The 56,307-nt window shown below is 72.3% G+C and carries 47 protein-coding genes and 3 pseudogenes (2 of these 50 only partly in view); 30 read left to right on the forward strand and 20 right to left on the reverse strand.

Annotated elements, in window-relative coordinates; all coding sequences use genetic code 11:
• Positions 1-766: the 3' portion of a helix-turn-helix transcriptional regulator gene (locus ACZ4WH_RS14255; protein WP_468180092.1), read on the forward strand. Its footprint begins 35 nt before the window's first position; only the last 766 of its 801 coding nucleotides appear in the window; its start codon lies beyond the left edge, outside the window; the stop codon is at positions 764-766.
• Positions 767-878: 112 nt separating this feature from the next.
• Here the strand turns inward: ACZ4WH_RS14255 and ACZ4WH_RS14260 are convergent, their stop codons facing one another.
• On the reverse strand, positions 879-1,301 hold the full coding sequence (locus tag ACZ4WH_RS14260; protein ID WP_468180094.1) for a secondary thiamine-phosphate synthase enzyme YjbQ: 423 nt from the start codon (positions 1,299-1,301) through the stop codon (positions 879-881).
• Positions 1,302-1,490: 189 nt separating this feature from the next.
• Here ACZ4WH_RS14260 and ACZ4WH_RS14265 point away from each other — a divergent pair, with 189 nt between their 5' ends.
• Positions 1,491-2,567, forward strand: a complete 1,077-nt coding sequence (locus ACZ4WH_RS14265) for an FAD-dependent oxidoreductase (RefSeq protein ID WP_468180096.1) — start codon at positions 1,491-1,493, stop codon at positions 2,565-2,567.
• Positions 2,568-2,579: 12 nt separating this feature from the next.
• Here ACZ4WH_RS14265 and mltG read toward each other — a convergent pair whose 3' ends face one another.
• Together mltG and ACZ4WH_RS14275 are read right to left on the reverse strand one after the other, a co-directional pair.
• Positions 2,580-3,497 carry an endolytic transglycosylase MltG gene (gene mltG / locus ACZ4WH_RS14270; RefSeq protein WP_468180098.1) on the reverse strand — a complete coding sequence of 306 codons (918 nt, stop codon included), beginning with the start codon at positions 3,495-3,497 and terminating at the stop codon, positions 2,580-2,582.
• A gap of 69 nt (positions 3,498-3,566) precedes the next feature.
• On the reverse strand, positions 3,567-5,369 hold the full coding sequence (locus ACZ4WH_RS14275) for an ABC transporter ATP-binding protein (RefSeq protein WP_468180100.1): 1,803 nt from the start codon (positions 5,367-5,369) through the stop codon (positions 3,567-3,569).
• A gap of 115 nt (positions 5,370-5,484) precedes the next feature.
• Between ACZ4WH_RS14275 and ACZ4WH_RS14280 the strand changes: the two genes are divergently transcribed.
• Positions 5,485-5,934 carry a MarR family winged helix-turn-helix transcriptional regulator gene (locus tag ACZ4WH_RS14280; RefSeq protein ID WP_468180102.1) on the forward strand — a complete coding sequence of 150 codons (450 nt, stop codon included), beginning with the start codon at positions 5,485-5,487 and terminating at the stop codon, positions 5,932-5,934.
• 126 nt (positions 5,935-6,060) lie between these two features.
• On the opposite strand, the gene ACZ4WH_RS14285 is transcribed toward ACZ4WH_RS14280, so the two are convergent.
• Positions 6,061-7,671 (reverse strand): peptide-N4-asparagine amidase, encoded by a 1,611-nt coding sequence (locus tag ACZ4WH_RS14285; protein ID WP_468180104.1) that lies wholly within the window; start codon positions 7,669-7,671, stop codon positions 6,061-6,063.
• A 148-nt stretch (positions 7,672-7,819) separates the two neighbouring features.
• Between ACZ4WH_RS14285 and ACZ4WH_RS14290 the strand changes: the two genes are divergently transcribed.
• Together ACZ4WH_RS14290 and ACZ4WH_RS14295 are read left to right on the forward strand one after the other, a co-directional pair.
• A complete protein-coding gene (locus ACZ4WH_RS14290; protein ID WP_468180106.1) occupies positions 7,820-9,397 on the forward strand; it encodes a M1 family metallopeptidase in 1,578 nt (525 codons plus the stop codon).
• A 260-nt stretch (positions 9,398-9,657) separates the two neighbouring features.
• Complete coding sequence (locus ACZ4WH_RS14295; RefSeq protein WP_468180108.1) at positions 9,658-11,604, forward strand: N-acetylmuramoyl-L-alanine amidase; 1,947 nt, start codon at positions 9,658-9,660, stop codon at positions 11,602-11,604.
• A gap of 54 nt (positions 11,605-11,658) precedes the next feature.
• Here the strand turns inward: ACZ4WH_RS14295 and ACZ4WH_RS14300 are convergent, their stop codons facing one another.
• Positions 11,659-12,387 carry a L,D-transpeptidase family protein gene (locus ACZ4WH_RS14300; protein ID WP_468180220.1) on the reverse strand — a complete coding sequence of 243 codons (729 nt, stop codon included), beginning with the start codon at positions 12,385-12,387 and terminating at the stop codon, positions 11,659-11,661.
• Between the two features lie 311 nt (positions 12,388-12,698).
• Here ACZ4WH_RS14300 and ACZ4WH_RS14305 point away from each other — a divergent pair, with 311 nt between their 5' ends.
• The 4 genes from ACZ4WH_RS14305 to ACZ4WH_RS14320 all read left to right on the forward strand — a co-directional run bounded on the left by ACZ4WH_RS14305 (position 12,699) and on the right by ACZ4WH_RS14320 (position 17,685).
• Positions 12,699-14,504 (forward strand): ABC transporter transmembrane domain-containing protein, encoded by a 1,806-nt coding sequence (locus tag ACZ4WH_RS14305; protein ID WP_468180110.1) that lies wholly within the window; start codon positions 12,699-12,701, stop codon positions 14,502-14,504.
• A complete protein-coding gene (locus ACZ4WH_RS14310) occupies positions 14,501-16,282 on the forward strand; it encodes an ABC transporter ATP-binding protein (RefSeq protein WP_468180112.1) in 1,782 nt (593 codons plus the stop codon). The genes ACZ4WH_RS14305 and ACZ4WH_RS14310 overlap by 4 nt, the downstream gene beginning before the upstream one ends.
• Positions 16,283-16,902: 620 nt before the next feature.
• Positions 16,903-17,370: a DUF5709 domain-containing protein gene (locus ACZ4WH_RS14315; RefSeq protein WP_468180114.1), complete on the forward strand. Its 468-nt coding sequence runs from the start codon at positions 16,903-16,905 to the stop codon at positions 17,368-17,370.
• Between the two features lie 51 nt (positions 17,371-17,421).
• On the forward strand, positions 17,422-17,685 hold the full coding sequence (locus ACZ4WH_RS14320) for a type B 50S ribosomal protein L31 (RefSeq protein WP_468180116.1): 264 nt from the start codon (positions 17,422-17,424) through the stop codon (positions 17,683-17,685).
• A 14-nt stretch (positions 17,686-17,699) separates the two neighbouring features.
• Here ACZ4WH_RS14320 and ACZ4WH_RS14325 read toward each other — a convergent pair whose 3' ends face one another.
• Positions 17,700-18,494 carry a metal-dependent hydrolase gene (locus ACZ4WH_RS14325; protein ID WP_468180118.1) on the reverse strand — a complete coding sequence of 265 codons (795 nt, stop codon included), beginning with the start codon at positions 18,492-18,494 and terminating at the stop codon, positions 17,700-17,702.
• A gap of 145 nt (positions 18,495-18,639) precedes the next feature.
• On the opposite strand from ACZ4WH_RS14325, the gene ACZ4WH_RS14330 reads away from it, so the two are divergent.
• Both ACZ4WH_RS14330 and ACZ4WH_RS14335 read left to right on the forward strand, forming a co-directional pair.
• Positions 18,640-21,153, forward strand: a complete 2,514-nt coding sequence (locus ACZ4WH_RS14330) for a DEAD/DEAH box helicase (RefSeq protein ID WP_468180119.1) — start codon at positions 18,640-18,642, stop codon at positions 21,151-21,153.
• A gap of 40 nt (positions 21,154-21,193) precedes the next feature.
• Positions 21,194-22,058, forward strand: a pseudogene (locus ACZ4WH_RS14335) (acyl-CoA thioesterase).
• 555 nt (positions 22,059-22,613) lie between these two features.
• Here the strand turns inward: ACZ4WH_RS14335 and ACZ4WH_RS14340 are convergent.
• Together ACZ4WH_RS14340 and ACZ4WH_RS14345 are read right to left on the reverse strand one after the other, a co-directional pair.
• A pseudogene (locus ACZ4WH_RS14340) lies at positions 22,614-23,450 on the reverse strand (DUF6397 family protein); the annotation flags it as partial.
• Positions 23,451-23,576: 126 nt separating this feature from the next.
• Positions 23,577-23,990, reverse strand: coding sequence for a roadblock/LC7 domain-containing protein (locus ACZ4WH_RS14345; RefSeq protein WP_468180120.1), 414 nt, complete (start codon positions 23,988-23,990; stop codon positions 23,577-23,579).
• 91 nt (positions 23,991-24,081) lie between these two features.
• On the opposite strand from ACZ4WH_RS14345, the gene ACZ4WH_RS14350 reads away from it, so the two are divergent.
• Entirely contained in the window at positions 24,082-24,510 is a 429-nt protein-coding gene (locus ACZ4WH_RS14350; protein WP_468180122.1) for a PPOX class F420-dependent oxidoreductase, read from the forward strand.
• A gap of 9 nt (positions 24,511-24,519) precedes the next feature.
• Here ACZ4WH_RS14350 and ACZ4WH_RS14355 read toward each other — a convergent pair whose 3' ends face one another.
• From ACZ4WH_RS14355 to ACZ4WH_RS14375, 5 genes are all read right to left on the reverse strand, one after another.
• The gene (locus tag ACZ4WH_RS14355; protein ID WP_468180124.1) at positions 24,520-25,122 is read right to left on the reverse strand and encodes a GTP-binding protein; all 603 of its coding nucleotides are present in this window, start codon (positions 25,120-25,122) and stop codon (positions 24,520-24,522) included.
• Positions 25,123-25,351: 229 nt separating this feature from the next.
• Positions 25,352-25,765, reverse strand: coding sequence for a DUF742 domain-containing protein (locus tag ACZ4WH_RS14360; protein WP_468180126.1), 414 nt, complete (start codon positions 25,763-25,765; stop codon positions 25,352-25,354).
• 18 nt (positions 25,766-25,783) lie between these two features.
• Positions 25,784-26,221 carry a roadblock/LC7 domain-containing protein gene (locus tag ACZ4WH_RS14365; RefSeq protein WP_468180128.1) on the reverse strand — a complete coding sequence of 146 codons (438 nt, stop codon included), beginning with the start codon at positions 26,219-26,221 and terminating at the stop codon, positions 25,784-25,786.
• Positions 26,218-28,839 (reverse strand): sensor histidine kinase, encoded by a 2,622-nt coding sequence (locus ACZ4WH_RS14370; protein ID WP_468180130.1) that lies wholly within the window; start codon positions 28,837-28,839, stop codon positions 26,218-26,220. Before ACZ4WH_RS14370 ends, ACZ4WH_RS14365 begins: the two co-directional genes overlap by 4 nt.
• A gap of 46 nt (positions 28,840-28,885) precedes the next feature.
• Entirely contained in the window at positions 28,886-29,659 is a 774-nt protein-coding gene (locus ACZ4WH_RS14375; RefSeq protein WP_468180132.1) for an MHYT domain-containing protein, read from the reverse strand.
• 152 nt (positions 29,660-29,811) lie between these two features.
• On the opposite strand from ACZ4WH_RS14375, the gene ACZ4WH_RS14380 reads away from it, so the two are divergent.
• On the forward strand, positions 29,812-30,411 hold the full coding sequence (locus tag ACZ4WH_RS14380) for a class I SAM-dependent methyltransferase (protein WP_468180134.1): 600 nt from the start codon (positions 29,812-29,814) through the stop codon (positions 30,409-30,411).
• A 13-nt stretch (positions 30,412-30,424) separates the two neighbouring features.
• On the opposite strand, the gene ACZ4WH_RS14385 is transcribed toward ACZ4WH_RS14380, so the two are convergent.
• Positions 30,425-31,180, reverse strand: coding sequence for an alpha/beta fold hydrolase (locus ACZ4WH_RS14385; RefSeq protein ID WP_468180135.1), 756 nt, complete (start codon positions 31,178-31,180; stop codon positions 30,425-30,427).
• 130 nt (positions 31,181-31,310) lie between these two features.
• Between ACZ4WH_RS14385 and ACZ4WH_RS14390 the strand changes: the two genes are divergently transcribed.
• Positions 31,311-31,844: a PadR family transcriptional regulator gene (locus tag ACZ4WH_RS14390; protein ID WP_468180137.1), complete on the forward strand. Its 534-nt coding sequence runs from the start codon at positions 31,311-31,313 to the stop codon at positions 31,842-31,844.
• Here the strand turns inward: ACZ4WH_RS14390 and ACZ4WH_RS14395 are convergent.
• The gene (locus ACZ4WH_RS14395) at positions 31,821-32,726 is read right to left on the reverse strand and encodes an oxygenase MpaB family protein (RefSeq protein WP_468180139.1); all 906 of its coding nucleotides are present in this window, start codon (positions 32,724-32,726) and stop codon (positions 31,821-31,823) included. The two genes, ACZ4WH_RS14390 and ACZ4WH_RS14395, sit on opposite strands and share 24 nt — an antisense overlap.
• Positions 32,727-32,823: 97 nt before the next feature.
• Here ACZ4WH_RS14395 and ACZ4WH_RS14400 point away from each other — a divergent pair, with 97 nt between their 5' ends.
• The gene (locus ACZ4WH_RS14400) at positions 32,824-33,117 is read left to right on the forward strand and encodes a hypothetical protein (RefSeq protein WP_468180141.1); all 294 of its coding nucleotides are present in this window, start codon (positions 32,824-32,826) and stop codon (positions 33,115-33,117) included.
• A gap of 142 nt (positions 33,118-33,259) precedes the next feature.
• Complete coding sequence (locus tag ACZ4WH_RS14405; protein WP_468180143.1) at positions 33,260-34,102, forward strand: hypothetical protein; 843 nt, start codon at positions 33,260-33,262, stop codon at positions 34,100-34,102.
• Between the two features lie 130 nt (positions 34,103-34,232).
• On the opposite strand, the gene ACZ4WH_RS14410 is transcribed toward ACZ4WH_RS14405, so the two are convergent.
• Together ACZ4WH_RS14410 and ACZ4WH_RS14415 are read right to left on the reverse strand one after the other, a co-directional pair.
• On the reverse strand, positions 34,233-34,415 hold the full coding sequence (locus ACZ4WH_RS14410; protein WP_467414587.1) for a hypothetical protein: 183 nt from the start codon (positions 34,413-34,415) through the stop codon (positions 34,233-34,235).
• Positions 34,416-34,574: 159 nt separating this feature from the next.
• Complete coding sequence (locus tag ACZ4WH_RS14415; protein WP_468180145.1) at positions 34,575-35,324, reverse strand: hypothetical protein; 750 nt, start codon at positions 35,322-35,324, stop codon at positions 34,575-34,577.
• Positions 35,325-36,292: 968 nt separating this feature from the next.
• On the opposite strand from ACZ4WH_RS14415, the gene ACZ4WH_RS14420 reads away from it, so the two are divergent.
• From ACZ4WH_RS14420 to ACZ4WH_RS14430, 3 genes are all read left to right on the forward strand, one after another.
• Complete coding sequence (locus tag ACZ4WH_RS14420; protein WP_468180222.1) at positions 36,293-38,497, forward strand: DEAD/DEAH box helicase; 2,205 nt, start codon at positions 36,293-36,295, stop codon at positions 38,495-38,497.
• Positions 38,494-39,777, forward strand: a complete 1,284-nt coding sequence (locus tag ACZ4WH_RS14425) for an SWIM zinc finger family protein (RefSeq protein WP_468180147.1) — start codon at positions 38,494-38,496, stop codon at positions 39,775-39,777. Before ACZ4WH_RS14420 ends, ACZ4WH_RS14425 begins: the two co-directional genes overlap by 4 nt.
• 154 nt (positions 39,778-39,931) lie before the next feature.
• Positions 39,932-41,272, forward strand: a complete 1,341-nt coding sequence (locus tag ACZ4WH_RS14430) for an esterase-like activity of phytase family protein (protein WP_468180149.1) — start codon at positions 39,932-39,934, stop codon at positions 41,270-41,272.
• 63 nt (positions 41,273-41,335) lie between these two features.
• Here ACZ4WH_RS14430 and xylA read toward each other — a convergent pair whose 3' ends face one another.
• The gene (gene xylA, locus ACZ4WH_RS14435) at positions 41,336-42,502 is read right to left on the reverse strand and encodes a xylose isomerase (protein WP_468180151.1); all 1,167 of its coding nucleotides are present in this window, start codon (positions 42,500-42,502) and stop codon (positions 41,336-41,338) included.
• Between the two features lie 159 nt (positions 42,503-42,661).
• Between xylA and xylB the strand changes: the two genes are divergently transcribed.
• The 10 genes from xylB to ACZ4WH_RS14485 all read left to right on the forward strand — a co-directional run bounded on the left by xylB (position 42,662) and on the right by ACZ4WH_RS14485 (position 54,477).
• The gene (xylB, locus tag ACZ4WH_RS14440; RefSeq protein ID WP_468180153.1) at positions 42,662-44,107 is read left to right on the forward strand and encodes a xylulokinase; all 1,446 of its coding nucleotides are present in this window, start codon (positions 42,662-42,664) and stop codon (positions 44,105-44,107) included.
• Between the two features lie 51 nt (positions 44,108-44,158).
• On the forward strand, positions 44,159-45,367 hold the full coding sequence (locus ACZ4WH_RS14445; protein WP_468180155.1) for an ROK family protein: 1,209 nt from the start codon (positions 44,159-44,161) through the stop codon (positions 45,365-45,367).
• Positions 45,368-45,410: 43 nt separating this feature from the next.
• Complete coding sequence (locus ACZ4WH_RS14450; RefSeq protein ID WP_468180157.1) at positions 45,411-45,902, forward strand: NUDIX hydrolase; 492 nt, start codon at positions 45,411-45,413, stop codon at positions 45,900-45,902.
• A 428-nt stretch (positions 45,903-46,330) separates the two neighbouring features.
• Positions 46,331-47,815, forward strand: a complete 1,485-nt coding sequence (locus ACZ4WH_RS14455; RefSeq protein ID WP_468180159.1) for an APC family permease — start codon at positions 46,331-46,333, stop codon at positions 47,813-47,815.
• An 82-nt stretch (positions 47,816-47,897) separates the two neighbouring features.
• Complete coding sequence (locus ACZ4WH_RS14460; RefSeq protein ID WP_468180161.1) at positions 47,898-48,911, forward strand: acetamidase/formamidase family protein; 1,014 nt, start codon at positions 47,898-47,900, stop codon at positions 48,909-48,911.
• Between the two features lie 79 nt (positions 48,912-48,990).
• Positions 48,991-49,590: an N-acetylmuramoyl-L-alanine amidase gene (locus tag ACZ4WH_RS14465; RefSeq protein ID WP_468180224.1), complete on the forward strand. Its 600-nt coding sequence runs from the start codon at positions 48,991-48,993 to the stop codon at positions 49,588-49,590.
• Between the two features lie 188 nt (positions 49,591-49,778).
• Positions 49,779-51,086 carry a GAF domain-containing protein gene (locus ACZ4WH_RS14470; protein ID WP_468180163.1) on the forward strand — a complete coding sequence of 436 codons (1,308 nt, stop codon included), beginning with the start codon at positions 49,779-49,781 and terminating at the stop codon, positions 51,084-51,086.
• A gap of 55 nt (positions 51,087-51,141) precedes the next feature.
• Positions 51,142-52,665: an acetaldehyde dehydrogenase ExaC gene (exaC, locus tag ACZ4WH_RS14475; RefSeq protein ID WP_468180165.1), complete on the forward strand. Its 1,524-nt coding sequence runs from the start codon at positions 51,142-51,144 to the stop codon at positions 52,663-52,665.
• Between the two features lie 202 nt (positions 52,666-52,867).
• Complete coding sequence (locus ACZ4WH_RS14480; RefSeq protein WP_468180167.1) at positions 52,868-53,824, forward strand: MerR family transcriptional regulator; 957 nt, start codon at positions 52,868-52,870, stop codon at positions 53,822-53,824.
• Positions 53,825-53,826: 2 nt separating this feature from the next.
• Positions 53,827-54,477 carry an FMN-binding negative transcriptional regulator gene (locus ACZ4WH_RS14485; RefSeq protein WP_468180169.1) on the forward strand — a complete coding sequence of 217 codons (651 nt, stop codon included), beginning with the start codon at positions 53,827-53,829 and terminating at the stop codon, positions 54,475-54,477.
• Positions 54,478-54,738: 261 nt separating this feature from the next.
• On the opposite strand, the pseudogene ACZ4WH_RS14490 reads toward ACZ4WH_RS14485, so the two are convergent.
• Positions 54,739-54,958: pseudogene (locus tag ACZ4WH_RS14490) on the reverse strand (helix-turn-helix domain-containing protein); the annotation flags it as partial.
• Positions 54,959-55,197: 239 nt separating this feature from the next.
• Between ACZ4WH_RS14490 and ACZ4WH_RS14495 the strand changes: the two are divergent.
• Complete coding sequence (locus ACZ4WH_RS14495; RefSeq protein ID WP_468180171.1) at positions 55,198-55,992, forward strand: SDR family NAD(P)-dependent oxidoreductase; 795 nt, start codon at positions 55,198-55,200, stop codon at positions 55,990-55,992.
• Between the two features lie 142 nt (positions 55,993-56,134).
• On the opposite strand, the gene ACZ4WH_RS14500 is transcribed toward ACZ4WH_RS14495, so the two are convergent.
• On the reverse strand, positions 56,135-56,307 hold the 3' portion of the coding sequence (locus ACZ4WH_RS14500; RefSeq protein WP_468180173.1) for a DUF1579 family protein. Its footprint extends 421 nt past the window's final position; 173 of the gene's 594 nt are visible here — the last part of the coding sequence; its start codon lies off the right edge, out of view — the gene reads right to left on this strand; it ends in the stop codon at positions 56,135-56,137.

Consider the following 56,307-nt stretch of genomic DNA (forward strand, 5'->3'; position numbering starts at 1 on the left):
CGTCGCCGTGGCGGCACTGCACGAACGGGAACCCGAGCGGCTGTGGCCGATGGTGGCCGGAACGCTCGCGGACGTGTGCGGCGGTGAGGCGGTCATCCACAAACGGGACGAGTGGAGCGAGAGCGAGGGCACGATCGGCACACTGCCGGACGCCGCCGCCGCCGAACTGGCCCGGCTCGGGGACGCCGACCTGCGCCTGCTGCGGGCGGGCTATCCCTTCGCCGGTCACTACGCGGCCGGAACCGACCGGACGCCGGTCAGCGCGCACCGGGCGGCGGGCCGTACCTGGCCCTCCAGCCCGACGGCCCGCCTGCTCAGCGAGGTCCTGGACGTCGACCATGTGCTGGGCGTGCCGCTGCCGGGGAGCGCCGCCCCGATCACCGGATGCCTGGTGTACCGCGCCGGTACGGACTTCAGCGACGACCACCTGCTCGTCGCCGAGCGCGCGCAGCCGCTGCTGGCGGCGGTCGAACGGCAGCGGCAGCTGCTGGAGGAGTGGCGGCGGGCGCTCGGCCCGGCCGGCGCACCGGACCAGCGGGCGGCGGACTGCGCGCTGACCCCGCGCGAGACCGCCGTCCTGCTGCTGCTCACGGACGCGCTCACCGCCGACTCGATCGGCCGCCGCCTCGGCATCTCGGTCCGCACGGTGCACAAGCACGTCGAGAACATCTACCGCAAGCTGGGCACCCGCGACCGCGTCGGCACGGTGCTGCGGGCCCAGCGGCTCGGCCTGGTGCCGATGCCCGGTCCGGCCGAGGCCTCCTGAGCCCGCCCTTCATGACGCGGCACCACTCCATCCGGTGAGCCGGCCTCCATCCGCTGAGCCGGCGAGGCCCAGCCCGGTGAGCCTGCGGCCGTCGACGGCGGGGCCACGCAGCTCAGCCGAGGAAGCTCAGCCGGACCCGGCGGTCCGGGTTGTCCTTGTTGGTGTCCACCAGGCACACCGACTGCCAGGTGCCCAGCTCCAGGCGTCCGCCGATCACCGGGAGAGTCGCGTGCGGCGGCACGATGGCGGGCAGGACGTGGTCGCGGCCGTGGCCGGGGCTGCCGTGCCGGTGCTGCCAGCGGTCGTCGGCGGGGAGCAGGGTGTGCAGGGCGGCGAGGAGGTCGTCGTCGCTGCCTGCACCCGTCTCGATCACGGCGATTCCGGCAGTGGCGTGCGGGATGAAGATGTTGAGCAGACCGTCGCGGCCGGCCGCCGCCTCCCGCAGGAATTCCTCGCAGTCGGCGGTGAGGTCGACGACGCGTTCCCGGCTACCGGTGGAGACGTTCAGCACGCGCGTGGTGAAGGCATCGGACATGCCACCATCCTGACCCATGCGCCGGTTTCCACACCTCGACGCGTTCACCGAGTCGAAGCTGATCCCGGGGAAGATCGACTTCGCCGGCTTCGCGGACCCCCGGTAAACGGCGAGCTGCCGCCGTCGACGACCCCGGCCAAGGGCTGAGCAGCCGGGAAGATCCGTGCGCGGCTCGCTGTTGCTTGAGGCGTGAACGAAGTGCGCGAGGTCGAGGTCGTCGTCATCGGTGCCGGTCAGGCGGGTCTGGCCGCCGCCTATCACCTGCGGCGCACCGGTTTCGAGCCGGGCCGCGACGTCGTCGTCCTCGACCACTCCCCCGGTCCGGGCGGCGCCTGGCAGTTCCGGTGGCCTTCGCTGACCTTCGGCAAGGTGCACGGGATGCACGCGCTGCCCGGCATGGAGCTGACCGACGCCGACCCGGCGCGGCCCTCGGCGGAGGTCGTCCGGGAGTACTTCGACCGGTACGAGCGCACCTTCGACCTGCGGGTGCGGCGGCCCGTGGACGTGCGCGCGGTGCGTGAGGGCACCGGCGGGCGGCTGCTCGTGGAGACGTCGGACGGTACCTGGTCGACGCGGGCGCTCATCAACGCGACCGGCACCTGGGACCGGCCGTTCTGGCCGCGTTACCCCGGGCAGGAGACCTTCCGCGGCCGACAGTTGCACACCGCCCAGTACGCCGGTCCGGAGCAGTTCGCCGGGCAGCGGGTGGTGGTCGTGGGCGGGGGCGCCTCGGGCACCCAGCATCTGCTGGAGCTGGCCCCGTACGCCGCCGCGACCACCTGGGTCACCCGGCGGCCCCCGGTCTTCCGCGAGGGCCCGTTCGACGAGGAGGCGGGCCGTGCGGCCGTCGCACTGGTGGAGGAGCGGGTCCGTCAGGGGCTGCCACCGCGCAGTGTCGTCTCGGTCACCGGGCTGCCGCTGAACGACGCCGTCCGGCAGGGTCTCGCGGACGGGGTCCTGGTCCGGCAGCCGATGTTCGACCGGATCACTCCGGACGGCGTGGAGTGGCGTGACGGCCGGCGGGTGTCCGCCGATGTGATTCTGTGGGCGACCGGGTTCCGGGCCGCGCTCGACCATCTCGCTCCGCTGCGGCTGCGCGAGCCGGGCGGCGGCATCCAAGTGCAGGGCACTCGCGCGGTCGCCGATCCGCGGATCCACCTCGTCGGCTACGGCCCGTCGGCCAGCACCATCGGGGCCAACCGGGCCGGGCGCGCGGCCGTCCGGGACATCAGGCGGCTGCTCGCCGAGGAACAGCTCGCCGCGTGACGTCCCGCCGGCTCAGCGAGTCGCGGGCTGCGGGGTCGAGGGCGCGGAAGGAGGCGCCGGCGGGCCGTCACCGGTCGGCTGGGACGTCCCCGCGTTCTGGTGGAGGGCGTTGAACTCGGCCACGTTGCGCAGGTGCGTGTTGTAGTCCGCCGTGAAGCGGGTGTCACCGGGCGCGACCGTGACGAAGTACAGCCAGTCGCCCGGCGTCGGGTTGAGCGCGGCGCGCATCGCGTCCTCGCCGGGGTTGTCGATCGGCGTGGGCGGCAGGCCCATGCGCTGGTGGGAGTTGTACGGGTTCTCGGTCTGGGTGTCGGTCTGGGTGTCGTTCTTGCCGGTGCCGGCGGTGTCGCGGTTCAGCGCGTAGTGGAGGGTCGAGTCCATTTGCAGTGGCATTCCGCTGTTCAGCCGATTGAAGATGACCCGGGCGACCTTGCCCATGTCCGCCTTCGTGGAGGCCTCGGCCTGGACGATGCTGGCGATGGTGACCGCCTGGTAGACGTTCACCGCGTTGCGCTGGGCCCCGGCCGCGACGGGTGCGCCGTTGAACTTCTGGTCCGCGGTGTCGATCATGAGCTGGAGCAGGGACTGGGGCGTCGCCCCCTTCCGGACGGGATACGTCGCCGGGAAGAGATAGCCCTCCGGGTTGCCCCCGGCCTCGTTCGGCAGTTTCAGGGCGGCCTTGCCGAGGGAGGCGCGGGTGCTGCCCGAGGGCAGCTGGAGGGCCTTGTCGATCGCGTCGTAGACCTGGTTCGCGCGCCAGCCCTCCGGGATGACCAGCGTGGCGGGTTTCGCCTGCTCGCGGTCGGTTGCCAGTGTCAGCAGCGGCACCGCCACGGCGGTGCCGGCCACGACGGCGCCGGCCACGACGACGGCGAGTCTGCCCCGGCGTGTCAGTCGGGTCCTGCTCCGTGACGGAGTGTTCGTCTGCATGCGGGCACGGTAATACGCATATCCTCACAAACCCGGCATATGTTCAGTTTGTCGGTCGCGGTCGCGTGTTCAGTTCGTGGGTTGCAGTTGCGCGTCCCGGCGCACCAGGGCCGCGTAGCGGCCGTCCCGCTCCAGGAGTTCCTCGTGCGTGCCGCGTTCGGCGACCCGGCCGGAGTCCAGCACCACGATCTGGTCGGCGCCGCGGATCGTGGACAGGCGGTGGGCGATGGTGATGGTCGTGCGGTCGGCCGACAGCGCGTCGATGGCCTCCTGGACGGCGGCCTCCGTACGGTTGTCGAGGGCGCTCGTCGCCTCGTCCAGGATGAGGACCGGAGGGTCGCGCAGGATGGTGCGGGCTATCGCGAGGCGCTGCTTCTCGCCGCCGGAGAAGCGGTGGCCGCGTTCGCCGACGACCGTGTCGTAGCCGTCGGGCAGCGCCGCTATGTGGTCGTGGATCTGTGCCGCCCGCGCCGCCGCGTGCAGCTCCTCGTCGGTGGCGTCGGGCTTGGCGAAGCGCAGGTTGTCGGCGACGGAGGCGTGGAAGAGGTACGTCTCCTGCGAGACGACGCCGACCGCGCGGGCGAGGGTGTCGAAATCGAGGTCGCGGACGTCGACGCCGTCCAGGGTGACGCGGCCGCCGGTGACGTCGTACAGGCGGGGCACCAGATAGCCCAGCGTGGACTTGCCGGCGCCGGTCGGGCCGACGACGGCGAGGCTGCCGCCGGCCGGCACGGTGACGTCGACGCCGTCGAGGACCGGGCCGCCCTTGTCGTCGTAGCGGAACTCGACGTCCTCGAAGCGGACTTCGCCCTTGATCTGGTCGAGGTGGACCGGCCGCTCGCGCTCGGTGATGTCGACCGGCAGGTCCAGATACTCGAAGATGCGCTGGAAGAGCGCCAGCGAGGTCTGGATCTGGACGCCCGTCGCGAGCAGGCTCACGGCCGGGCGGAACAGGCCCTGCTGGAGCGAGACGAAGGCGACGATGGTGCCGAGGGACACCTCGGGGCCGCCGAACTGGAGGGCGAGGCCGGCGGTCCAGTAGATGACGGCGGGCATCGCGGCCATCACGATCGTGATCACGGCCATGCGCCAGCGCCCGGCCATGTTCGACCGCACTTCCAGGTCGACCAGGCGCTCGGACTCGTCCGCGAAGGACTCGGTCAGTGAGTCGGAGCGGCCCATCGTGCGGCCGAGCAGGATGCCGCTGACCGAGAGCGACTCGGTCACCGTGGCCGCCATCGCGGCCATCTGTTTCTGCCGCTGGGTGGTGATCTTCTTGCGTTCGTTGCCGACACGGCGGCTGATCCACACGAACGCCGGCAGCAGGAGCAGCGAGACGATCGTCAGCCGCCAGTCCAGGGCGACCATCGCGACGATCGTGGCGACCACACTGGTGGCGTTGGACACCAGGGAGGTGGCGGTGGAGGTGACGGTGGCCTGCATGCCGCCGATGTCGTTGGCGATGCGGGACTGCACCTCGCCGGTGCGGGTGCGGGTGAAGAAGGCCAGCGACATGCGCTGGAGGCGGCCGTAGACCGCGGTGCGCAGGTCGTGCATGACCCGCTGGCCGACGGTGGTCGAGATCAGGGTCTGAAGCACGCCGAAGACGCCGGCCAGGACGGCGCTGACGATCATGCCGAGTGCGAGCAGGCTCAGCAGGCCGGTGCGGCCCTGCGGGATCGCGACGTCGAGCGTCTCCTTCAGCAGGAACGGTGTGGCCACCGAGACCAGCGACGACGCGCCGACGAGCAGGCCGACGATCGCGAGCCGCCCGCGATAGGGACGGAAGAGCCGCAGGATGCGGCGCACCTGCCGGGGCTGTTCGCCGGCGTCGGCAGGTGGGGTCCAGGAAGGTTCACGGTCGGGGTGCATGGGCTCCTACGGGGGTGAGCGGGCGCCGGTCAGGGGTCGGCCGACGGGCACGGAACGGATCGTAGCTCATTGTTACCTATACTCACAATGAACGGCATCCTGATATTGTTCCCGCATGACCACCCCCGATCCCGACGGCCTGCTCGCCGAGCAGTTGCTGCGGCTCACCCGCCGGGTGCACCGCATCCAGAAGCGCCATCTGGAACAGCGCGACCTGGGCGTCACCCCGGCCCAGTCCCGGCTGCTGCGCACCCTCGCGCACTACGGCTCACCTCCGCGCATGGCCGACCTCGCCGAGCGCCTGGAGGTCGTGCCCCGTGCGGTGACGACGCTGGTCGACGGGCTGGAGGCGAGCGGCAAGGTACGGCGGGTGCCGGATCCGGCGAACCGGCGCGTGACCCGGATCGAGCTGACGGACGAGGGGCGCGCGACCCTGTGCGAGCTGCGCGGCGCCCGCCGCTCGGCGGCCGAGGAGATACTGGCTCCGCTGACGGAGAAGGAGCGCCAGGTGCTCGGCGTCCTGCTGGACAGCCTGATCGACGGGGACGCCGCCCAGCGCTGCTGACGGACGACGACCCCCTGCCCCGCCCCCGGCGTGACGGCGATCCCCGCCCCGTCCAGCCCAGCTCCGCGGGCCGCCGCGCGGGTGGCGCACGGATGGCGCGCAGGAGGCGCGCGCCCGCCAGGCGTCTCAGCAGCGGCTGCGGTCCTCCGTCAGCACCCCCTGAACCGTGCGCAGCGAACGGTCGTAGCAGCCGTCCGAGCCGAGAAGGCGGTAGCGCTCGGCCGACGTGCCGACCGCGTGCCGCTGGTCGCGCGGGACGTTGACCGTGTACGTGGCGTCACCGCTGTAGGTGTCGTCCAGCCGCGACCACGCGGTACGCCGGCCGCCCTCGCGGGTCACCACCGACGCCCGGTCGCCGAGCGTCAGCACGGTGCGCAGCCGGTCGTCCGCGCCCAGCGTCGTGGCGCCGTTCATGGTGTACGTCCGGTGCGTGCGGGTCGTCCGCGCGGGGCCGTGGCCGGTGACGCCGACCACCTCGTCGTCGGTCCAGTTCGCGTCGAGTCCATCCAACGCCTCGCCGTCGGTCCAGCGGTGGACGGAGGTGTGGGCGAGCGTCCGGGTGACGGTGGTGGTCACGCGGCCGTGCGAGGTGTCCAGGTATCCGGAGACGGTGAGCCGGTGCCCGGCCTCGGTGCGTACGCGGTTCTCCGCACCAGGGGTGAAGGCGGAGGAGTCGGCGAGGTCGGTCGCCTCGTCCTCGGTGAGCGCGCCGGACACGTGGGCGCGGTGCGCGTCCCGCCAGACGAGCACGTTCACCGGGGCGCTCCAGCCCGACTGTCCCGCGGGCACGCCGACGACGGACACCTCGACACGGTGCGGGCGGCCGTCGTTGAGGAGGCCGGCGAAGGGCGTGAGGTCGTACTCGATCGGCCGGACGTCGAAGGCGCGCGGGGCCGGGACGACGTACCAGAGGAAGGGGTTGGACCAGCCGCCCGTCCACACGTTCGGGAACGGCGCCGCGATGCCGGCGAGCCGGCCGTCGACGCTGACCTGCACCTCGCGGTACGGGCCGCGGTCGGCCTTGCACGAGTACGGCGCCGGGTCGGCGACGGTCAGGTACCAGAACTCCTCGCAACCGCCGCCCGAGCCGGTCGCGTACACCTCGGCGACGATGCGTTCGCTGTTGCGCGGGGTGGTGAGCGTGGCGCCGGCGGGCGTGTCGGCGAGAGTGAGGACGCGGTCGGGAGCGGGTGCCGTGGGGCGTCCCGCGTAGAAGGTCAGCGTGACGTGGACGTCGATGACCCCGGTGTACGTGTCGTCCACGACGTTGCCGATCAGCATCTCGACGTCCTGGGCGCTCCGGAAGGTGTCGCTGTAGCGGGTGACGTCCTTCTCGACGTGCCACGCGATGCCGTCGGGCGACGGCTCCGGCGTGGAGGTGCGCAGAATCTCGACGCCACCGACACGTAGATAGCCGAGCCGGTCGTACTGACGGCCCTTCACCTTGCCGTCGAGGCGCAGGACGACCTTGCTCCAGCGGTCGCCGCAGCCCTCGGGGGATGTGTACGCGCCCCGGTAGGGCGTGAAGTCGCGGAACCGGGCGTCGGCGAGGGTGACCTGGCAGGACGTGGTGTGCGGCCGGTCGACGGGCGGTGCCGCGGTCACCGGGTCGTGCCAGTCGGTGCCGAACTCGGCGGGTACGTCGGCGGCTTGAGCGGTCGGGGTTCCCGTGCCGAGGAGCGCGCTCACCAGGAGGGTCGCCCCGGCGAGCATGGACATGACGATCCGTCTTCTCATGGCCGGTGTTCTACGGGCAGACCGGCCGCCCCGCAATGACGCCTCGGACAGATCGGCGCGATGAGGATAGTTACCTCACAGTCATGGGCGAACACCAAGAAAGGGCACTTGTGGTGATATAAGAGGATCTTACTGGCATAGTGCCGTCATGGAGATCACCAAGGGGTCATGCGAGGGATCGGGACACCAGGAATCCCGGCAGGAGCGCCCCCGTCATGTCCTCCGCACCCGTCGCGCGACCGTGGCCCTCACCCTCGCCGGAGCGGGCGCGCTGACCGGTGCCGCCGTCTTCGCGGGCGTGTTCCCGCACGGAGCCGACGGCTCACCGGCCCCCGGTCCGGCCGCCTCGTCGGGCCCTCCCCCGACCCCGGGCGCACCAGGCATCGGCGACCCGCTCATGCCGCTCGCCGGCAACGGCGGCTACACCGTACGCCGTTACACCCTCGACTTCGACTGGCGGGCGCCCCGCACGCCCTTCGAGGCCGCCGCCACCATCAGCGCCACCGCCACACAGGCCCTGTCCCGGTTCGACCTGGACTTCGCGGGCAACGCGCTGCGCCACGTCACCGTCGACGGCAGGCCGGCCACCGCGAAACGCGACGGCGACGAACTCGTCGTCACGCCCGCGCGGCCGATCCCGCACGGCGGCACGTTCACCGTCCGCGTCGCCTACACCGCCGACCCGACGCAGGGACGGCACCGCGACGACGCGATCCAGGACTACGGCTGGGTACCCACGCCCGACGGCACCATGGTCTGCGCCCAGCCCGACGGGGCGCGCATGATCTTCCCGGCTAACGACCACCCGAGCCTGCGGGCGCCGGTCACGTTCCACATCACCACCCCGCCGGGGCTCAGCGCGGTGGCCAACGGCCGGCTCGTCGGCACCGCCCGGCGGCCCGACGGCCGCACCCGGTGGACGTACGACTCGGAGCAGCCCATCGCGGCGCAACTGGTCCAGCTGGCGATCGGGAAATTCACGTTCGTCGACAGCAGCGGCCCGCGCGGGCTGCCCGTCCGTGACGTGGTCCCGGACGACCTGGTCACGGACACCGAGGAGTACCGCTCGCTCACCCCGGAGCATCTTGCCTGGCTGGAACGGCGGCTCGGCCCGTACCCGTTCCGCCGCTACGGCGTGCTGGTCGGGGACACCGACCTGCCGGTGGCACTGGAGACCCAGTCGCTCTCCGTCGTACCCCGGGACGACCTGCTGGGCGACCGGGTCGACGCCGAACGCAATCTCGTCCACGAGCTGACCCACCATTGGACGGGTGACAGCGTCGCCATCCGGCGCTGGTCCGACCTGTGGCTGAGCGAGGGTCACGCCCGTTTCTACGAACGCCTGTACTCCGACGAGCACGGTGGCGTGAGCCTGGAGTCGGTGATGCGGGCGGCGTACGAGCAGCACGACCAGTGGCGGCACGACGAAGGGGCGCCGGCCGAGCCCACCGAGGCGACGCTCTTCAAGGTGATGCGGTACGACGGCTCGGCGCTGGTGCTGTTCGCGCTGCGGGAGAAGGTCGGCGCGGAGACCTTCGAGAGGATCGAGCGCGCCTGGGTGACCGAGTACCGGGGCCGTACGGCCGGCACCCGGGACTTCGTCGCGCTCGCGTCCCGGATCGCCGGCGAGGACCTGACACCGTTTCTGCGTCCGTGGCTGTACGGCGCGCACACCCCGCCCATGCCGGGCCACCCCGACTGGCAGGTGGACCCGGTCGAGGACTGAGCCGGCGGCGGTCGCGCGTGGTTGCCCCAGGCAGCCGAGTCGCTGCCGCCGACCGGGTGGCCTGCGCCCGACCGCTGGTCCACCCCGGTGACGTTCGCCACGACACGGCGCCCGGGGCACGGAAACGTACAAGGGGTGGCGCTACGGGCAACTCCTTTGTCCTGGTGCGATCGAGCGTGGTTGGGAGAGCCTCTGCGATGAGAAGAAATGTTTCTGCACATGTCCCCGGTGCCATTCGGAGGTGCCGCCGTAAGGCTTGTGTGATCGCGGGGGCGGCTCTGCTGCCGCCGCTGCTGATCCTCCCGATGTCCGGCGCCGACGACACGGCGGACCAGCGTCTGGAGGACGCCTTCACGAACGCCGCGCGTGAGTTCCACGTGCCGCGCAGTGTGCTCATGAGCGTGTCCTACATGCAGTCGCGCTGGGACTCACACCCGGGCACACCCAGCGTCGCCGGTGGCTTCGGGCCGATGCACCTGGTGGACACCGACCGCGTCCAGGCCTCGGCAGCGCCGTCCGAAAAGCAGGCACCGCTCGACGACCAGGCCCGGCCCCGCACGGGCGCGGCGGGAACGCCCGCCACGGGCGCCTCGGCGGGCCACGCCGTGCAGCCCGCGGACCTGCGGAACGCGGCACGCCTGATCCAGGTCCCGGCCGGCCGTCTGCGCACGGACGCCGTCGCCAACGTCCGCGGCGGAGCGGCACTCCTGGCCGCCACGCAACGACAGCTCGGCAAGCCCCTGAGCACCGACCCGGCGGACTGGTGGGAGACGGTGGCGCGCTTCCCGGGCACACGTGACGTCGCGTCAGCCGCGGCCTACGCCGATGACGTCTTCGCCTTGATCCGGCGGGGAGCACACCGCACCACCGCCGAAGGACAGGACGTCACGCTCCCCGCCACCCCCAGCTTGCAGCCGCACCCCCACACCCCCCGGGCACAGGGCCCACAGCGGCCGAAGCAGGTCGAGTGCCCCGCCGAACTGGCCTGTGACTGGCTCGGCGCGCCGTACGAGGAGATCGACGACGGCGACTACGGCAACCACGACCTGGCCGACCGGCCCAGGGACCAGCCGATCGAGTACATCGTCATCCACGACACCGAGGCGGAGCTGCCGAGCATGCTCCAGACGGTGCAGGACCCCACGGAGTCGTCGTGGCACTACTCGATCCGCTCCAGCGACGGCCATGTCACCCAGCACGTCAGGACCAAGGACGAGGCCTGGCACTCCGGCAGCCAGTTCGTGAACGCCCGCTCGATCGGCATCGAGCACGAGGGGTTCCTCACGCAGCCCGGAACCTGGTACACGGAGCGGATGTACCAGGCCTCGGCGCGCCTGGTGCGGTACCTGGCGCAGAAGTACAGCATCCCGCTCGACCGGCAGCACATCTTCGGCCACGACAACGTCCCCGCTCCGACCGCCGACACCATCCCCGACATGCACGACGACCCCGGTCCCTTCTGGGACTGGCGGCACTACTTCGACCTCCTCGGCGCGCCGCTGAAGGCCACGGCGGGTCCGGACAGCGACATGGTGACGATCCTGCCGGACTTCGCCCGGCACAAGCCCGAATACACGGGGTGCGGCGGCAGCGGTAAACCCTGCCCGCCGCACGGCTCCAGCGCCGTCCGCCTGTACACGGAACCGAACGAGAAGGCCCCGCTGATCCAGGACCCGGGCCGCAAGCCCGACGGCGAGGACTCCACGAAGGACGTCAACGACCTGGGCTCACGCGTCTCCACCGGCCAGACATTCGCCGTCGCCGACCGCAACGGCGACTGGACGGCGATCTGGTTCCAGGGGCGGAAGGCGTGGTTCAAGAACCCCAGGAACCACCCGACCGCCGTCGGTGCGAGCGGGCGCATGGTCACGCCGAAGGAAGGCCTGGACGAGATCCCGGTGTACGGCCGTGCCCTGCCGGAGGAGGAGGCCTACCCCGAGGACATGGACGAGCCGACCGAGTCGCCGCTCCCGTACCCCCTCCTGGCGGGCCAGCGCTACGTGACCCAGGCCGGTGTCGGCAGTTCCTACACCGCCAAGTCCTTCAGCGACACGCCCAACCCGGTGGTGTGGGGCCGCGAGAGGTACTACGAGATCCAGCTCGGCCACCGGCTCGCGTACGTCCGGGCCAGCGACGTGGACGTGGTGAACTCGTCCGGCGCGGCAGGACCGCAGGGGCAGAAGGCCGCCCGCCCGGACGGGAGCTGACGTCACGGAGGCCGGGACCCGGCTCCCGCGCGAAGGGGCTGCGGCACGGCGCCTTCACCGGGCCGTCAGGTGCGCTCTGTCTCCCATCACCACGACCGGGTGACGAGCCGGGTCCAGCGTGCGCAGCAGGAACCGCATGGCCTCCTTGGAGACGCTGACACAGGCCGAGGTGCCGCTGCCGTGGTCCATGTGCAACCAGATGCCGCCGCCCTTGCCCTGCCCCCAGGGGCGGGTGGGGTCGCGCGGCGGGGTGCCCTTGCGGCGGTTGTAGTCGATGGCGATGACGTAGTCGAAGTCGTGCTGGTGGGCCTCGTCCCACCCGTCCGGGGGCGCGTACGCGCCCTCGTCCTGGTCGTAGGACAGCCGGGTGCCCGGGTCGGCGAGCACACCGCCCGCGTCCGTGAGGGTGAACACACCGACCGGGCTGCGCTGATCGCCCTCATGGTGGTCCGTGGTCCAGCCCTTGCGCCCGTTGTGGGCGGGCCAACTGCCCGCCCGGCGCCAGTACGCGCCCTGCCGGGTGTACAGCACGACTCTGGAGTCGGCCGAGTCCTCCTTCGTGCCGTACACCGCCACGACCTGACCGGAGTCGGCGGGAATCCGTCGGTACAGGCGGTCGCCGACGCCCGGGACGCGGGTCGGGTCGGGCATGGACTCGGGGGACCCAGCGGGTGTCCGTCCGGCCGGGCCATGGGCACCGCGCGCGTCGTGGGCGGGGGCGGTGGTGCCGCAGGCGGAGAGCGCCGCGAGGAGGGTGCCGGCGGCCGCCACCGCGACCGTCATACGCCGCACACTGTCGATCTGCACCCGCCCATGCTGTCATCACGAACCCGCCGAATGTGCGAAGTTCCGGACAATCACCGTGCCGGGTGGCAGGGCCGCGCGAGGTGATACGCCTGCACGGCGCTTGACAGGCGGGGCCGCGGGGCCCGGCCGGAACGGCAGGTGCTGGCCGGAACGCGGCGAATTGCGTGGGCCCCGGAGAAAACCGTTTGAAATTCACCACTCTGCGACGCGAACCTTTCACGGCTTGTCGCCGCTCACCGCGGCGTTCCGCTCCTTCCCCTGCCCTTGACACGAGCCACTGGGACGTCATGCAGATTCAAGACCTTCCGTATCCCGATCCGGGCGTGCCCGACGCGCGTTCGGGTCCCCGATTCCTGTGGTGGCTCTGGCGCAACCAGCTGGGCGGGCAGCTGAAGTCGCTCGCCTGGGGCCTGCTGCACTTCGTCTCCGTCTCCGCCCTCCCCTTCTGCGTCGGTCTCGCCGTACAGGCGGCCGTCGACCGCTCCGGCACCCGGCTCGCCCTGACGGGTGGTCTGATGCTGCTGTGCGGAACGGGCATCGCCGTCGGCGACACGTTCCTGCACCGGGCCGCCGTCACCAACTGGATCACCGCCGCCGCCCGCGTCCAGCAGCTGCTGGCGCGCAAGGCCGCCCAGCTGGGCTCCGCCCTGACCCGGCGCGTGGCCGCCGGTGAGGTGGTGGCCGTCTCCACCGGTGACGTCGAGAAGATCGGCTGGTTCGTCGAGGCCGTCTCCCGGTTCACCGCCGCCGCGCTGACGGTCGTGGTCGTCTGCGTCAGCCTGCTCGTGTACCAGCCCGCGCTGGGCGTGGTCGTCGCCGTGGGCCTGCCGGTCGTGGCCCTCGCGGTACTGCCCCTCCTGCCCCGGGCGACGCGCCGCGCCGACGTGCAGCGCGAGAAGGCGGGGCGGGCCACCGAGCTGGCCTCGGACACCGTCGCGGGCCTGCGGGTGCTGCGCGGCATCGGCGGCGAGGAGCTGTTCCTCGACCGCTACCGCCGGGCCTCGCAGGAAGTCCGGCACGCCGCCGTCCGCAGCGCCCGGATGTGGTCGCTGATCTCCGCCGTCCAGGTGCTGCTGCCCGGCCTGCTGCTGATCGCCGTCGTCTGGCACGGCATCGGCCTGGCCCGCCAGGGCCGGATCACGGTCGGCGAACTCGTCACGGTCTACAGCGCGGTCATGATCCTTAACTACCCGCTGCGGCACTTCGAGGAGATCGCCATGGCGTACTCCTTCTCCCGCCCCTCCGCCAGACGCGCCGCTCGTGTGCTGTCGCTGGAGCGGTCCACGGCCACCGACGGCACCCGCGCGGCCGAGGTACCGGGCGGCGACCTGTACGACCCCGCGACCGGTCTGCTCGCTCCCGCCGGCCGGTTCACCGCCGTCGTGTGCGGTGACCCGGACGCGGCGGGCAGGCTCGCCGAACGGCTGGGCGGCCACCCCACGGAGCCGGGCCGCTCGGTGCTGCTCGGCGGCGTCTCCCTGGACGAACTTCCCCTCGACAGCGCCCGGACCGCCGTCCTCGTCCAGGACAAGGACCCGGTTCTCCTCTCCGGCACGCTGCGCGAACTGCTCGACGTGCCCGCCTCCGGTGCCGTACGGGCCGAGGACGCGCTGGCGGCGGCCCAGTGCGAGGACGTGCTGGACGCGCTCGTGCAGGGTTCGCTGGACGCGGCCGACCCGATGGACGCCCGGATCACCGAGCGCGGACGGTCCCTTTCCGGCGGCCAGCGCCAGCGGCTGGCCCTGGCCAGGTCGCTGATCACCGATCCGGAGGTGCTGGTGCTGGACGAGCCGACCTCCGCGGTCGACTCGCACACCGAGGCCCGGATCGCGGACGGGCTGCGCCGACTGCGGTCGGGACGGACGACGGTGGTGTTCACCTCCTCCCCGCTGCTGCTCGACCGCGCGGACCGGGTCGTCCTGGTGCACGACGGCGAGGTCGTGGCGGTCGGCGTGCACCGCGAACTGATCGAGGGCGACCCGCGGTACCGGGCCGTGGTGACCCGTGAGACCGACGAGGAACTGGCCGCGACCGACGAAGGCGTGCTGCTGGACGCGCTCCAGGAGCTGGAAGAGATCGAGGAGAGCGCATGATCGGCGTTGCGCCACCGGCGTACGACCCGGCGGCCCCGACGACCGCCACCACCCTGCCCGTCGGCGCCGCCGCGACGGTACGCGCCTACGTCACCGAGCTGTTCCGCCGGCACCGCCGGGCCTTCCTGCTGCTCATCGCCGTCAACACCGTGGCCGTGATCGCCTCCATGGTGGGCCCGTACCTGCTCGGCGGTCTGGTCGAGCGGGTGACGGACGAGGACAGGGATCTTCATCTCGGCCTGACCGCCGGCCTGTTCGTGCTCGCGCTGGCCGTGCAGGCCGGGTTCGTCCGGCAGGTGCGACTGCGGGGCGCGATGCTCGGCGAGCGGATGCTGGCCGACCTGCGCGAGGACTTCCTCGTGCGGTCCGTCGGACTGCCGCCGGGCGTGCTGGAGCGGGCGGGCACCGGCGACCTGCTCTCCCGCATCACGACCGACATCGACCGGCTGGCCAACGCCATGCGCGAGGCCGTGCCGCAGCTGGCCATCGGTGTCGTGTGGGCCCTGCTGCTGCTCGGCGGGCTGGTCGTGACGGCCCCGCCGCTGGCCGCCGCCGTGCTGCTCGCCGTCCCGGTCCTGGTGATCGGCTGCCGCTGGTACTTCAAGCGGGCGCCGTCCGGCTACCGCTCGGAAGCCGCCGGGTACGCCGCCGTCGCCGCCGCGCTCGCCGAGACCGTGGACGCGGGCCCCACCATCGAGGCGCACCGCCTCGGCGCAGGCCGGGTGGCCCTGTCGGAGCGGCGGATTTCGCAGTGGGTCGCGTGGGAGCGCTACACCCTCTGGCTCCGCTCCGTACTCTTCCCGGTCATCAACACCGTCCACCTCCTCGTGCTCGGCTCGGTCCTGATGGTCGGCGGTGTCTTCGTCCTGCACGGCTGGATCGGGGTGGGCCAGCTGACCACCGGCGCGCTGATCGCGCAGATGCTCGTCGATCCGGTGAACCTGATCCTGCGCTGGTACGACGAGGTGCAGGTCGCCCAGGTGTCGCTGGCCCGGCTGGTCGGGGTGCGGGACATCGAGCCGGAACCCGGGGAGGCCGCGCTGGCCCCCGACGGACGGGTCGTGCACGCCGACCGGGTGCATTTCGGCTACCGCGAGGGCGTCGACGTGCTGCGCAAGGTCTCCCTGGAGGTCGCGCCGGGCACCCGGCTCGCCCTGGTCGGCCCGTCCGGCGCGGGCAAGTCCACGCTGGGCCGGCTGCTCGCCGGGATCTACGCACCCCGGGACGGCCGGGTCACCCTGGGCGGGGCTGAGCTGTCCCGGATGCCCGCGGAACGCGTCCGCTCGCATGTCGCCCTCGTCAACCAGGAGCACCACGTCTTCGTGGGTTCCCTGCGCGACAACCTCCTGCTGGCCCGCACCGACGCGTCGGACGCCGAGCTGTGGGCGGCCCTCGGCGCGGTCGACGCGGACGGGTGGGCACGGGCGCTGGACGACGGCCTGGACACCGAGGTGGGCTCCGGCGGCCTGGCGCTGACCCCGGCGCAGGCCCAGCAGATCGCGCTGGCCCGGCTGGTGCTGGCCGATCCGCACACGCTGGTCCTGGACGAGGCGACCTCGCTCCTCGACCCGCGCGCGGCCCGTCATCTCGAACGCTCCCTGGCGCGTGTCCTGGACGGCCGCACCGTGGTGGCCATCGCCCACCGTCTGCACACCGCCCATGACGCCGACGTGATCGCCGTCGTGGAGAACGGCCGCATCAGCGAGCTGGGCAGCCACGAGGAGCTGGTCGCGGCGGAGGGCGCGTACGCGGCGCTGTGGCGGTCTTGGCATGGGTGAGGTTGGGATGGCGGGGGCGAGGTGGCTGGACCGAGGGGGCTGGGGGTAGCTGGGGCGGCGAGGTCGGTGGAGGTGGCTGGGCCGACGGGGTCGCCGGGGGCGGCGGGCCCTGCGACGAAAGGGCGAGCTTGATTGCCTTCGTCGGCTCGGTCGGCTCGGCTGGCTCGGTCGGTTTGGTCCGCCTCAGCCAGCTTGGTCGGCTCGGCCAGCTTGGTCGGCTCGGCCTGCTCGGCCGACTCGCTTCGCTTGATCGGCTCGGCCGACTTGCTCGGCTGGAGCCGGTTGCTCCCGTCGGTCTGGTCGGCCGAGGGCGAAGCCTGACCTCGCGAGCATGTGAACGGCCCCCGCCGCCGTGTCCCCCGGAAACCGGGTCCCGCGGCCGGCGGGTTGCCGGGGCCGGGACGGAGTGGGTCCGGCCCCGCCCCGGTGCACGGGCGGGCGGCCCCGCCGGGACCCGTGCCGTTGCGCGGTGCCGAGCAGGGGTGGAAGGCTGGAAAGCGGCACCGGCTCGGGGTGCGTCCCGGAACCTTGCAGTTCGCGGCGTTTCCCCTGTCCAGCGTGCCGACGGCCCGCCGCCCACTGGGGCGGCACCGGGCCGTGCTCACCACCTGGAGGTAGTCGTGGACACGGACGGCTGGGGGGACGACGTCTACCAGCCCGATCCCTCGGAGATCCGGGAGGACTCGGGGGTGCTCGACGTCGAGGACACACTGGATTTCGACGGCGTCGCCGACCCTCTCGACCGCGGCTGGTCCCCTCCCGAGCGCCCGTGGGCGGTCGAGCACACCGGCGTGACGGCGGCCGAACGTCAGGCGGGCGAGACCCTCGACCAGCGGCTCGCCGAGGAGCAGCCGGACCTCGCCGCTTCCGACAGCGACGGCATCGGTGACTGCGACGGCACGGACGGCGAGCTTCTGGACAACGAGGTCGGCAACTTCCGCTCCGGCCGGCTGGTGGCCCCCGACGAGGGCACGCACGAGGACGAGGAGGCCGCGCTCGTCGCGACCGACGTCGGCATCGACGGTGCCGCCGCCTCCGCCGAGGAGGCCGCGGTGCACATCGTCGACGAGGACTCCCTCCCCGGCTGAGCCGGACCCTTCGGCCGCCCCCGCCCCGAGCGCCCCGCACAAGGAGCCGCCATGCAGCAGGACAAGCACCCCGACTACCACCCCGTGGTCTTCCGCGACCGCGCCGCCGGCTACGCCTTCCTCACCCGGTCCACCGCGCAGAGCGAGCAGACCATCGAGTGGGACGACGGCCAGACCTACCCGGTGATCGACGTGGAGATCTCCTCGGAGAGCCACCCCTTCTACACGGGCAAGGCCCGCACGGTCGACACCGAGGGCCGCATCGCCCGCTTCGAGCGCCGGTACGGCGGGGCGGACGCGGGCGAGGCGACCTGACCCGGAGGGCTCCCTCAGATCACGTTGAGGGCCGCGGCGCAGCCCACCCCCCCGAGCAGCATGAACGCCGGCATCAGCACCTTCAGCTCGACCCAGCTGCCCGCCCGGAACCGGATCGCCTTCGGCGGCCCCACCGGGTACCAGCGCTTGCGGCCGACCGGGATCGGCCACAGGATCGGGCAGCCGGACACGGTCAGCGCGTCCCCGATGTCGTGCACGAGCGCGCCCAGCACGATCGGCAGCCCCAGCCAGAGGTACTCCTGCCCGGGCGCGGTGAACAGCCAGTCCGAGCCGTTGCCCGGCTTGTCGAGGACTCCGGCCAGGATCCACGCGCTGGTCGCCGCCAGCAGCCAGACCAGGACATCGCTGCTGGAGCCCCGCGCCGCCCGCCACAGCAGACCTTCGATGGCGAGCACCATGTGCGCGAACAGGATCGCCAGCACCGCCCAGCGGCCCCCCATGATCGCCGCGGCCGAGCAGCCGGCGCCGATCAGGACCGCCCACAGCCAGGTGTGCGTCAGCGTACGGTGGCCGCCGGAGCGGCGCGGGTCGCCCTGCTTCCTGGTCGCCTTGTAGACGGCGTACGACAGCTTGTCCACGATCTCGCAGAGCCCGCGGGAGAGCGGCCCGAAGGCCCGGGAGATGGTGGCGGCCTTGTGATCGAGGTCCGGGGCGAGCGCGGCGCCCGCGCAGATCAGGGCGCCGCAGAGGAGGACCGGCCAGGGCATCGGGTGCCCGGCCGCCGCGGTGGCGGCACCGACGCCGAGCCAGGCCGCGGCCCCCGACAGTGAGTGTGCTGGTCCCATCATGGCCGCTTCCCGCCCCATTCCTCGTGTGCCGCTGACCAGTTGACCTGGTGCGCTGACGCTGCGTCGGCGACACAGCGTAGCGGTCGTGATCTTCGCATCCGCAGCCGATTCCCCGCTCGGGCGGAAGGCCAGGCAAGATGGGGGCGTGACCCTCATCGATCAGCTGCCGCCGACCGCCGACCCCGACGCCCTGTACGAAGCCTTCGAGTCGTGGGCGCAGGAGCGCGGCCTCACCCTCTACCCCCACCAGGAAGAGGCGCTGATCGAGGTGGTCTCCGGGGCGAACGTGATCGTCTCGACGCCCACCGGCTCCGGCAAGAGCATGATCGCCGCGGGCGCGCACTTCGCCGCGCTGGCCCGGGACGAGGTCACCTTCTACACGGCACCGATCAAGGCCCTGGTGTCGGAGAAGTTCTTCGAGCTGTGCAAGCTCTTCGGCACCGAGAACGTGGGCATGCTCACCGGCGACGCCTCCGTGAACGCCGACGCGCCGGTCATCTGCTGCACCGCCGAGGTGCTGGCATCGATCGCGCTGCGCGACGGCAAGAACGCGGACGTCGGCCAGGTCGTCATGGACGAGTTCCACTTCTACGCCGAGGGCGACCGTGGCTGGGCCTGGCAGATCCCGCTGCTGGAACTGCCGCAGGCGCAGTTCATCCTGATGTCGGCCACTCTGGGCGATGTGTCCTTCTTCGAGAAGGACCTCACCCGCCGCACCGGCCGCCCCACCTCGGTGGTCCGCTCGGCGACCCGCCCGGTGCCCCTCTCCTACGAGTACAAGCTGACCCCGCTCACCGAGACGCTCACCGACCTGCTGGAGACCAAGCAGGCCCCGGTGTACATCGTGCACTTCACGCAGGCGCAGGCCGTGGAGCGGGCGCAGGCGCTCATGAGCATCAACATGTGCTCGCGCGAGGAGAAGGACCGGATCGCCGAGTTGATCGGCAACTTCCGCTTCACCACCAAGTTCGGCCGCAACCTCTCCCGTTACGTCCGGCACGGCATCGGTGTGCACCACGCCGGCATGCTGCCCAAGTACCGGCGCCTGGTGGAGAAGCTCGCCCAGGCCGGTCTGCTGAAGGTCATCTGCGGCACGGACACGCTCGGCGTGGGCGTCAACGTGCCGATCCGCACCGTGCTGTTCACGGCGCTGACCAAGTACGACGGCAGCCGGGTGCGCACGCTGCGGGCCCGTGAGTTCCACCAGATCGCCGGCCGGGCCGGCCGGGCCGGCTTCGACACGGCGGGGCTCGTGGTCGCGCAGGCGCCGGAGCACGTCATCGAGAACGAGAAGGCGCTGGCGAAGGCGGGCGACGACCCGAAGAAGCGGCGCAAGGTGGTGCGCAAGAAGGCGCCGGAGGGCTTCGTCGGCTGGACGGAGAACACCTTCCAGAAGCTGATCGAGTCGGAACCGGAGCCGCTGACCTCGCGATTCCGGGTGACGCACACGATGCTGCTGTCGGTGATCGCCCGTCCGGGCAACGCGTTCGAGGCGATGCGCCATCTTCTGGAGGACAACCACGAGCCGCGTCGGCAGCAACTGCGGCACATCCGCCGGGCGATCGCGATCTACCGCTCGCTGTTGGACGGCGGGATCGTGGAGAAGCTGGACAAGCCGGACAGCGAGGGCCGCATCGTCCGGCTCACTGTCGACCTCCAGCAGGACTTCGCGCTGAACCAGCCGCTGTCCACGTTCGCCCTGGCCGCCTTCGAACTCCTCGACCCCGAGTCGCCGTCCTACGCGCTCGACATGGTCTCCGTCGTCGAGTCCACCCTGGACGACCCGCGGCAGATCCTCGTCGCCCAGCAGAACAAGGCGCGCGGCGAGGCCGTGGCCGCGATGAAGGCGGACGGCGTGGAGTACGAGGAGCGCATGGAGCGCCTCCAGGACATCACGTACCCCAAGCCGCTGGAAGAGCTGCTCTTCCACGCGTACAACACCTACCGCAAGAGCCACCCGTGGGTCGGCGACCACCCGCTGTCGCCGAAGTCGGTGGTCCGGGACATGTACGAGCGGGCGCTGTCCTTCACCGAGCTGGTGTCCTTCTACGAGCTGGCCCGCACCGAGGGCATCGTGCTGCGCTACCTCGCCAGCGCCTACAAGACCCTGGATCACACCATCCCGGACGACCTGAAGTCCGAGGATCTTCAGGATCTGATCGAGTGGCTGGGCGAGATGGTGCGCCAGGTGGACTCCAGCCTGCTGGACGAGTGGGAGCAACTCGCCAACCCGGAGGAGATGACCGCCGAGGAGGCCCAGGAAAAGGCGGACGAGGTCAAGCCGGTCACCACCAACGCCCGCGCCTTCCGCGTCCTGGTCCGCAACGCCATGTTCCGCCGCGTGGAGCTGGCCGCCCTGGACCAGGTCGAGGAACTCGGCGAGCTGGACGCCGAGTCCGGATGGGACGCCGAGGCGTGGGGCGAGGCGATGGACAAGTACTGGGACGAGTACGACGACCTCGGTACCGGACCCGACGCCCGCGGCCCCAAGCTGCTCGTCATCAACGAGGAGCCGGAGAACGGCCTCTGGCGCGTCCGTCAGATCTTCGACGACCCGAACGGCGACCACGACTGGGGCATCAGCGCGGAGATCGACCTGGCCGCCTCCGACGCCGAGGGCCGTGCGATCGTCCGCGTCACCGATGTCGGCCAGCTGTGAGCCGTCCCCGGCCAGTGGCAAGCCAAGGAGTATCCCACCGATGACGAATCCGGCCGAGAGACTGGTCGACCTCCTCGACCTGGAGCAGATCGAGGTCAACATCTTCCGTGGCCGCAGCCCGCAGGAGTCCCTCCAGCGGGTCTTCGGCGGCCAGGTGGCGGGCCAGGCGCTGGTCGCGGCCGGCCGCACCACGGACGGCGAGCGCCCGGTGCACTCGCTGCACGCGTACTTCCTGCGCCCGGGCCGCCCGGGCGTGCCGATCGTGTACCAGGTGGAGCGGGTCCGCGACGGGCGCTCCTTCACCACGCGCCGGGTCACGGCCGTGCAGCAGGGCCGCACGATCTTCAATCTGACCGCCTCCTTTCAAGCCTGAGGAAGGACCGTTCGAGCACCAGCTGCCGCCGACCCGCGAGGTGCCGGACCCCGAGTCCCTGCCGACGGTCTCCGAGGAGGTCCGCAAGCATCTGGGGGCCTTGCCGGAGCAGTTGGAGCGGATGGCGCGCCGCCAGCCGTTCGACATCCGGTACGTCGACCGGCTGCGCTGGAACGCCGAGGAGATCAACGGCGCCGAGCCGCGCAGCGCCGTGTGGATGCGCGCGGTCGGCCCGCTCGGTGACGACCCGCTGATCCACACCTGCGCGCTGACCTACGCCAGCGACATGACCCTCCTGGACGCGGTACGCCTGCCGGTGGAGCCCCTGTGGGGCCCGCGGAACTTCGACATGGCCTCACTGGACCACGCCATGTGGTTCCACCGGCCGTTCCGCGCGGACGAGTGGTTCCTGTACGACCAGGAGTCGCCGATCGCCACCGGCGGGCGCGGCCTGGCCCGCGGGCGCATCTATGACCTGCGGGGACGGCTGCTCGTCTCGGTCGTCCAAGAGGGCCTGTTCAGGGCCCTGTAGCTCCCGCTCCCCACGGCCACGGCCCGGACCGGGTGTTCAGACCCGCGCGGGCCGTGCCGGCCGTGTGCTTCTCCGCCGCAGCCAGGCCCGAAGACCGCGGGACGAGGGTGACGGAGCGGGCCGCGCCGGCTCGTGGTCGCGGGGGGCGGGGGGCACGGCCGGCCGCACGGCCGACTCTCGGGGAACGACGTACAACTTCCTGGGCCGCACCCCCGACTCGGCCCGCCGCAAGGCCGACTCCGTGGGCACTGTCGCCGCCTCCATGAGCTGGGTCGCCACCGGCTTCGGAAGCCGCGTCCGCATCTCCAGGACGCGGGGCCCCAACTCCGGGGTGCGCCCCGCCGACTCCGGAGGCCGGGTCAACGGCTCGGGAGACGGTGTCGCCGATTCCGGGAACGGTGTCGCCCCACGCACCGACTCCGGGGAGGACCGCGCTGCCGACTTGGGAGGCGGTGCCGCCCTCTCCATCGACCGCGTCGCCAACTCCAGGGTCCTCGTCGCCGACTCCAGGGACCTCGTCACCTCTTCCGCAGGCCGGGTGACCGTCCGTGCCATCGGTGGGATGGGGCGTGCGGCCGTTCGGATCGTCGGCGGGACCCGGCGGGCGGCCGGGCGCGGGGCGGGCGAGCCGTCGCGGGCCTCCTCGACCGAGCGCGCCAACTCGCTGCGCAGCCAGCCGATCTCGTCCGCGTCCTGCGCCGTCATGATCCGCTCGGCAAGGTGCGCGGAAGGAGACCCGGGAACACCGCGCCCCGGTGGTACGGGCCGGAACCGGTTCAGATGGGCACGCTCGTACGGGTCCCTGACGACGTCGGCGACCTCGACGGGCGCGAGGAACGCGGCCACGGCCCCGGCGCGGGCCCACGGTTCCTCGGCCTGCCGCAGCAGGAATCCGACATGGCGTGCGCGCCAGTTGCGTGCCCGCAGATCCACTCCCGCCGCCAGCTGGCCCCTCAGGGTTTCGGGGGTGCGCCCCTTGAGCAGGTGTGCGTTCTCCGGTGTCGTCGCGAACTGGCGCAGTTCTTCCGCCAGATAGAGCCAGACCACGGCGCGATAGCGGTTCAAGTAGAACTTCACGGGCACGAGCAGGCCCAGGCGGGCGAGCCGGGTGAACCGGCCGGCCGGGATCTCCATGAGGGCGGCGCCCTCCGCCGTACCCACCACCTGCACCCGCTCGCGAAGGGACTCCGGGAAGCCGTCGTGTGCTCGGAGACGCTCGATCTCCGCGTGCTCCACACGACGGCCTCCTCCCCCGCCCTCGTCAGGCACGGTCCGGATGCGGCCGAGTTGCACGGCGAGGTCGAACTCGACTCGCTTGAGCCCCAGTTCGCGAGCGGCACGGCTCGGCGTGCGGGTGCTGGGGCGGGTTGGGTCGAAAGTGCTTGCCGACATGGACGTACTCCCCCGTGGAGTTGGTGGCTCACGCCTGGTGCGTTGGCCGTGCACTCACCGTAACCGGTTCGGCGCATGCCGTGGCGAGCCTGTGGATAACTCCACGAGGGCAGGAAAAGCCGCAGGTCAAAGGTCTGCGCTGGGTGACCTCTCGGGTTTCCTGGGATCGACGCCGAGGTGTTCACCGACCCGGTTGACGAGCAGGGTCATCTCGTAGGCGATCTGGCCGATGTCGACCTGGGCCCCGCTGAGTACGCACAGACAGCTGCCGGTGCCGGCCGCGGTCACGAACAGCACGGCGTCGTCGTACTCGATCATCGTCTGGCGCACCCTGCCCGCACCGAAGTGGCGTCCCGAGCCCTTGGCCAGGCTGTGCAGCCCGGATGCCACGGCGGCAAGATGTTCGGCGTCCTCGCGGCGTAATCCCGTGCTCGCCGCGGTGACCAACCCGTCGTTCGACAGGACCAGCGCGTGGCGTACGTGGTCCACCCGCTCGGTCAGATCGTCCAGGAGCCAGCCGAGACCCTGGTTCTGCGCCATGTCCTTCTCCCCGTGTGATGTCTCCCCCTGGCTGGAGGAACTCCCCGCCAGCCTTCCCCACCACCGGCGTGCGGGCAAGGAGGATGGACTCATGGCAGAGAAGATGACCGATGAGGAATGGCGGGCGTTCGTCCTGGACGGCACTCGCACCGGCAAGCTGTCCACCGTCCGCGCCGACGGAAGCCCGCATGTGGCCCCGATCTGGTTTCTGCTGGACGGGGACGAGCTGGTGTTCAACACCGGCAAGAACACGGCGAAGGGACGCAATCTGGCCCGTGACGGCAGGGTGGCCCTGTGCGTGGACGACGACCGTCCGCCGTTCCACTTCGTGGTGCTGAACGGCCGGGCCCAACTGTCGGAGGATCTGGCCGAGGTACGTCTGTGGGCGACCCGGATCGCCGCCCGGTACATGGGCGAGGACCGCGCCGAGGAGTACGGCGCCCGCAACGGCGTGCCGGGGGAACTGCTCGTCCGCGTGAGCATCGACAACGTGCTGGCCATGCGGGACGTCGCGGCCTGAGCGGCGGGCTCAGCCGACCGAGTCCAGGAGCCGGGCGGTGTGCATCCGCCCGGCGTACTCGACGAGCCTGATCAGCACTTCCTTGCCGGAGTCACGGTCGCGCGCGTCGCACAGCACCACGGGTGTGCCGTGGTCGAGGTCGAGCGCCCGGGTGACGTCGTGGGCGCCGTAGGAGCGGGCTCCAGTGAAGCAGTTGACGGCCACCACGAACGGGATGCGCCGGTGCTCGAAGTAGTCGACGGCCGGGAAGCAGTCCTCCAGGCGTCGGGTGTCCGCGAGGACCACGGCGCCGAGGGCCCCCTGGGCCAGTTCGTCCCACAGGAACCAGAAGCGGTCCTGTCCCGGTGTGCCGAAGAGGTACAGCGAGAGGCCGGAACGGATCGTGATGCGGCCGAAGTCCATGGCCACGGTGGTGGTGACCTTGTGGTCCACGCCGTCGGTGTCGTCCACCAGTTGACCGGCTTCGCTGAGCAGTTCCTCGGTGCGCAGCGGCCGGATCTCGCTGACGGCCCCCACCAGGGTCGTCTTGCCGACGCCGAAACCACCGGCGACCAGTATCTTCAGCGCCAGGGCGGAGGTGTCGCCTGCGGCGTCGGAGTGCTCGGAGACCATGATCACTTCTCTCGGGAGGGCCGGCTGCGGCCGGCGTCCGCGTGCTCCGGTGGTGAAGGCAGCATCATGACAACGGGGGTGCGTGGTGGGGTAAGGAGACCGAAGTACACCTGATATGAGCGGCTGGGGCCGATCGGTGGCGTAATGCGCCCGGATCGGACGGACCGAGACACGGCCAAGCGTACAGATGCTGACACGGCGAGGCGTACGGCGGTGTCCGAACGTTCATCTACAGCGCTCGCAATCCCTCGATCACCTCGCGCAGAATCCGTTCGTCGGGCAGGTGCGCCGGGGGCACGGGACGGCTGATGGTCACACAGCCGAGTTCCAGCAGGTCCCCGAGCAGCACCCTCACCACGCCGACCGGAAGGTCGGCGTCCGCGGCGAGTTCGGCGACGGACTGCGTCTCCGGGCGGCACAGGTCGATCAGCGTCCGGTGCTCGGGGCCGAGCGCGGAGTCGTCGTCGAGCGCCGGTGCGGCGGGGTCGAGGGTGACGAGCGCGATCAGGTCGAACCGCACTCCTGTCGGCCCGGGCTGGGTGCGGCCACCCGTCATGGCGTACGGGCGGACCAGGGGCCCGGCCTCGCCGTCGTACCACTGGCTGCCCGGTTCCCGGGGCTCGCCGGTCGGGTTCTCGGTCATCGGTGCCGCCTTCCCGGCTCATCCGGCGGCGGGCGGCTGCGCCGCGACGCGCGGCGGTGTGTAGAGATGCTCGCCGACCCGTTTGACCAGGCGGGCCATCTCATAGGCGACCAGCCCGATGTCGGCCGTGACCGCGGTGAGCAGGGCGAGGCAGGAACCGTCGCCGGCCGCGGCCACGAAGAGGAACGCGTCGTCCATCTCGACCATGGTCTGGCGCACTCCCCCCGCCCCGAAGTGCCGTCCCGCGCCCTTGGCGAGGCTGTTGAAACCGGAGGCCACGGCGGCGAGGTGCTCGGCGTCCTCCCGCGCGAGGCCGGTCGAGGCGCCGACCGCCAGGCCGTCGTTGGACAGCACGACGGCGTGCCGCACCTCGCGCACGCGCATCACCAGGTCGTCGAGCAGCCAGTCCAGTTCACCGGACCGCTGGCCGGTCCTCGAGGTCGGGTCCTGGATCATGCCGGGTCTCCTTCGCTGCTGTGACTGCCCGTTTCCGGTTCCGGGGCGGCGCCGCGGCCGGGCGGCCTGCCACCGCCGCGCGCCCAGCCGTCCCGGTATGCCGCCATGCGGTCCCGTACGAGTTCGGGGGTGCGCCGGTCGTCGCCGCTGTGGGCGGACTGCGGGGCCGGCTCTTCGGGGCGCTGGTGGCGCAGTTGCGGCGCGAGGCTCGCCTGGCGCACACGGCGCGGGAGGTCGTCGGAGGGCTCGGAGTCGTCCGGCGAGCGGTGCAGCCTCAAGGCGGTGACGCCGGGAGGCGGGGGTTCGTGGACGGTGCCGTGGGAGCGGGCCGCCGCGCCGGTGGTGTCTGGGACCGGTGCCGGCCGGCTGCGGTGGGGGTCGGCCGCCGTCCCTGTGCTCTGGGGTCCCGGTGTCTGCGTGGTGCCGTGCGGGCCGGGTGCGGTGGCTGCCAGGGCGGGCCGGTCCGGCCACGCGGTGACGGCGGCCTCCTGGGACGAGGTCGCGCCGGGCACGCGCGCGTAGGCGCGTTCGTGGTCGGCGTGGGTCTGACCGTCCTGGCGGGTGGAACGTTCCGTCGCACCGCCGTGCAGCAGGGCCTTCGGCAGCAGGACCACGGCGGTGGTGCCTCCGTACGGGGAGGTCCGCAGGTGCACCTTGACGTCGTGCCGGGAGGCGAGCCTGCTGACCACGAAGAGTCCGAGACGGTCGCTGTCGAAGAGGTCCAGTGCCTCGGACTGTTCGATGCGCCGGTTGGCCTCGGTCAAGGTCTCGGCGCCCATGCCGAGTCCCCGGTCCTCGATCTCCAGGGCGTAGCCGTTGCCGACGGGTTCGCCGGTGACCCGCACGCGCGTGTGGGGCGGTGAGAACTGGGCCGCGTTCTCGACGAGTTCGGCGAGCAGATGGGTGAGGTCGGCGACCGCCGCGCCGATGACGTGGGCCTCGGGGAACTGACGCACCTCCACGCGCGCGTAGTCCTCGATCTCTGAGACGGCGGCGCGTACGACGTTGGTCAGGGACACCGGCATCCGCCAGGCCCGGCCGGGCGCGGCGCCGGACAGGATGATGAGGCTCTCGGCGTGGCGCCGCATCCGGGTGGTGAGGTGGTCGAGGCGGAAGAGGTCACTGAGTTCGTCGGGGTCGTCGGAGCGCCGCTCCATGCTGTCCAGGAGGCTGAGCTGGCGGTGGACCAGGACCTGGCTGCGACGGGCCAGGTTGACGAAGACTCCGGAGATGCCGCTGGCGAGTTCGGCGCGCTCCACGGCGGCGCGCAGCGCGGCGCGGTGCACGGTGGTCAGGGCTTCCGCGACCTGGCCGGTCTCGTCCTCGGCCGGTGGTCCGGCGGGCGCCTCGGCCTGGACGTCGATCTCCTCGCCCGCGCGCAGCTTCCGCATCGCTTCCGGGAGTTTGCGGCGGGCGATCTCCAGCGCGTCGTTGCGCAGGCTCACGAGTTCGACCACGAGAGCCCGTCCGATGCGCACGGAGATGACGAGGGAGGCGCCGACGGCGGCGAGCCCGAGGAGTACGGCGGCGCCGGCGGGGCTGAGCAGGCCGCGGGCGACCGGGTCGGCGCGGCCGGCGACGGCACGGCCCGCGGCTGCCGCGATGGTCCGCATGCCGTCCTGCACGCGCGCGTGGGCGGCGCTCCAGGCGGCTTGCGGTGCCGTGTCGGCGGGCTTGGCGCCCGGTCCGGCGGCGAGCAGTTTGTTCTCGGCGGCGCCCAAGGTGGTGTAGGAACCGCTGGCGGTCACATTCCGCCAGGCGGCGCGCTGGGCGGCGGGCAGGTCGGCGACGGCGGTCTCGGTCAGGGCCCGGCGCGTGGCGACGGCGGCGCCGAAGAGCCGTAGGCGCTCTCCCTTCAGGGTTCCGGCGGTCCGTGCGCTGCCCAGCAGGGTGTCCTCCTGGGCCAGTGCTTCGGCCGCGCGGGAGAATTCGAGCAGCACGCGCGCGTCGGAGGCGACGTCGGCCTGCTGGATGCCGGTGAGGGCACCGTCGACCGCGAAGGCCGCGCCGATGGTCTTCGTGTACTGCGTGTAGGCGTCCTCCCAGCCTTTCTTGTGGTCCCGTACGGCTGTTCTCAGTGTGCGGAGGTGCTCGGCGCCGTTGACGAAGGCATCGAGGCGCCTGGAGACGCCGGCGGGCAGTTCCTGGCTGTCGGCGACCGTGCTGTCCCGGCCGAGCCGCAGCTTGTCCACGGCTCGGTCGGTGCGGGCCGCGAGGTCTTCGAAATCGTCGCCGTTGCCGGCGCGCGCGTCCGTGGCGTAGCGGACGGCGGCGGTGCGCTCGGCTTGTAGCGCGGTGACGGCCGCGGCCACCGGGGTGCGCAGTTCGGCGTCGACCCGCTGGGACTGGCGCAGCCGGGCGACGTCCTGAGCGGTGCTGACCGTGGCGTACGCCCAGAGGGCGAGCAGGGAGACGACGGGCACCATCAGGAGGCTGACCACCTTGGCGCGCACGGTCCGGGGGCGCAGATGCCGTCGGCTCCCACGCGCGCGTGCCGTGTCGGACAGGGGGCCGAGGGTGCGGTGGCCCTCGTCGGCGGGCGGCCCGGCGTGTGCGCGGCGTCCGCGCGGACGGTGCGCCGGCGCGGCGGCGTTCTCGGGTGTACGGGGTGGGCGCATGGCCTCCTCGTTCGGGACGTGGTCGGTGCGCTCGGCCGGGCTCCCGCTAGCGGGCGACGCTTTCGACGGGCCGCTGGGCGGAGGCGGACGCCTCGCGCTCGTCGGCCGTGGGCGAGAGGGCGACGAAGGCCGAGGTGATGAACAGGTAGGACCCGAGGCCGACGGCGAGGGGGAAGATGAACTGCATCGCCGTGGCCCCGGGCAGGGCGTCGCCGGAGGGGTCCACGCGCACGCTCACGGCGAACATCCCGGTGTAGTGCATGCTGCTGACGGCCGCTCCCATGACGAGGGAGGCGACGGTGACCGCGAGGGGTGACTTGATGTTGAGTCCGGCCCACAGGGCCGCGGTCGCCGCGACCACGGCGATGAGCACCGACAGTCCGACGAGGACGGGGTCGTACCTGACGTCGCCGTGCAGCCGGACCGCCGCCATGCCCAGGTAGTGCATGCTGGCGACGCCCAGCCCGGTGGTGAGCCCGCCGACGAGGAGCGCGCGGTTGCGGTCGCGGCTGTAGCCGACGGCGAAGACGCCGGCGCAGACGACGACCATGGCGACGAGAAGGCTGAGGATGGTCAGCGGCACGTCGTAGCGGATGTCGCTGCCGCTGACGCGGAAGCCGAGCATGGCCACGAAGTGCATGGTCCAGATGCCCGTCCCGATCGAAGAGGCGGCGGTGACGAGCCAGTTGCGGCGCGCGCGGCCGGTGGCGGCGAGCGCGCGCATGGTGCAGCGCAGTCCGAGTGCGGCGCCTATGCAGGCCATCACGTATGACAGCGCGGGGGTCAGCCAGCCGAAGGCGGCGTGGTCCAGGTGTCCCATGGCCCCGGGACGCTAGCGGGGGCAGGGGCGCACAAAGGGGGCGCATTTCGAAAGGTGCCGGAATATGACGCACAGTTGTGCCGGAACGATCGCGTCCCGTTCGAACATGCGCACAGAGGCTTCCCTCGTGACGGTGAGGAATCATGCGGAACATGAACGACGACCACACACATGTCCAGGATTTCTTCACCGCCCGCGCCGCCGACTGGGACAGCCGGTTCCCGGACGACGGCCCGGCCTACGCAGCCGCCGTTGCCGACCTCGGGCTGCGGGAAGGGGACCGCGTGCTGGACGCGGGCTGCGGCACGGGGCGGGCCCTGCCGTCCCTGCGGGCCGCCGTGGGCCCGTCCGGGGTGGTGCTGGGCGCGGATCTGACCCCGGCGATGCTCCAAGCCGCCGTACGGGCGGGCAGGCACCGCGACGGGCGGCTGCTGCTCGCCGACGTCGCCGCGCTGCCGCTGCGCTCGGGTTCCCTGGACGCCGTGTTCGCGGCCGGCCTGATCGCCCACCTGCCGCGTCCGGTGGACAACCTGCGGGAACTGGCCCGTGGGGTACGGCCGGGCGGCGCGCTCGCGCTCTTCCATCCCATCGGCCGCGCGGCGCTGGCGGCACGCCAGGGCCGCCAGGTCACCCCCGACGACCTGCGGGCCGAGACCAACCTCCGGCCGCTCCTCGCGCGGTCGGGCTGGCGGATGACGTCGTACACCGACGAGGACGCCCGCTTCCTCGCGCTCGCCGTGCGCGAGGGCTGACGGCCGGGGCGGGTCAGCCTGTCCCGGCGACGGCTGCCACGAAGGCCTTGGGATTGTCGAACATGACGTTGTGCCCGGCGCCAGGCACCGTCACCACGCGCACCCCGGCGGCTTCCAGGCCCTCCCGGCCCGCGAGTTCGCCGCTGTGCTCGCCCTGGAGGAAGACGCGGTCGACGGGCAGCCCCTCCAGGAGCGTCCGCATCACCGGGTCCGAACCCTCGCACAGGCCGACGGCACTGCGGTGCAGCGCGCGCGGGTCGGCCAGCCGCATGGTCGCCGCCCACAGCGGGCCGACCGCCTCAAGCACGCGCGCGTGCCCCCGCTCGGCGAACTCGTCCTCCCCGTAGGCGGCGATTCCGCTGCTGCCCGCGGTCGGCGGCGGGAAGGCGTCCAGGTTGGCCTCCGTCAGAACCAGCCGGGAGACGAGGTCGGGCCTCCGGTGGGCGAGGACGATGGCCACGGCACCGCCCATGCTGTGGCCGATCAGTTCGGCGCCGGCGGTCCCGGCCGCGTCCAGGGCGACGGCCACCGCGTCGGCGTGGTCCTCCAGCGTGTATCCGAAGTCCTGGGGACGGTCGCTCGTGCCGTGTCCGGGCAGGTCCACGAACAGGCTGCGGCGGCGCGCGAGTTCGGGCCGGGCCGCGAGGTGCGCGTGGTACACCGCGGACATCGCTCCGAGTCCGTGCAGATACACCCGGGCGGGCTCCGCCCCGGGCACCTCGGTCCACCGGATCCGGCTTCCCCTGCGGTCGAACGTGGCCTGCTGCACCGTTCCCCTCCCTGCGTTCCGCGACGCCAGGACAATACCTCGGCTACGAGGTATTCCGCCAAGGCGGTATTGGCTCGACGATGTATCCCTGCGGAAGAATGACGATGTATCCCTGCGAAAGAATGCGGCCATGCTCGAACTCGCCATCCTCGGATTCCTGTACGGCGCCCCGCTGCACGGTTACGTCCTGCGCCGCCACATCGCGGCGCTCACCGGCCATGTGCGCCCCGTCGCCGAGAGCACGCTGTACCCGGCGATCAAGCGCCTGGAGAAGGCCGGTCTGCTGGTGCGGGCCACCGAGCCCGGCGCCGTGGCCGCGCCGCGCCATGTGCTGAGGCTGACCGAGGAAGGCGGGCGCGAGCTGAAGCGCCGACTCGCCGAGCCGGCCCAGCGCGAGATCACCGACGAGAACCACTGGTTCACGCTGCTCGCGTTCCTGCGGCACCTGGAGGACCCCGCCGCACAGGCGGCCGTGCTGCGGCGCCGGCTGGCCTTCCTGGAGGAGCCGGCGAGCTTCTTCTACGACGGCGACCGGCCGCTGCGCGCCGAGGAACTGGACGACCCGTTCCGGCGCGGCGTTCTCACCATCGCGCGCGCCACGAGCCGGGCCGAGCTGGCCTGGCTGCGTGACACACTGGCGTCACTCGGCGCGGCCGGCCGCTGAGCTGTCGTGGTGCCGCACCGGGCAACCACGCAGGCCGGGGACCGGGCGCGTGCCCAGGTCGGCCACGCGATAGCCGTTCGGGTAGCCCTTGACTTCCCAGTTCTGGCGCGCGAAGTGCGGGCTGCGGCGCGGCGGCAGCAGCCGGACCAGCCGACCGCGCGTCCGTACGGCGCGGCGCACCAGCGTGGAGGTGGCCGCGCCGGGTCGCGGGTAGCGGAACGCGCGCAGCAGCGGCTCGTCGAGCAGGGCGAGCGTGGCCGTGCGCAGCAGTGGGGCCAGGGGACGCGGGTACCAGGACGCCATCAGGCCCAGGGTGGCGTCGGAGACCCGGCGAGCCTCCTCGTCCCAGGCGAAGTGGGCCTCTTCGTAGGAGTCGAGAAGGGTTTCGAATTCCTCGTAGGTCCGGGGGATGTCCGGGATGCCCATGTGCCGGCCGAGGGTGCGGTAGTACTCGGTGGTGGCGACGATCTCGTGCCGCGACAGCCGCCGCCAGCCGTAGGCGTCGATCCAGCGCCGGGGCATCACCACGAACGTGCTCAGCACGTACCGCATGTCGTCGTCGCTGATGTCGTAGCTGCGGTGCATCTGGTTGATGCGGCGGATCGCGGTGCGCCCCTCCTCCGCCGCGAAGCCGTGTTCCACGATGGTGTCGAGGAGCAGCACGGTGTCGTCGTACCGCTTCTGCGTGCGCTCGGTCAGCTCCGCCGTCCGCGCGAGCAGCCGCCCGATGCTGGGCACCGCGTAGGTGCGGTACAGAGCGAGTTCGAGGGCGCGGGTGTAGTCCCAGGGGAACTCGTACGCGACGCTGATCCGGTAGATCTCCAGTGCGTCCGCCACCGGGTCCAGCCGACGGATCTCCGCGAGCCGCTCGAACCGCTTCATCGCGTCGTCCCCCTTCTGCCGCCGAATCTCCAACTCTACGTTGTGGAGCAGCAGATGGGCGATCAGTACTGACCCCGTTCAGGGAAGGGTGGTCCGCGTGTTCGACAGGATCCGCAGGTACGCCGGCCGGCTCGGCACCGCGCAGGCGCGGCCGGAGGGTGCCCGGGAGAGGCGCGCACACAACTTGTTCGAAGCGGCGGCCGTCTATGTGGCGGCCCGCGCGGAGGACGACCAGGACCGGATCGAGGAAGCGGCGGCCTGGGTGTCGCCGGAGGCCTTGTCCTTCGGGGTGAGCGAGCTGGCCTGCCGGGCGGTCGTCGCGCTGGCCCGGGAGCGCGACGAGTCGCCCGCCGCGGTGGCCCGCGACCTCCTCGGGCTGCCCGCGGCCTGAACGGAACCGCCTTCTCCACATGTGGCCGTTTCGCCCCTGTCCAGGCGGAAACCGCAGCTCCGCGTGGTGCGCGGAACCGTGACAAGCGGCTTCCGCTCGCACTAGGGTGCGCGCCGATGGACGAACCACTGGGGAGGCAGGGATGGCTGGGACGGACGATGAGCCCGTCGCCGCCGCGGACGATGCGCTGTACGTGCTGACGGCGGTGTTGCTGACGCCGGCACAGTTTCCGAGCGTGCTGGGCGACGACTACCCGGAGGCGTGTGCGGCGCTGGACTTGGCGCCGCGCGCCGACGGGTACGGCCTGGTGCTGGGCCAGGACGGGGACGGCGCTCGCTGGACGGTCGTCATCGACGACGTCTCGCTGGTCGCGGTGGCGATCGCCTCCTGGGACTGCGGTATGGAGTACGAGCTGTCGCCGGACGAGCGCGCGGTCGTGACCGCCCTGCCGGGATGGCCCCTGGCCGTCGCCGTCGCGGCGCCCGGCGTGCCCGCTCCCCACGACCCGTCCGCCGAGGAGGCGGGGCGGCCGGCGCTGAGCCCGCCGGACACCGGTTCGTGGGGGCCCGCCCAGCGGCGGCTGGGTGCCGACGAGATAGCGTTGCAGTGGGCCGCCTGGCGGGAGCAGATCAACGACGCCGACTTCCCCGTGCCCGGCGAGCAGGCGCAGGCTGCGGAGTCCGCACCTGAGGGCGAGGCGGGTGCCCCGGCCGGCGGCCACGCCGGTGTCCGCCGGGTGCTCGCGGAAGCGCGCGCCTACGTCGAGTCCCCGCCGCCGCTCGGCCGGGTGCGCTCGTCGTTCGCCCCGGGCGAGGCCCGTACGCTGCGCGCCGACGGCCCGGGCTGGTCGATCGTGGCCCGCACCGACGACATCGCGTTCGTCCTGCTCGACGAGGAGCCCGGCGAGGTACTGCCGGTGGGCCGGGGCCCCGAGCTGCCCGGTCTGCTGGAGGCGCTCGACAAGATGGCCGTACGGCCCCTGTGAGCCGGGGCGGCCGGACGACACCTCCCGCGCTCCCCCGGCAGCCGCGTCGCGCGGGGCGACGCGGCTCCCGACGGCTCGGCCGGCCCGTCCAGGCGGCTCGGCGAGTGACGCCTCGCCGTGCGCCGGTGCCTCAGCGGCCGATCTCCTTGCGGGCGACCCTGCGCAGCCTGCGCCGCTGTGAGGGGTCCAGGGCGAGGTACGCGGCCGCCGGAACTCCCACGACGATCAGGAACGCCACCCACCAGGGCAGCCATATCAGCAGGATCAGCCCGACCGCCACGCCCCCTGCGGCGATCTTCGCGTTCATGGACATGAGCGTCGCCTCCTTCGCGGCCACTGCCGCTCTCTGATCTGAGAACGGCCCCCCGCTCTCCGCGGTTCCACACCCCGACCCTGAGACATCCCTGAGCCGCGTCCCCTAATGGCTCCCTGACCGGTTCCCCCGGCGCGGACCCGGCGGTACCTCCCCGCGTCACGCCCGCCGAATCGGCGCCTCATAGCACTCGACGTCCCAGCGCGCCTGATGCGGCGGCCTTCCCCGCGGCAGGGTGCGGGTGCCGGCCGCGACCGTCACATGCCGCTCCGCCGACAGGCAGAGGACGGCGAAGACCTTCTGGTGCGTGAGTTCGAGGGTCTCCTCGTAGTACCAGTCGGCGACGAGCCCGTGATCGTCCGAGAGGAAGGGGCGCTGGACGAACTCCTGCACCTCGGCGGGAAAGTTCCCGAGAACGCCGACGGCTGCGGGGCTCAGGTTCAGCGGGCGAACGGCTGCCGACGAGGGCTGCGGCGCACGGGCGGCCGGAACCCGGCCCGAGGCGCCGGCGGCCGTCGGGGGCTTCTTCCCCGGACCGGTCACGGCGAACGACTGCCGCCGCACCGATCCCGGCTCCACTCTCAGCCGCTCGCCCTGGAAGACCGGTCGGCCGTCGCGGACCACGCAGCCGACCTGACACAGGCCGCGCGGGCCGAACACGAACGCCGTGGGGCGGCCCTCGTGGTCCAGCCGCGCCCACCACTCCCAGACGCCACCGGCCTTGTGCGCCAGCTTCTTCCGTACGCTCGGCTCCAGCAGGTCCCAGCACTGCTGCCGGCTCGGAACCGAGGCGTCGACCTCGAAGCCGCCGGGCCGATGGATCTGCGGGACGGCCCTGGCGGGTTCCCCGCGCGCCCGTTCGGCGCGGCGCAACAGGGCCGCGTGCTCCTCACGCAGGGCCGGCGGCATGCGATCTCTTCCGCCGGGCCTCGGCTTCCCTCCTCGCTCCGGGATCTCCGGAGGCCCCGCGTCCGTCAGGCTCTCCCCCACGCTCTCCCCCTCGCTCGACCACAGCACTCGACAGCGGTAGCGGACATTGTCCCCGTCTCGCGCGCGCTTGCCGCCCGTACAGGTGCCGAACGCGAGACCCTTCGAACAGATCGTGAAGTGATCCATGTCATGGCATCGGCATGACGGGTACGCCCTCGGCGTCCTGTACCCTCGGCGACTCCGACAGAGTAGTCAAATTTGAGGAGTTCGGCAGAGCTGTGCAGACCATCCCCACGGCACCAACCTCCGACCTGTCCGAACTGACCCAATGCCGCGTCGTGTTCCTGCCGTCCGATCCCCCGCGCGCCGGCCGCATCGGCTTCTGGCGACCGGACGGTGAGGTTCCGCCCGCACACGCGGAGGGCTCCTTGACGGATCTGGACCTCGTGCTGCCCTCAGCCGACGGCGGCGTCGAACGTGTCCCGCTGCCCGTCCTGCTGCTCCCCGTGCGCAACGCCCTTCCGGTGCTGGCACGCGCGCGTGCGCTGCCGCTGGGACCCCGGTCCGCGGCCTTCTGGCGGACCGCCTACGAACTCGCCCTGGGCTTCCTCGCACGCGGTCTGCTCCTGCCGGGCCTGTCCGCCGGCGATCACGACGCCTGGCGCGTGGGACCGCTGTCCGCGCACGATGCGGAACTGGTCCGCGAACTCGCCGCCGCCATGCCTCCGGAGGCGCATGCCGTGCCGCTCACGACGGACGGACCACCGCTGTTGCCCGACCCGGAGCGGCTGCTGCGCGCCTTCCTCGACGCGGTCGCCGACGTACTGCCACGCTCCCCCGCCGCCCCCCTGGTGACCGGCGGCCCCGCGTACGCGGCGCCCGAGCCGCAGCATCTGCCCGCGCTGCGGGCGTGGGCCGACGACATCGCCGCCGGCCATGACGCGGGGGTGCGGCTGTCGCTGCGCGTGGAGGCGGCCGGTCTCGACGACACCGTGGCCCAGGACGGCGCTCCGGTCCGCTTCCGTGCGGTCCTCCAGGTGCATGGTCAGAGCGGACCGGCGGACGTCATGGATGCCGCCGGACTGTGGACCGGTGCGGACACCGGGCGGACGGCGTTCGCCGCACGCGCGCGTGCGGACGCGTTGCTGGCGCTGCGGCGCGCGGCCGGGGCCTGGCCGCCGCTGGCGCCGCTGCTCTCCGCCGCCGTGCCCGACGCCGTGGACCTCGCCGACGACGAGATCGCCGAACTGCTGGGCGAGGGCGCGCGGGCGCTGGCCGCCGTCGGGGTCGACGTGCACTGGCCCCAGCACCTGGCACGCGGCCTCACCGCGCACGCGGCCATCGGCCCGCCGGACGACGGCACCGCATCGTCCGGAGCCGGCACCGTTCCGTCGTTCCTGTCCGCGGACGAGAGGGTCACGTTCAGCTGGTGGTTCGACCTGGGCGGGCGGGAGTTGTCCCGGGAGGAGCTGGACCGGCTGGCGGAGGCCAAGCGTCCGCTGGTGCGGCTGCGCGACGGGTGGGTCCTGGTCGATCCACGGGAGGCGGAGCGCGCCCGGACCGAGCGGGATCGTTCCGTCGCTCCGGTCGAGGCGCTGGCGGCGGCTCTGACGGGCTCCACGGAGGTCGACGGCCGACGCGTCGACGTGCGGCCGACGGGGTGGCTGGAGGGACTGCGGGAGCGGCTGACGGCCCAGGATCCGGCCTTCACCGTCGAGCAGCCGGCGGGCCTGGCCGCGACGCTGCGGGACTACCAACTGCGCGGCCTGGACTGGCTTGCCCGCACGACATCACTCGGTCTGGGCTGCTGCCTGGCCGACGACATGGGACTCGGCAAGACGATCACGCTGATCGCGCTGCATCTGCACCGGCGGACGGATCCGGCGGCGGCGGGTCCCACGCTCGTGGTGTGCCCGGCCTCGCTGCTGGGCAACTGGCAGCGCGAGATCGAGCGGTTCGCTCCCGGGGTGCCGGTGCGCCGGTTCCACGGGTCCGGGCGTGATCTGGAGTCTTTGGCGGACGGCGAGTTCGTCCTGACCACGTACGGCACGCTGCGTCTGGACGCGGTCCGGCTCTCCGGCGTGTCCTGGGGGATGATCGTGGCCGACGAGGCGCAGCATGTGAAGAACCCGTACTCCACGACCGCGCGGGCGTTGCGCACGGTCGGCGCACGCGCGCGTGCGCGTGTGGCACTCACCGGCACTCCCGTGGAGAACAACCTCACCGAACTGTGGGCGATCCTCGACTGGACGACACCCGGTCTGCTCGGCGGTCTCGGCACCTTCCGCGCGCGATACGCACAGCCCGTCGAGGGCGGCCGGGACCCCGCCGCCGCACGACGGCTCGGCAGACTCGTCGGACCGTTCCTGCTGCGGCGGCGCAAATCCGATCCGGGCATCGCCCCCGAGCTTCCGCCGAAGACCGAGACGGACCACCCGGTGGCACTCACGGCCGAACAGGCGGGACTGTACGAGGCGTTGGTCCGCGAGACCCTGGACCGCATCGCGACCGCCGACGACATGACCCGCCGAGGCCTGATCATGCGGCTGCTGACCGGCCTGAAGCAGATCTGCAATCATCCGGCGCAGTTCCTCAAGGAGGACGAGCCGCGGCTAGCGGGACGCTCGGGGAAGCTGGAACTGCTGGACGAACTGCTCGGCACCATCCTCGCGGCGGACTCCGGCGTGCTCGTGTTCACACAGTACGTGCGCATGGCCCGGCTGCTCGAACGGCACCTGACGGCCCGCGGGGTGCCCTCACTGCTCCTGCACGGCGGAACGCCGGTCGCCGCGCGTGAGGATCTGGTACGCCGCTTCCAGGCGGGCGAGGCCCCGGTGTTCCTGCTGTCGCTCAAGGCCGCCGGAACGGGACTGAACCTCACCCAGGCCGAGCATGTCGTGCACTACGACCGCTGGTGGAATCCGGCGGTGGAGGCGCAGGCCACCGACCGCGCGTACCGCATCGGGCAGACCCGCCCGGTGCAGGTGCACCGGCTGATCGCCGAGGGGACCCTGGAGGACCGCATCGCGGAGATGCTGGGCCGCAAGCGGGAGCTGGCCGACGCCGTGCTCGGTTCCGGCGAGGCGGCTCTGACGGAACTGTCGGACGGGGAACTGGCCGCACTGGTCGAACTGCGCGGGGAGGCGCGATGAGCCGCTATGACGACGAGCACGGCCGCGACGCGGGACGCACGTTCGCCGCACTGCCGCCCGCGCGCGGGCGCGCCTTCGCCCAGAGCTGGTGGGGGCGCGCCTGGCTGCGGTCCCTGGAGGACGCTGCGCTGGAAGCCGCGGCGGTCAAGGCCGGGCGCCGGCTCGCGCGCGCGGGCGGTGTGGGCGCGGTGACCGTACGGCCGGGCCGGGTGACCGCCGTCGTACGCGACCCCGGAGGTGCGGCCCACCGGGCCGACGTCCTGCTGCCGCGGTTGTCCGACGAGGAGTGGGCACGGTTCCAGGATCTCGCCGTGGAGCAGGCCGGCCACATGGCCGCGCTGCTCGACCGGGAGCTGCCGCCCCATCTGATCGAGGACGCCGCGGTGGCGGGAATCGAACTCCTGCCGGGCCTGGGCGATCTGGATCCCGAGTGCGACTGCGGTGCCTGGGACCACTGCGGGCACACCGCCGCTCTGTGTCACCAGGTGGCGCGGCTGCTGGACGAGGATCCGTTTCTGCTCCTGCTGATGCGCGGGCGGCACAAGGACGCGTTCTTGGCGGAGCTGCATGTCCGCAGCACCACGGAACCGTCCGTGGCGCCGCCCTCGGTCGCGGGGGTGGACGCGGCCGAGGCATGGGCGGCCGCCGAGATCGTGCCGCCGCTGCCCGAGCTGCCCGGCCTGCCGTCGGCACCCGGCGCGCCACCGTCCTTCGCCGCCGGCTCGGCAGCCGCACCGGGGGTGGATCCGGCGGCGCTGGAACACCTGGCCGGCCGTACGGCCGTGGAGGCGTACCGACTGCTGGCCGCGGCACTGAACGGTGATACGCGGGCCGACGCGGACCTGACGGCCGCTCAGGACGCCGTACGCCTGGCCTGTGGGCCGGCCCCGTCCGCCGTCGCCGAGCGGCTCGCCACGGGGTCGGGGCGTGGCCGCGACGGGCTCATGACAGCCGTCCGCGCCTGGCGGGCCGGCGGTGCGGCGGCGCTGACGGTGCTCGGCGAGGAACGGGAGGTGGAGGGCGTGGCGCTCGCACGCGCGCGTGCGGCCCTGGAAGCGGCTTGGGAGGCGGACGAGCGGCCGGTGTTCCACAGGAGCGGCAACCGGTGGACCGTCCAGGAGGAAGGCGTTCAGCTGCGGCTCGGGCGCGAGGGCCACTGGTGGCCGTATCGCGACGAGGGCGGCCGTTGGGTTCCGGCGGGCGGGGCGGACCCCGATCCCGCGACCGCGCTGGCCTCCGCGCGGCTGAGCGCGGACGCTCCTGCGCCGGAGGGTGTCTGACAGACAGTCATCGCGATGTCGGCTACGGGCAGTCACCGCGAGATCGGCGCGATCCGATGAGCGGTGGACGCCGGCCGTTCACCGCGCGGTGGTGCGGCGTTCCTCCGGGGGCCCAATGGTGGCCGCAGTCAACGACCTTGCTCCTGGAGGCCCGATGTTCCCGCATGCCGCCGGCCGGCGCCGCGTCCACCGTTCCGTCGCCACGACTCTGCCCGTGGCCCTGGCCGCCGCCCTGCTGGCGGCGGGGACGGCCACCGCGGCGCCGCCCGGGGAGGCCCGCGTCATCCGCACGGCGGCCCTCGGCGAGATCCCGCTCGGCGCGTTCAGCAACGCGCTGCTGCCCGGCAGCGTGGCCGACGACCACGGGATCAAGCTGGGCGGCATCGGCAGCGACATCTACCCGGCGGGCCGCAAGGGTGAGTACTGGACGGTGACCGACCGGGGCCCCAACGGTCAGATCAAGGTGGACGGCAAGAAGCGCCGCACCTTCCCGGTGCCGGGATTCGATCCCGCGATCGTGAAGATCCGGGTCTCCGGGGACACGATCAAGGTCATCGACGCGATACCGCTGACCACCTCCTCCGGGAAGGCCGTCACCGGACTGCCCGACCAGAGGAGCCGGGACGAGGCGCCGTACACCTACGACGCACAGACGCCGCTGTCCTACGACCCGAACGGCCTGGACACCGAGGGCATCGTACGGGCCGGGGACGGCAGTTTCTGGCTCGTGGACGAGTACGGGCCGTCCCTCGTGCACGTCTCTGCGCGCGGGAAGGTCCTCGCGCGCTATGTGCCCAAGGGGCTCGCTCTGACCGGTGCGGACTACCCGGTGGTGGAGGCGCTGCCGTCGATCCTGCTGCACCGCAAGATCAACCGGGGCTTCGAGGGGCTGGCGCAGCTTCCCGGCGGGGACCTGGTGATGGCCCTCCAGAGCCCGCTGTCGCTGCCGGACGCGGACGCCGGGGACGCCTCGCGCACCACCCGCCTGCTGCGCTTCTCGCCGCGCGCCAAGGCCGTCACGGCCGAGTACGCCTACCGCTTCGACCCGGTGAACGTGGTGGACCCGAGCGAGGACGACACCTCCGAGCTGAAGATCTCGTCGGTGGTCGCGGTGGGCGGTGACCGGCTGTTGGTCGAGGAGCGCACGGACAAGGCCGCCCGGCTTCAGCTGGTCAGCCTCGGACGCCGGTCGAACATCCTCGGCGGCCCCTGGGACGACGACACCACGGCTCCGTCGCTGGAGCAGCTCGACGACCCCGCGGCGCAGGGCGTGCCGGTGCTGGCCAAGCGCCTGGTGTTCGACCTGGGCAAGGTCGCAGGGGTGCCCGGGAAGATCGAGGGCATCGCGCGCGTGGATCACGACACGCTGGCGCTCATCAACGACGACGACTTCGGGATGACCGACGGGACGGGCGCGTTCGACGCCCAGGGCCGCCTGGTCGACAGCGGTATCAAGACGACCGTGACGTACGTCCGGCTGCCCAAGGGTCGGTGACACGGGCCTCGCGGCCGGGAGGGCCGGGGTGAGCCGCTGCCGCTCGCCCCGGCCCTCCTCCGTTCAGCCCCGCGCGCCCAGCAGGTGGTCCATCGCCAACTGGTCGAGGCGTTCGAACGCCATGCCGCGCGCGGCGACCGCCTCCACGTCGAAGTCCTCGAAGGCCGCGCGGTCGGCGAGCAGGGCCTGCACGCCGTCGGCCGCGGTCGGCTGGGCCAGCTGGTCCAGCCGGGACGCGCGCAGCGCCTCCTGTACCTCCGGGTCGGCGCGGAAGGCGGCGGCACGCTCCTTCAGGATGAGGTAGTTGCGCATGCAGCCCGCCGCCGACGCCCACACGCCGTCGAGATCCTCGGTCCGCGGCGGCTTGAAGTCGAAGTGACGGGGCCCCTCGTAACCGGCGCTCTCCAGGAGATCGACCAGCCAGAAGGCGGACCGCAGGTCACCCGCGCCGAACCGCAGGTCCTGGTCGTACTTGATGCCGGACTGGCCGTTGAGGTCGATGTGGAAGAGCTTCCCGGCCCACAGGGCCTGCGCGATGCCGTGCGGGAAGTTCAGGCCGGCCATCTGCTCGTGGCCGACCTCGGGATTGACGCCGTACAGCTCGGGCCGCTCCAGGCGCTCGATGAAGGCCAGCGCGTGCCCGACGGTGGGCAGCAGGATGTCGCCGCGGGGCTCGTTCGGCTTGGGCTCGATGGCGAAGCGGAGGTCGTAGCCCTGCGAGGTGACGTACTCGCCGAGGAGGTCGAAGGCCTCCTTCATGCGGTCCAGGGCGGCACGTACGTCCTTGGCGGCGCCGGACTCGGCGCCCTCACGGCCGCCCCAGGCGACGTACGTCTTCGCGCCCAGCTCGACCGCCAGGTCGATGTTGCGGATCGTCTTGCGGAGGGCGTAGCGGCGCACGTCGCGGTCGTTGGCGGTGAACGCGCCGTCCTTGAAGACGGGGTGCGTGAAGAGGTTCGTGGTGGCCATCGGCACGGTCATGCCGGTGGCGTCCAGGGCCTGGCGGAACCGCTTGATGTGCGACTCGCGCTCGGTGTCCGAGGAGCCGAAGGGGATCAGGTCGTCGTCGTGGAAGGTCACTCCGTGGGCGCCGAGTTCCGCGAGGCGCTGCACCGTCTCGACCGGGTCGAGGGCGCGGCGGGTGGCGTCGCCGAACGGGTCCCTTCCCTGCCAGCCGACGGTCCAGAGTCCGAACGTGAACCTGTCCTCGGGGGTGGGCTGGTAGCTCATGCCGCGGCTCCTTGCTGCGTTGCGACTATTTCGTCATGCCGGTTTACAAATTAGTATGCCGACGCACCGCTGGGAAGAGACAAGATGTCTTCGACAGCAAGGTGTCTTCGAAAACAGCCCACCGCACATCCCGCGGAGCCGCGGAAGAGGGAGAGCCCGATGTCAGCAGCCGAGGGTCCGCTCGTCGTCGGAGTGGACACGTCCACCCAGTCCACGAAGGCACTGGTCGTCGACGCGGCCACGGGTCAGGTGGTGGCGAGCGGCCAGGCACCGCACACGGTGTCGTCCGGCGCCGGCCGGGAGAGCGATCCGCGCCAGTGGTGGGACGCGCTGTGCGAGGCGCTGCGCCAGTGCGGTGACGCGGCGCACGAGGCGGCGGCGGTGTCGATCGGCGGCCAGCAGCACGGCCTGGTCACCCTCGACGAGCACGGCGAGCCGGTGCGTCCGGCGCTGCTGTGGAACGACGTCCGCTCGGCACCGCAAGCCGGCCGTCTGGTGGAGGAGCTGGGCGGACCGAAGGCCTGGGCGGAGCGCACCGGCAGCGTGCCCGGGGCGTCCTTCACGGTCACCAAGTGGGCGTGGCTCGCCGAACACGAGCCGGAGGCGGTCCGCGCGACCCGGGCGGTACGGCTCCCCCACGACTACCTCACCGAGCGCCTGACCGGGCAGGGCACCACCGACCGCGGCGACGCCTCCGGCACGGGCTGGTGGGCGTCCGGGACGGAGGCGTACGACGAGGAGACCCTCGCGCACGTCGGCCTGGACCCGGCGCTGCTGCCCCGGGTGGTACGGCCCGGCGAGGTGGCCGGCACCGTGCGCGACAGCCATGATCTGCCGTTCTCGAAGGGCACGCTGGTGGCCCCGGGCACCGGCGACAACGCGGCGGCGGCCCTGGGCCTCGGCCTGCGGCCCGGCACCCCGGTGCTGAGCCTCGGCACGTCCGGCACGGTCTACGCCGTCTCCCGGCGCCGCCCCACCGATCCGACCGGCACGGTGGCGGGCTTCGCCGACGCGCGCGGGGACTGGCTGCCCCTGGCCTGCACCCTGAACTGCACCCTCGCGGTGGACCGCGTGGCGGCCCTGCTGAATCTGGACCGCGAGGCGGTGGAATCCGGCGGCTCCGTGACCCTGCTGCCGTACCTGGACGGCGAGCGCACCCCGAACTTGCCGCACGCCTCCGGACTGCTGCACGGTCTGCGGCACGACACCACCGCGGGTCAGCTGCTACAGGCCGCGTACGACGGCGCGGTGCACGCGCTGCTCGGGGCCCTCGACCTGGTCCTCGAGGAGGACGCGGACCGTGACACCCCGCTGCTCCTGATCGGCGGCGGCGCCCGTGGGACGGCCTGGCAGCAGACCGTGCGCCGGCTCTCGGGACGGCCGGTCCAGGTCCCGGAGGCCAGGGAACTGGTCGCCCTGGGCGCGGCGGCGCAGGCGGCCGGACTGCTGACCGGCGAGGATCCCGCGGCGGTCGCTCGCCGCTGGAACACGGCAGCGGGCCCGGTCCTGGAGCCCGTGGAGCGGGACCGGGCGACGCTGGACCGGATCACCGGGGTACTCTCCGACGCGGCCCCGCTGCTGGAGCGGGGGACGGACACCCAGTGACGGAGCCGCCCGCGACCAGCCGGACGGCAGACACCGAGGATTGACGGAGGCATGACCGCACCGCTGCACGAGGCGCGCCCACCGGGCGCCGGGCGCGCCCTGCCGGACACCCAGCAGGGCATGCGCCGGCGCAACCTCGCCCGGGTGCTGCACGCCGTCAGCGCCGAGGGCTCGCTGTCCCGGGCGGCGGTCGCGTCCCGGATCGGGCTGACGCGGGCGGCGGTGTCGACCCTGGTGGACGAGCTGATCCGCTGGGGCCTGCTGGAGGAACTGGGCCCCGAGCGGCCGGGGCGGGTGGGCCGGCCCGGGTCGGCGCTCGCGGTGAGCGGTCGGGGGCCGGCCGGGATCGGGGCGGAGATCGGCGTCGACCACCTCGCGGTGTGCGCGGTCGACCTGCGCGGCGAGGTCCGCGCGCGGGCGGTCCGGCGCGGCGCCAACCGGGGCCGGGCGCCCGAACCGGTCATCGAGGAACTGACAGCGCTGATCCACCAGGTCGTCGCGGAGGCGGAACGCGCGGAACTCTGGCCCGCCGGGCTCGCGGTCGCCGTGCCCGGACTGGTGGCCAGGGACGGCCGGACGGTCGTACGGGCACCGAACCTCGACTGGCACGACTTCGACCTCGGTCCGCTGCTACCCGGCCACGGGCCGCTGACCGTGGGCAACGAGGCCAATTTCGGTGCCCTGGCCGAGCTGTGGCTCGGTGCCGGTACACCGGGCGACTTCCTGCACGTGTCGGCCGAGATCGGCATCGGCGCGGCGGTCGTCGTGGACGGCCGGCTGCTGCGCGGCACCCGGGGATTCGCGGGCGAACTGGGCCATGTGCCCGTACGGCCGGACGGTCCCCCCTGCGCGTGCGGCGGCCGGGGGTGCCTGGAGCAGTACGCGGGCGAGGAAGCGGTCCTGCGCGCGGCCGGGCTGGAGCCGCGGGAGGATCTGGTGGGCCTGCTCGCCGAGCGGGCCGAGGCGGGCGACGAGAGGGTACGGGCCGCGCTGCGGGACGCCGGTACGGCACTCGGCATCGCCCTGACCGGCGCGGTGAACCTCCTCGACCCCGAGACGGTGGTCCTCGGCGGGGCCCTGGCCGGCCTGTCCCCCTGGCTGTTGCCGTCACTGGACACCGAGCTGACGGGCCGTACGGCGGGTCCGGCCTGCCCGGTGACGGTCTCCCGGCTGGGTTCCGAGGGCCCACTGCTGGGCGCCGCGCACTCGGTCGTCCGAGCGGTACTGGACGATCCGGCGGTGGTGGCGGAACGATCCTGACGCGGCTCGCCGCACGCCGGGGGCCACGACTGCTGGAGGTCGGGTGACGGACTGGGTGCCACGCGAGGAATGGATCAAGTCCCAGCCACGGGCGCTGCTCGCCTCGTGTGTGCTGATGCTGGACCAGCGGGCGCGCATCCTGCTGCTGCGCTACGGTCCGGGCCGGCCCGACGCCGGGCACTGGTGGCTGCCCGGCGGGATGCTGGACCGCGGTGAGGATCCCCGGTCGGCGGCGCGCAGGGAGATGCGCGAGGAAACCGGTATCGACATCGGCCCGGCACCGACGCTGGTCGGTGTCGACCACCGGGCGGACGTCCTCGGGACCGGGCCGGTTCTCGACTGCTTCTTCCACGGCGGCACGCTGGCCGCCGACACCCCGGTGCGGCTGAGCGCGGAGCATGACCGACACGGGATGTTCTCGCTCGACGAACTGCACGGTCTGCCGCTCGCCGCCCGGCGGTCCACGCTGACGGCGCTGCACGCGGCGGTGCGCGGTGGGGGTGTGGTGTATCTGCGGGAGGGCGTGGCGCTGTGATCGGGAGGGGCGGCGGTCGCCCCTGATGACGCGGGTGGGCCGGGTGAGGTGGGCCGGTGGCCGATGGGCCAGGTGACCGATGGGCCGGGTGACCGATGGGCCGGATGGCTCTGGCTGCACGGCCGGTTGTGCCGGCAACGGGCGTCGAGCATCCGCACCTCCAGTCCCCAGATCCTCCAGCGCCGGCTGTGAGGCCCCGGCCGCCGACCCCCGCGCACGACCAGACGTCACCCGATCGAGTGGGCGAGTTATCCACAAGCCGCGACTCGTCCACGGAACCGTGGCACACCCTTCTGCCCAACCCGCCCGAGTCGTACCGTGATTCACGCGAGGCGCAGCCGACGGACCGTCATGAAGCGGCTGGCGCTTGCGAAATGAGGAACGCACAGGCGGCGGTGGCAGCGGACTGACACGTATCGGGGGGACACATGCACGGGGAGACGACGAGGACGCTCCGGCGCGATGCCGTCGGATTGCGCGAGGTCCTGTTCCAGAGCATCACGGCCATGGCGCCGGCCGCCGCGGTGGCCGCGTCGATCCCGGCCGGCGCCGCGTTCGCGGGCGGCAGCCTTCCGCTCGCGGTGCTCGTGGCCCTGGTGGCCTGTCTGTTCACCGCCTCCTGCGTGGCCGAGCTGGCACGCGAGCTGCCCGCGGCGGGCTCGGTGGCGACCTACGCGGCAAGGGGCCTCCACCCGGCCGTCGGCTTCCTCGTCGGCTGGGCCTACGTCTTCGTGGAGATGCTGGTGCCACCCCTGCTGCTCCTCCAGCTGGGCTTCACGGCGGCGGGCACGCTGCACGCGGAGTGGTCCGCGTATCCGGCGGACCTGTGGTGGCCGTGGGCGCTGGCGGGAGCCGGGGTGATCGCCGTCTCCGGCTGTCTCGGCGTGCGCGCCTCCGCCCGCTTCGGTACCGTCCTCGGCGTCTTCGAGATCCTCGTTCTCCTCGTGTTCGCCGTGCTGCTCATCGGCGAGGCGGGCAGCGCCAACACCCTGTCGGTGTTCGGTACGTCCCATACCGCCGACGGGTACGCGGGGACCGCCGGGGTGTTCGCCGGGTCCGTGTACACAGTGCTGGCCTTCGCCGGGTTCGAGGCGGCGGCGCCGCTCGCCGAGGAGACCCGCGACCCGCGGCGGACCATGCACCGCGCGGTCCTCGGAGCCGCCCTGGGCATCGGCTTGTTCTACGTACTCACGACGTACGCGATGACCGTCTACTTCGGCCCGGACCGCTTCGCGGAGTTCGGCGCCTCGGGCGAGGCGTCCTGGGAGGGCGTCGCGCGGGCCTCGTTCGGTCTCTTCTGGGTGCTGGTGTTCCTCGCGGTGGTCAACTCCACGATCGCCAACGCCAACGCGAGTGCGAACGTCTCGACCCGCACGGCTTTCGCCCTGGCCCGGATCCGCGTCCTGCCCGGCCTGCTCGCGACGCTCCATCCCCGGCACCGCTCCCCCGTGGCCGGCATCGCCCTTCAGACCGTCGTGGCGGTCGGAGCGGTGCTGGGGCTCGGCTTCGCCTACGACCCGGTGACCGCGTTCCTGCTGCTCGCCACGGTGATCGTCACGGTCGTCGTCGGCGTCTACATCGTCGTGAACCTCTCCTGCGCCGGCTATTTCCTGCGCTCCCGCCGGGCTTCCTTCAAGCCGGTACGGCACCTGCTGTTCCCGGTGCTGGGCATCGCCGCGTTCGTCCCCGCCCTGCTGACGGCCGCCGGCCTGCCGGTGTTCGACTTCGTGACGGAGCTGACGGCCCCGGTGTCCTACGCCGGTCCGGTCGTCGGCGCGTGGATGGCGGTGGGTGTGGTCGTCCTGCTGGTGCTCATACGACGGCATCCCGAGCGCATAGCCGAGACCGCGCGGGTGCACCTCGACGCGTACGACCCCGGCGCCGGCCGCCTGGACGGAACCGTGCCGAGCTGACCGCCCCTCACGTGGCACGACAGCCACGCCCGCCCGCATCCCCTCACCCTGGGGATCGTCTTCAGAAGGGAGTCACGCCACGATGACCGACCCCCGGATGCTCACCGTGCGCCCCGAACCGGACCAGTACGCCTGGACGTTCGGCGGGGCGGCGCCCCTGGCGCGGATCGCGCCCGGTACGGTTCTCGACCTCTACACGGAGGACTGCTTCGCGGGCCGGGTCCGCTCCGAGAAGGACCTCGTGTCCGAGGTGTGCGAGTTCCCCTTTCTCAATCCGCAGACCGGGCCCTTCCACATCGAGGGCGCCGAGCCCGGTGACACCGTGGCCGTGCACTTCGTGTCGATCGAACCGGCCCGCGACTGGGCGGCGTCCACGACGGTCCCCCTCTTCGGCGCCCTGACCTCCACGCACACGACGGCCACGCTTCAGCCACCGCTGCCGGAGCGGGTGTGGATCTGGCAGTTGGACCGGGCCCGCGGGACGGCCCAGTTCCAGGCGCGGGACAGCGACTTCCAGGTGGAGCTGCCCATGGACCCGATGCACGGCACGGTGGGCGTCGCTCCCGCCAACCTGGAGGTGCGCTCGGCCCTGGTGCCGGACGCCCACGGCGGCAACATGGACACGCCCGAGATGCGGGCCGGCGTCACCTGCTACCTGGGGGTCAACGTCGAGGGCGCCCTGCTCAGCCTCGGCGACGGACATGCCCGGCAGGGCGAGGGCGAGACCTGTGGCGTGGCCGTGGAGTGCGCGATGAACACGGTGGTGGTCGTCGACCTCCTCAAGGACGTCACCACACCGTGGCCCCGGCTGGAGTCGGACACGCACATCATCTCGACCGGCTCGGCCCGCCCGCTGGAGGACGCGTTCCGGATATCCCAGCTCGACCTGGTGCAGTGGCTGGTGCGCGACTACGGGTTCAGTGAGCTGGACGCGTACCAATTCGCAACCCAGGCGGTCGAATCACCGTTGGCCAACGTGTGCGACACGAACTACACGTGCGTGGCCAAGCTCCGCAAGGAGTGGCTGCCCGCGCGGGAGACGTACCGCGGCATGCACGCACGGCTGCGGGAGACCGCGCGGACCCTGCGCCGCTGACCTCTCCGTCGTACCCCGACTCCCGAAAGCCCGCCGAAGGCGTTCCGAAAGGCATCCAGAAAGGCATCCCGCCATGGACATGGACCGAGCCAGACCGCGGCTCAGCCGGCGCCGGCTGCTCAAGGGCGCGGCACTCGCCGCCGTCCCCTACGCGCTGCTTCCCGACCCGCGGGCCGGTGCGCAGACCGCGGCCGTCGACTATCCGCCCGCCGAGTGGCAGCCGGCGAGCAGCTCCAACCGCACGGCGTCCGACCGCCCCGTCGACTACGCCATCGACCGAGTGATCATCCACGTCACGCAGGAGACGTACACCGACACGTTGGCGATCTTCAGCAACCCGCAGAAGAAGGTGTCCGCGCACTATGTGGTCCGCTCGACGGACGGGCACGTCGCCCAGTGCGTGCGCGAGGCCGACATCGCCTGGCACGCGGGCAACTGGAGCTACAACACGCGCAGCATCGGCATCGAGCACGAGGGCTGGGTGGACCAGCCCGCCTACTTCACCGACGCCCTCTACGAGGAGTCGGCGAAGCTCACGGCGGCGATCTGCGCCAAGTACGGCATCCCCCGGGACAGGGAGCACATCCTCGGCCACTACCAGGTGCCCGGCACCGACCACACCGACCCGGGGCCGGACTGGGACTGGGTGCGGTACATCAGAATGGTCAACTTCGCCTGACCGGAGGCGGAGCCGCCGTCGCACCGGTTGTCCGAGCGAACACCCGGGGTGACGATGGTCCCAGCCGCCGTAGCAGCCGCTGCGCCACCGCCGAGCCCGCCGCATCACCGCCCGGAGCCGCCGTACCCCGTATCAGCATCTCCTTACCGCACCGCACCACCACTGTTCCACTGTCCGGGGAGGCCGAGTTGACCGATCCGTGGGTTGCCCTGGAGCCGGGGACCGACCCCGCCGAGCGCGTCCGGTTGCTGCGCCGGGCGCACGAGACGTTCACCACGGTGGGCACGGTGCCGCGCCCGGTGCGGTCGGTGGTGGCGGAGTCGTGGCGGCGCAGCGCGCGGGCCGGTGTCGGGCCGGACGGCACCGCCAGCGTGGAGCTGACCGACGGCGATCTCGGCGCCTACCGCGCGGAGCATCCCCTGGCCCGGGTGATGCCCCTGTTCCGGGAGCTGATGGGTACCTTCGCGGCCGATGGCGAGCATCTGCTGGCGGTGTGCGACGCGCACGGCAGGCTGCTGTGGGTGGAAGGGCACGCGGCGACCCGGCGCCGCGCGGACCGGATGAACTTCGTGCCCGGGGCCCGCTGGGCGGAGAGCGCGGTCGGCACCAACGCACCGGGCACAGCGGTCGCCGTGGACCGGCCCGTGCAGGTGTTCGCCGCGGAGCACTTCATACGGCGGGTGCAGCCGTGGACCTGCGCCGCCGCTCCGGTGCACGATCCCCGCACCGGACGGGTCCTCGGGGCGGTGGACATCACCGGCGGGGACGGGCTCGCCCATCCGCACAGCCTCGGCTTCGTGCAGGCGGTGGCGCGGGCCGCCGAGGCTCAGCTCGCCCTGCTCGTCCCGCCGCGCGCCGCCGAGGACGGATCGCTGCTGAGCGCGCTCGGCCGGGACGAGGCCGAACTCGCCCTGGACGGACGGCGGATGAGGCTCAGCCGTAGGCACAGCGAGATCCTCGTGCTGCTGTCCCGGCATCCCGAGGGCCTGAGCGGTGACGAGCTGCTCTGCGCGCTGTACGCGGACGAGTCGGTGACGCCGGTGACACTGCGGGCGGAGCTGGCGCGTCTGCGCCGGCTGTTGGGCCCGGGGGCGCTCGCCTCGCGGCCGTACCGGCTGACGGCGGCGGTCGAAACGGACGCCGCCGTGGTCGAGCGGCGGCTGGAGACGGGCGCGCTCACCGCCGCGGCGGAGGCGTACGCCGGTCCGCTGCTGCCCGGTTCGCAGGCCCCCGCGATCGTCCGGCTGCGGGAGCGGCTGGCCGACGGGCTGCGTACGGCGCTGATCGCCCATCGTGACCCGGACCTGCTGGCGGACTGGGCGCACGCGCCGTGGGGCGAGGAGGACGTCGAGGTGTGGCGGGCACTCGCCGCGGTACGCCCGACGGCTCCGGTCCGGGCCCGCCTCGCCGCGCTGGAGGCCGAACTGACGGCGCCCGGCGGTCGGGCACGGGCGCGGACCCGCGGTGCAACGTACTTGCAACGTCCGCCCGTCTAACCTCCCGCCGAGAGCTGCCCAACGGCGGGCAGCGCTGCACCGGGAGGCAATCAGGATGACTCGTTACGCGGCGCCGGGCACCGAAGGCGCGATCGTCTCCTACCAGGCGCGCTACGACCACTTCATCGGCGACGCCTATGTGCCGCCGGCGCGCGGGCGGTACTTCGAGAATCCGTCGCCGGTCAACGGGCAGCCGTTCACGGAGATCGCGCGCGGTACCGCGGAGGACGTCGAGCGGGCGCTGGACGCGGCGCACGAGGCGGCGCCCGGGTGGGGCCGTACGCCGGTGGCGGAGCGCTCCGACATCCTGCTGAAGATCGCCGACCGGATGGAGGCGCACCTGGAGCCGCTGGCGGTGGCCGAGAGCTGGGAGAACGGCAAGCCGGTCCGGGAGACGCTGGCCGCCGACATCCCGCTCGCCATCGACCACTTCCGCTACTTCGCGGGGGCGATCCGGGCGCAGGAGGGGTCGCTGGGCGAGCTGGACGACGACACGGTGGCGTACCACTTCCACGAGCCGCTCGGAGTCGTCGCCCAGATCATCCCCTGGAACTTCCCGATCCTGATGGCGGCCTGGAAGCTCGCGCCGGCGCTGGCAGCGGGGAACGCGGTGGTCCTCAAGCCGGCCGAGCAGACCCCGGCCTCCATCCACTACTGGCTGAGCCTGATCGCGGACCTGCTGCCGCCGGGCGTGCTGAACATTGTCAACGGCTTCGGTGTGGAGGCGGGCAAGCCGCTGGCGTCGAGCCCGCGGGTGGCGAAGGTCGCGTTCACCGGGGAGACCACGACCGGGCGGCTGATCATGCAGTACGCCTCGGAGAACATCAAGCCGGTCACGCTGGAACTCGGCGGGAAGTCGCCGAACATCTTCTTCGACGACGTGTGGGCGCACGACGACGACTTCCGCGACAAGGCGCTCGAAGGCTTCACGATGTTCGCGCTCAACCAGGGCGAGGTGTGCACGTGCCCGTCCCGGGCGCTGATCCAGCGCGGTCACTACGCGGAGTTCCTGGAGGCGGCCGTCGAACGCACCCGCCTCATCAAGCCGGGCCACCCGCTGGACACCGACACCATGATCGGCGCGCAGGCCTCCAACGACCAGCTGGAGAAGATCCTCTCCTATCTGGACATCGGCCGCCAGGAAGGCGCGAAGATCCTCACGGGCGGGGAACGCGTCGAGCACGAGGGCGAGTTGAAGGGCGGGTACTACGTCCAGCCGACCATCTTCGAGGGTGACAACCGTATGCGGATCTTCCAGGAGGAGATCTTCGGCCCGGTCGTCTCGGTGGCCTCCTTCGACGACTTCGACGACGCGATCAAAATCGCCAACGACACGCTGTACGGGCTGGGCGCGGGCGTGTGGACCCGGGACATGAACACCGCCTACCGCGCGGGCCGCGCGATCCAGGCGGGACGTGTGTGGACCAACTGCTACCACGCCTATCCGGCGCACGCGGCGTTCGGCGGCTACAAGCAGTCGGGGATCGGCCGTGAGACGCACAAGATGATGCTGGAGCACTACCAGCAGACCAAGAACCTCCTGGTGTCGTACTCGCCGAAGAAGCTGGGCTTCTTCTAGACACCTGGACACTCGGACACGGGAATGGCGCCGACCAGGGCAGACCCCCTGGTCGGCGCCAAGCCTTTTGCTCGACGCCCGTTCATCCAGCCCCTGGCGGTGTGCTCGGTGTACCCGGTGCCCGGAACCCGTGACGTGGCCCGCTCGGCGCTTGACCTTGCCCCTGAGGGCAAGGTTTAGCCTGAGCGGCGAGGTGAACGGCATGAAGATCAGTGAGCTTGCCCGTCGGGCCGGCGCGACGACGAAAGCAGTGCGGTACTACGAATCGCTGGGTCTGCTCACGCCCGAGCGACTCGCCAACGGCTACCGCATCTACACCGAGGACGACGTACGCCTCGTCCAGGAGATCAGATCCCTGCACCGACTGGGCATCCCCGTCGAGCGTACCCGGCCCTTCCTGGAGTGCCTGGCCGCCGGGAGCCGGCACGCCGACGACTGCCCCGCCTCGCTGGCCACCTACCGGGAGGCCATCGACGAGCTCACCGAGCGCATCGAGGCCCTGAACGCCCGCCGCGCGACCTTGATCACCAACCTGCGGGTGGCGGCCCACCGGGGCAGCGGTGTCGTACCGCTCAAGGAGGCCGGACCAGGGGCTGCGGACTACCTGACCCTGCCCGCGGACCTGCCCGTCCCGGCGGACGACGGCGCCGCCGCCCACCTCCCCGGCACGGCGGTGCCACCGCTCACGCTCCCCGACACGGCGGGCAGACCGATCCGCCTGGACGCGCTCGGTCCGCGCCGCGCGGTGATCTACGTCTACCCCCTCACCGGCCGCCCCGGCACCGACCTGCCGGAGGGCTGGAACTCCATCCCGGGCGCCCGCGGCTGTACGCCCGAGTCATGCGGCTTCCGCGATCACTTCCAGGACCTCCTGGAAGCCGGCGCCGGCCGCGTGTACGGGCTGTCCAGCCAGGACACCGGCTACCAGAAGGAGGTCGTGGAGCGGCTCGGCCTGCCCTTCGACATGCTCTCCGACCCCACCCTCGGCCTCGCCGACGCCCTCCGTCTGCCCACCTTCGAGGCCGGCGGGATGCGACTGTTCAAGCGGCTCACGCTCGTCGTCCGCGGCGGCGTCATCGAGCACGCCTTCTACCCCGTCTTCCCGCCGAACGCCCACGCCCAGCAGGTTCTGACCTGGATGCGCGAGAACCCCCTGTAAGGATGCCTGTGTACGTCCCCCGCCCCTTCGTACCCGACGAGAACGCCGTCCGTGACCTGCTGACCCACAGCGGAGCGTCCGATCTGATCACCATGACGCCACAGGGGCTCGTGGCCACCCCGCTGCCCTTCGAGTACGACCCGGACACCGGTGACCACGGCGCCCTTATCGGTCACATGGCCCGCGCCAACGACCAGTGGCGCCGGCCGGTGCAGGGCGAGGCCATGGTGATCGTCCGTGGGCCCGAGGCGTACATCACGCCGAGCTGGTACGCCACCAAGCGGGAGCACCATCGCGTGGTGCCGACGTGGAACTACATGACCGCGCACGTGTACGGGCAGCTGGTCGTGCACGACGCCCCGGCCTGGATCGAGGCACAGATCCGCCGTCTGACCGACCGGCACGAGGCCGGCCACAGCGAGCCCTGGTCCGTCGACCAGGCCCCGGCGACGTTCATCGAGCAGCAGTTGCGCGCCGTCGTCGGCGTCGAGCTGGTCATCAGCCGCGTCGAGGCCAAGTGCAAGCTCAGCCAGAACCAGCCGCGGGAGAACGTCGAGGGGGTCATCGCCGGCCTCGAAGCCCGCGACCGCCCCGACGACGCGGCGGTCGCCGCCGCGGTCCGCGCCCACGACCCGCACGCCACCAAGGCCTGACGTACCCGCCTCCCGCGCGGCCCGCCCGCACCTGGTCCCCGACGTCTGACGCCACCACGGGCGTCGACTTCGCCGGAGCCCTCGGCGCCACCGGCGGCCAGGCCTGCCTCACACCCGGCCGGCGAGTCGTTGGAAGGTGTCGGCGGCGGGCTCGGCCCGGGCCTGGCGGTGACCCGTTCCCGCCCCCGGGTGGATCAGCTGGGTGTCGCCTGCCTCGGTGGCGGCCTTGCGAAGGGGCCCGGTGACCGCAGACGGTCAGGCTTCGGCCACATCCAGCACAACCAGCAGGAGTCCGGTGCGGTCACCGACCCGGCGAAAGAGCGTGCCCTTCCCCACGCCGGCGGCCTGCGCGGCCTCGTTCATCGTCACCTGCTCGGCTCCCCGCCCGGCCACCGGTTCCGGCGGCGGCCTCCAGCAGCCGGGCGCGGTTGCGGGCGGCATCGGCCCGCTCCGCGAGGTCCGTGTCGGCGCTGCGGGGCATCGCTCTCCTCAGGCGGGTCGGCCCTCCGCTCCGGGCGGAGGCGTCGGGCAGGCCGCCGTACCGGAGCGTCGCGCGAGTGGTCGCGGCTGATCGCCACGCTGTCGACTCCGCCTACGGGTACTGACGATCCCGGTGGCGCTGTGCGCGTGACCGCGCTGGACGGAGACTCCAGCAGGGCGCCAGCAGACCGGCATACACCTGAGGGTGCAGTGACCTCTCACCCAAGGAGTGGATGACCTATGGCCACAGCGTCGGACGGACAGGCACGGGCCGCTCTCGTCACCGGCGGTACCAGCGGGATCGGCCTCGCCGTCGTGGAACTCCTCGCGGAGCAGGGCTACTCGGTCTTCCTGTGCGGTCGCGACGGCGGCGCCGTCACCGCGGTCACCGACAAGCTGCGGGGCCGCGGGCTGGACGTCGACGGCGTCGCGGCCGACGTGAGCTCGAAGGACGACATCCGCCGCCTGGTGCGGGCCGCGCGGGACCGCTTCGGACCGCTGTACCTGCTCGTGAACAACGCCGGGCGCGGGGGCGGCGGAAAGACCGCGGAGATCCCCGACGAGCTGTGGGAGGACGTCATCGAGACGAACCTCAACAGCGTCTTCCGCATCACCCGTGAGGTCCTGACCGCCGGCGGGATGCTGGAGCAGGGCCTCGGCCGCGTCATCAACATCGCTTCCACGGGCGGCAAACAGGGCGTCGTCCTCGCCGCCCCCTACTCCGCCTCCAAACACGGCGTGGTCGGCTTCACCAAGGCGCTCGGCCTGGAGCTGGCCAAGTCGGGAATCACCGTCAACGCCGTGTGCCCCGGCTTCGTGGAGACGCCGATGGCCGTGCACGTCCGCGAGGGGTACGCCGAACAGTGGGGCATCGGCGCCGACGAGGTGCTGGAGCGCTTCAACACCCGTATCCCGCTGGGCCGGTACACCACGCCGCAGGAGGTCGCCGGGCTGGTCGGCTATCTGGCCGGGGACGTCGCGGCCTCCATCACCGCCCAGGCCCTCAACGTGTGCGGCGGGCTCGGGAACTACTGAACCCGCCGCCCGCGCTGAGCCGCCGCCCGCGCCCGCGTCGAGCCCCCTGCCCGCGCCGGGCCCGCCGCGTGCGGCACGCACGAAGGCGCTGCGGCCGGTCCGAGGGCCGGTCGCAGCGCCGCTTTCCGCGTGTCCGTCCGGGTCAGCGGCGGTAGCACTCCACGGAACCCGCCGGGACGACGTCGCCGTCGGCGTTCTTGGCGGAGATCACGTCACGGAAGTGATCGTCGCTGACCTTCGTGAACTCGTCGATGAACGTGAACTTGCCCTTGCCTATGGTGTATTGGCCGACGAACTTCGCATGCCCCTGCGACG

The sequence above is a fragment of the Streptomyces sp. NPDC029138 genome, from assembly GCF_055564375.1.

What these genes read in the sequence shown, in the direction of transcription:
- ACZ4WH_RS14260 (WP_468180094.1), bottom strand. Translation starts at nt 1,301, where the DNA reads ATGTCCGATGCCTTCACCACGCGCGTGCTGAACGTCTCCACCGGTAGC.
- mltG (WP_468180098.1), bottom strand. Translation starts at nt 3,497, where the DNA reads ATGCAGACGAACACTCCGTCACGGAGCAGGACCCGACTGACACGCCGG.
- ACZ4WH_RS14275 (WP_468180100.1), bottom strand. Translation starts at nt 5,369, where the DNA reads ATGCACCCCGACCGTGAACCTTCCTGGACCCCACCTGCCGACGCCGGC.
- ACZ4WH_RS14280 (WP_468180102.1), top strand. Translation starts at nt 5,485, where the DNA reads ATGACCACCCCCGATCCCGACGGCCTGCTCGCCGAGCAGTTGCTGCGG.
- ACZ4WH_RS14285 (WP_468180104.1), bottom strand. Translation starts at nt 7,671, where the DNA reads ATGAGAAGACGGATCGTCATGTCCATGCTCGCCGGGGCGACCCTCCTG.
- ACZ4WH_RS14290 (WP_468180106.1), top strand. Translation starts at nt 7,820, where the DNA reads ATGGAGATCACCAAGGGGTCATGCGAGGGATCGGGACACCAGGAATCC.
- ACZ4WH_RS14300 (WP_468180220.1), bottom strand. Translation starts at nt 12,387, where the DNA reads ATGACGGTCGCGGTGGCGGCCGCCGGCACCCTCCTCGCGGCGCTCTCC.
- ACZ4WH_RS14305 (WP_468180110.1), top strand. Translation starts at nt 12,699, where the DNA reads ATGCAGATTCAAGACCTTCCGTATCCCGATCCGGGCGTGCCCGACGCG.
- ACZ4WH_RS14310 (WP_468180112.1), top strand. Translation starts at nt 14,501, where the DNA reads ATGATCGGCGTTGCGCCACCGGCGTACGACCCGGCGGCCCCGACGACC.
- ACZ4WH_RS14320 (WP_468180116.1), top strand. Translation starts at nt 17,422, where the DNA reads ATGCAGCAGGACAAGCACCCCGACTACCACCCCGTGGTCTTCCGCGAC.
- ACZ4WH_RS14325 (WP_468180118.1), bottom strand. Translation starts at nt 18,494, where the DNA reads ATGATGGGACCAGCACACTCACTGTCGGGGGCCGCGGCCTGGCTCGGC.
- ACZ4WH_RS14345 (WP_468180120.1), bottom strand. Translation starts at nt 23,990, where the DNA reads ATGGCGCAGAACCAGGGTCTCGGCTGGCTCCTGGACGATCTGACCGAG.
- ACZ4WH_RS14350 (WP_468180122.1), top strand. Translation starts at nt 24,082, where the DNA reads ATGGCAGAGAAGATGACCGATGAGGAATGGCGGGCGTTCGTCCTGGAC.
- ACZ4WH_RS14355 (WP_468180124.1), bottom strand. Translation starts at nt 25,122, where the DNA reads ATGGTCTCCGAGCACTCCGACGCCGCAGGCGACACCTCCGCCCTGGCG.
- ACZ4WH_RS14360 (WP_468180126.1), bottom strand. Translation starts at nt 25,765, where the DNA reads ATGACCGAGAACCCGACCGGCGAGCCCCGGGAACCGGGCAGCCAGTGG.
- ACZ4WH_RS14365 (WP_468180128.1), bottom strand. Translation starts at nt 26,221, where the DNA reads ATGATCCAGGACCCGACCTCGAGGACCGGCCAGCGGTCCGGTGAACTG.
- ACZ4WH_RS14370 (WP_468180130.1), bottom strand. Translation starts at nt 28,839, where the DNA reads ATGCGCCCACCCCGTACACCCGAGAACGCCGCCGCGCCGGCGCACCGT.
- ACZ4WH_RS14375 (WP_468180132.1), bottom strand. Translation starts at nt 29,659, where the DNA reads ATGGGACACCTGGACCACGCCGCCTTCGGCTGGCTGACCCCCGCGCTG.
- ACZ4WH_RS14380 (WP_468180134.1), top strand. Translation starts at nt 29,812, where the DNA reads ATGAACGACGACCACACACATGTCCAGGATTTCTTCACCGCCCGCGCC.
- ACZ4WH_RS14390 (WP_468180137.1), top strand. Translation starts at nt 31,311, where the DNA reads ATGCTCGAACTCGCCATCCTCGGATTCCTGTACGGCGCCCCGCTGCAC.
- ACZ4WH_RS14395 (WP_468180139.1), bottom strand. Translation starts at nt 32,726, where the DNA reads ATGAAGCGGTTCGAGCGGCTCGCGGAGATCCGTCGGCTGGACCCGGTG.
- ACZ4WH_RS14405 (WP_468180143.1), top strand. Translation starts at nt 33,260, where the DNA reads ATGGCTGGGACGGACGATGAGCCCGTCGCCGCCGCGGACGATGCGCTG.
- ACZ4WH_RS14410 (WP_467414587.1), bottom strand. Translation starts at nt 34,415, where the DNA reads ATGTCCATGAACGCGAAGATCGCCGCAGGGGGCGTGGCGGTCGGGCTG.
- ACZ4WH_RS14415 (WP_468180145.1), bottom strand. Translation starts at nt 35,324, where the DNA reads ATGCCGCCGGCCCTGCGTGAGGAGCACGCGGCCCTGTTGCGCCGCGCC.
- ACZ4WH_RS14425 (WP_468180147.1), top strand. Translation starts at nt 38,494, where the DNA reads ATGAGCCGCTATGACGACGAGCACGGCCGCGACGCGGGACGCACGTTC.
- ACZ4WH_RS14430 (WP_468180149.1), top strand. Translation starts at nt 39,932, where the DNA reads ATGTTCCCGCATGCCGCCGGCCGGCGCCGCGTCCACCGTTCCGTCGCC.
- xylA (WP_468180151.1), bottom strand. Translation starts at nt 42,502, where the DNA reads ATGAGCTACCAGCCCACCCCCGAGGACAGGTTCACGTTCGGACTCTGG.
- xylB (WP_468180153.1), top strand. Translation starts at nt 42,662, where the DNA reads ATGTCAGCAGCCGAGGGTCCGCTCGTCGTCGGAGTGGACACGTCCACC.
- ACZ4WH_RS14445 (WP_468180155.1), top strand. Translation starts at nt 44,159, where the DNA reads ATGACCGCACCGCTGCACGAGGCGCGCCCACCGGGCGCCGGGCGCGCC.
- ACZ4WH_RS14455 (WP_468180159.1), top strand. Translation starts at nt 46,331, where the DNA reads ATGCACGGGGAGACGACGAGGACGCTCCGGCGCGATGCCGTCGGATTG.
- ACZ4WH_RS14460 (WP_468180161.1), top strand. Translation starts at nt 47,898, where the DNA reads ATGACCGACCCCCGGATGCTCACCGTGCGCCCCGAACCGGACCAGTAC.
- ACZ4WH_RS14465 (WP_468180224.1), top strand. Translation starts at nt 48,991, where the DNA reads ATGGACCGAGCCAGACCGCGGCTCAGCCGGCGCCGGCTGCTCAAGGGC.
- exaC (WP_468180165.1), top strand. Translation starts at nt 51,142, where the DNA reads ATGACTCGTTACGCGGCGCCGGGCACCGAAGGCGCGATCGTCTCCTAC.
- ACZ4WH_RS14480 (WP_468180167.1), top strand. Translation starts at nt 52,868, where the DNA reads ATGAAGATCAGTGAGCTTGCCCGTCGGGCCGGCGCGACGACGAAAGCA.
- ACZ4WH_RS14485 (WP_468180169.1), top strand. Translation starts at nt 53,827, where the DNA reads ATGCCTGTGTACGTCCCCCGCCCCTTCGTACCCGACGAGAACGCCGTC.
- ACZ4WH_RS14495 (WP_468180171.1), top strand. Translation starts at nt 55,198, where the DNA reads ATGGCCACAGCGTCGGACGGACAGGCACGGGCCGCTCTCGTCACCGGC.